Origin of the sequence: Amnibacterium sp., from assembly GCF_051956055.1 — a bacterium.
GTDB lineage: Bacteria > Actinomycetota > Actinomycetes > Actinomycetales > Microbacteriaceae > Amnibacterium.
The window spans coordinates 1-48,376 of the sequence record NZ_JBQCGC010000068.1 but is presented as its reverse complement, the minus strand read 5'-3'; the positions used below and the strand labels follow the sequence as shown (position 1 = coordinate 48,376).

The 48,376-nt window shown below is 72.3% G+C and carries 51 protein-coding genes, 1 tRNA gene and 1 pseudogene; 21 read left to right on the top strand and 32 right to left on the bottom strand.

All coding sequences use genetic code 11. From position 1 onward, the window contains the following. The 19 genes and pseudogenes from ACTHLI_RS09660 to argS all read right to left on the bottom strand — a co-directional run. Window positions 1-893 (bottom strand): annotated as a pseudogene (locus ACTHLI_RS09660) (F0F1 ATP synthase subunit beta); the annotation flags it as partial. Window positions 894-910: 17 nt separating this feature from the next. Next, on the bottom strand, window positions 911-1,807 hold the full coding sequence (locus ACTHLI_RS09655; RefSeq protein ID WP_440183118.1) for a F0F1 ATP synthase subunit gamma: 897 nt from the start codon (window positions 1,805-1,807) through the stop codon (window positions 911-913). A gap of 4 nt (window positions 1,808-1,811) precedes the next feature. Further along, on the bottom strand, window positions 1,812-3,449 hold the full coding sequence (gene atpA / locus ACTHLI_RS09650; RefSeq protein WP_440183116.1) for a F0F1 ATP synthase subunit alpha: 1,638 nt from the start codon (window positions 3,447-3,449) through the stop codon (window positions 1,812-1,814). Window positions 3,450-3,492: 43 nt separating this feature from the next. Beyond that, on the bottom strand, window positions 3,493-4,278 hold the full coding sequence (locus ACTHLI_RS09645; protein ID WP_440183114.1) for a F0F1 ATP synthase subunit delta: 786 nt from the start codon (window positions 4,276-4,278) through the stop codon (window positions 3,493-3,495). 25 nt (window positions 4,279-4,303) lie between these two features. Further along, a complete protein-coding gene (locus tag ACTHLI_RS09640) occupies window positions 4,304-4,855 on the bottom strand; it encodes a F0F1 ATP synthase subunit B (RefSeq protein ID WP_440183112.1) in 552 nt (183 codons plus the stop codon). 35 nt (window positions 4,856-4,890) lie between these two features. Next, the gene (atpE, locus tag ACTHLI_RS09635; RefSeq protein WP_297345383.1) at window positions 4,891-5,112 is read right to left on the bottom strand and encodes a F0F1 ATP synthase subunit C; all 222 of its coding nucleotides are present in this window, start codon (window positions 5,110-5,112) and stop codon (window positions 4,891-4,893) included. Between the two features lie 50 nt (window positions 5,113-5,162). Beyond that, window positions 5,163-5,951, bottom strand: coding sequence for a F0F1 ATP synthase subunit A (gene atpB, locus ACTHLI_RS09630; RefSeq protein ID WP_440183110.1), 789 nt, complete (start codon window positions 5,949-5,951; stop codon window positions 5,163-5,165). A gap of 144 nt (window positions 5,952-6,095) precedes the next feature. After that, window positions 6,096-6,512 (bottom strand): hypothetical protein, encoded by a 417-nt coding sequence (locus ACTHLI_RS09625; protein ID WP_440183107.1) that lies wholly within the window; start codon window positions 6,510-6,512, stop codon window positions 6,096-6,098. Beyond that, window positions 6,512-7,738 carry an MraY family glycosyltransferase gene (locus ACTHLI_RS09620; protein WP_440183104.1) on the bottom strand — a complete coding sequence of 409 codons (1,227 nt, stop codon included), beginning with the start codon at window positions 7,736-7,738 and terminating at the stop codon, window positions 6,512-6,514. The genes ACTHLI_RS09625 and ACTHLI_RS09620 overlap by 1 nt, the downstream gene beginning before the upstream one ends. Continuing rightward, window positions 7,735-8,466, bottom strand: a complete 732-nt coding sequence (locus ACTHLI_RS09615) for an L-threonylcarbamoyladenylate synthase (protein ID WP_440183102.1) — start codon at window positions 8,464-8,466, stop codon at window positions 7,735-7,737. The genes ACTHLI_RS09620 and ACTHLI_RS09615 overlap by 4 nt, the downstream gene beginning before the upstream one ends. A 49-nt stretch (window positions 8,467-8,515) precedes the next feature. Then, on the bottom strand, window positions 8,516-9,382 hold the full coding sequence (gene prmC / locus ACTHLI_RS09610) for a peptide chain release factor N(5)-glutamine methyltransferase (RefSeq protein WP_440183099.1): 867 nt from the start codon (window positions 9,380-9,382) through the stop codon (window positions 8,516-8,518). Beyond that, window positions 9,379-10,470 carry a peptide chain release factor 1 gene (prfA, locus tag ACTHLI_RS09605; protein WP_440183096.1) on the bottom strand — a complete coding sequence of 364 codons (1,092 nt, stop codon included), beginning with the start codon at window positions 10,468-10,470 and terminating at the stop codon, window positions 9,379-9,381. The genes prmC and prfA overlap by 4 nt, the downstream gene beginning before the upstream one ends. Further along, the gene (gene rho, locus ACTHLI_RS09600) at window positions 10,467-12,470 is read right to left on the bottom strand and encodes a transcription termination factor Rho (protein ID WP_440183126.1); all 2,004 of its coding nucleotides are present in this window, start codon (window positions 12,468-12,470) and stop codon (window positions 10,467-10,469) included. Before rho ends, prfA begins: the two co-directional genes overlap by 4 nt. Window positions 12,471-12,692: 222 nt before the next feature. After that, window positions 12,693-13,643, bottom strand: a complete 951-nt coding sequence (gene thrB, locus ACTHLI_RS09595; RefSeq protein WP_440183093.1) for a homoserine kinase — start codon at window positions 13,641-13,643, stop codon at window positions 12,693-12,695. After that, window positions 13,640-14,713 carry a threonine synthase gene (thrC, locus tag ACTHLI_RS09590; protein WP_440183124.1) on the bottom strand — a complete coding sequence of 358 codons (1,074 nt, stop codon included), beginning with the start codon at window positions 14,711-14,713 and terminating at the stop codon, window positions 13,640-13,642. The genes thrB and thrC overlap by 4 nt, the downstream gene beginning before the upstream one ends. 22 nt (window positions 14,714-14,735) lie before the next feature. Next, window positions 14,736-16,043: a homoserine dehydrogenase gene (locus tag ACTHLI_RS09585; RefSeq protein WP_440183090.1), complete on the bottom strand. Its 1,308-nt coding sequence runs from the start codon at window positions 16,041-16,043 to the stop codon at window positions 14,736-14,738. Then, the gene (gene lysA / locus ACTHLI_RS09580; protein WP_440183088.1) at window positions 16,040-17,470 is read right to left on the bottom strand and encodes a diaminopimelate decarboxylase; all 1,431 of its coding nucleotides are present in this window, start codon (window positions 17,468-17,470) and stop codon (window positions 16,040-16,042) included. Before lysA ends, ACTHLI_RS09585 begins: the two co-directional genes overlap by 4 nt. A 118-nt stretch (window positions 17,471-17,588) precedes the next feature. Next, the gene (locus ACTHLI_RS09575; RefSeq protein ID WP_440183086.1) at window positions 17,589-18,419 is read right to left on the bottom strand and encodes an LmeA family phospholipid-binding protein; all 831 of its coding nucleotides are present in this window, start codon (window positions 18,417-18,419) and stop codon (window positions 17,589-17,591) included. Continuing rightward, window positions 18,416-20,089 (bottom strand): arginine--tRNA ligase, encoded by a 1,674-nt coding sequence (argS, locus tag ACTHLI_RS09570; RefSeq protein ID WP_440183085.1) that lies wholly within the window; start codon window positions 20,087-20,089, stop codon window positions 18,416-18,418. Before argS ends, ACTHLI_RS09575 begins: the two co-directional genes overlap by 4 nt. A gap of 132 nt (window positions 20,090-20,221) precedes the next feature. Here argS and ACTHLI_RS09565 point away from each other — a divergent pair, with 132 nt between their 5' ends. Further along, complete coding sequence (locus ACTHLI_RS09565; protein ID WP_440183083.1) at window positions 20,222-20,872, top strand: hypothetical protein; 651 nt, start codon at window positions 20,222-20,224, stop codon at window positions 20,870-20,872. A gap of 121 nt (window positions 20,873-20,993) precedes the next feature. Here ACTHLI_RS09565 and ACTHLI_RS09560 read toward each other — a convergent pair whose 3' ends face one another. Next, the gene (locus tag ACTHLI_RS09560; RefSeq protein ID WP_440183082.1) at window positions 20,994-21,791 is read right to left on the bottom strand and encodes a transglutaminase-like domain-containing protein; all 798 of its coding nucleotides are present in this window, start codon (window positions 21,789-21,791) and stop codon (window positions 20,994-20,996) included. An 80-nt stretch (window positions 21,792-21,871) separates the two neighbouring features. Here ACTHLI_RS09560 and ACTHLI_RS09555 point away from each other — a divergent pair, with 80 nt between their 5' ends. From ACTHLI_RS09555 to ACTHLI_RS09545, 3 genes are all read left to right on the top strand, one after another. Beyond that, complete coding sequence (locus ACTHLI_RS09555) at window positions 21,872-22,519, top strand: NADPH-dependent F420 reductase (protein ID WP_440183123.1); 648 nt, start codon at window positions 21,872-21,874, stop codon at window positions 22,517-22,519. 58 nt (window positions 22,520-22,577) lie between these two features. After that, a tRNA-Arg gene (locus ACTHLI_RS09550) sits at window positions 22,578-22,649 on the top strand. Window positions 22,650-22,982: 333 nt separating this feature from the next. Next, window positions 22,983-23,612 (top strand): class I SAM-dependent methyltransferase, encoded by a 630-nt coding sequence (locus ACTHLI_RS09545; protein ID WP_440183080.1) that lies wholly within the window; start codon window positions 22,983-22,985, stop codon window positions 23,610-23,612. Window positions 23,613-23,663: 51 nt separating this feature from the next. Here ACTHLI_RS09545 and ACTHLI_RS09540 read toward each other — a convergent pair whose 3' ends face one another. Both ACTHLI_RS09540 and ACTHLI_RS09535 read right to left on the bottom strand, forming a co-directional pair. Further along, window positions 23,664-24,164, bottom strand: coding sequence for an HNH endonuclease (locus ACTHLI_RS09540; protein WP_440183077.1), 501 nt, complete (start codon window positions 24,162-24,164; stop codon window positions 23,664-23,666). Window positions 24,165-24,619: 455 nt separating this feature from the next. Beyond that, window positions 24,620-24,856 carry a hypothetical protein gene (locus ACTHLI_RS09535; protein WP_440183074.1) on the bottom strand — a complete coding sequence of 79 codons (237 nt, stop codon included), beginning with the start codon at window positions 24,854-24,856 and terminating at the stop codon, window positions 24,620-24,622. A 221-nt stretch (window positions 24,857-25,077) separates the two neighbouring features. On the opposite strand from ACTHLI_RS09535, the gene ACTHLI_RS09530 reads away from it, so the two are divergent. Then, window positions 25,078-25,581, top strand: coding sequence for a helix-turn-helix domain-containing protein (locus ACTHLI_RS09530; RefSeq protein WP_440183072.1), 504 nt, complete (start codon window positions 25,078-25,080; stop codon window positions 25,579-25,581). A gap of 49 nt (window positions 25,582-25,630) precedes the next feature. Here ACTHLI_RS09530 and ACTHLI_RS09525 read toward each other — a convergent pair whose 3' ends face one another. Beyond that, entirely contained in the window at window positions 25,631-26,467 is an 837-nt protein-coding gene (locus ACTHLI_RS09525) for a UbiA family prenyltransferase (RefSeq protein ID WP_440183070.1), read from the bottom strand. A 96-nt stretch (window positions 26,468-26,563) separates the two neighbouring features. Between ACTHLI_RS09525 and ACTHLI_RS09520 the strand changes: the two genes are divergently transcribed. From ACTHLI_RS09520 to ACTHLI_RS09510, 3 genes are all read left to right on the top strand, one after another. Beyond that, the gene (locus ACTHLI_RS09520) at window positions 26,564-27,583 is read left to right on the top strand and encodes an NAD(P)/FAD-dependent oxidoreductase (RefSeq protein WP_440183068.1); all 1,020 of its coding nucleotides are present in this window, start codon (window positions 26,564-26,566) and stop codon (window positions 27,581-27,583) included. An 86-nt stretch (window positions 27,584-27,669) separates the two neighbouring features. Next, complete coding sequence (locus ACTHLI_RS09515) at window positions 27,670-28,233, top strand: hypothetical protein (protein WP_440183066.1); 564 nt, start codon at window positions 27,670-27,672, stop codon at window positions 28,231-28,233. An 84-nt stretch (window positions 28,234-28,317) separates the two neighbouring features. After that, complete coding sequence (locus tag ACTHLI_RS09510) at window positions 28,318-28,758, top strand: hypothetical protein (RefSeq protein ID WP_440183065.1); 441 nt, start codon at window positions 28,318-28,320, stop codon at window positions 28,756-28,758. A gap of 111 nt (window positions 28,759-28,869) precedes the next feature. Here the strand turns inward: ACTHLI_RS09510 and ACTHLI_RS09505 are convergent, their stop codons facing one another. Next, window positions 28,870-29,373, bottom strand: a complete 504-nt coding sequence (locus ACTHLI_RS09505; protein ID WP_440183062.1) for a GNAT family N-acetyltransferase — start codon at window positions 29,371-29,373, stop codon at window positions 28,870-28,872. 65 nt (window positions 29,374-29,438) lie between these two features. On the opposite strand from ACTHLI_RS09505, the gene ACTHLI_RS09500 reads away from it, so the two are divergent. From ACTHLI_RS09500 to ACTHLI_RS09480, 5 genes are all read left to right on the top strand, one after another. Continuing rightward, window positions 29,439-29,906 carry a GNAT family N-acetyltransferase gene (locus ACTHLI_RS09500; RefSeq protein ID WP_440183059.1) on the top strand — a complete coding sequence of 156 codons (468 nt, stop codon included), beginning with the start codon at window positions 29,439-29,441 and terminating at the stop codon, window positions 29,904-29,906. Between the two features lie 133 nt (window positions 29,907-30,039). Beyond that, complete coding sequence (locus tag ACTHLI_RS09495; protein WP_440183058.1) at window positions 30,040-30,912, top strand: SAM-dependent methyltransferase; 873 nt, start codon at window positions 30,040-30,042, stop codon at window positions 30,910-30,912. Between the two features lie 110 nt (window positions 30,913-31,022). After that, entirely contained in the window at window positions 31,023-31,304 is a 282-nt protein-coding gene (locus ACTHLI_RS09490) for a YciI family protein (RefSeq protein WP_440183056.1), read from the top strand. A 47-nt stretch (window positions 31,305-31,351) separates the two neighbouring features. Further along, on the top strand, window positions 31,352-31,870 hold the full coding sequence (locus ACTHLI_RS09485) for a hypothetical protein (RefSeq protein ID WP_440183054.1): 519 nt from the start codon (window positions 31,352-31,354) through the stop codon (window positions 31,868-31,870). A gap of 66 nt (window positions 31,871-31,936) precedes the next feature. Beyond that, window positions 31,937-32,710, top strand: a complete 774-nt coding sequence (locus ACTHLI_RS09480; RefSeq protein WP_440183052.1) for an inositol monophosphatase family protein — start codon at window positions 31,937-31,939, stop codon at window positions 32,708-32,710. A 32-nt stretch (window positions 32,711-32,742) separates the two neighbouring features. Here the strand turns inward: ACTHLI_RS09480 and ACTHLI_RS09475 are convergent, their stop codons facing one another. Further along, entirely contained in the window at window positions 32,743-33,819 is a 1,077-nt protein-coding gene (locus tag ACTHLI_RS09475) for a zinc-binding dehydrogenase (RefSeq protein ID WP_440183050.1), read from the bottom strand. Window positions 33,820-33,894: 75 nt separating this feature from the next. Between ACTHLI_RS09475 and ACTHLI_RS09470 the strand changes: the two genes are divergently transcribed. The 4 genes from ACTHLI_RS09470 to ACTHLI_RS09455 all read left to right on the top strand — a co-directional run bounded on the left by ACTHLI_RS09470 (window position 33,895) and on the right by ACTHLI_RS09455 (window position 36,614). Continuing rightward, window positions 33,895-34,680, top strand: a complete 786-nt coding sequence (locus ACTHLI_RS09470) for a helix-turn-helix transcriptional regulator (RefSeq protein WP_440183046.1) — start codon at window positions 33,895-33,897, stop codon at window positions 34,678-34,680. A gap of 80 nt (window positions 34,681-34,760) precedes the next feature. Further along, window positions 34,761-35,144: a GntR family transcriptional regulator gene (locus ACTHLI_RS09465; protein ID WP_440183120.1), complete on the top strand. Its 384-nt coding sequence runs from the start codon at window positions 34,761-34,763 to the stop codon at window positions 35,142-35,144. Continuing rightward, the gene (locus ACTHLI_RS09460) at window positions 35,141-36,226 is read left to right on the top strand and encodes a DUF1648 domain-containing protein (RefSeq protein WP_440183044.1); all 1,086 of its coding nucleotides are present in this window, start codon (window positions 35,141-35,143) and stop codon (window positions 36,224-36,226) included. The genes ACTHLI_RS09465 and ACTHLI_RS09460 overlap by 4 nt, the downstream gene beginning before the upstream one ends. A gap of 49 nt (window positions 36,227-36,275) precedes the next feature. After that, window positions 36,276-36,614, top strand: coding sequence for a YciI family protein (locus ACTHLI_RS09455; RefSeq protein WP_440183041.1), 339 nt, complete (start codon window positions 36,276-36,278; stop codon window positions 36,612-36,614). Window positions 36,615-36,648: 34 nt separating this feature from the next. On the opposite strand, the gene ACTHLI_RS09450 is transcribed toward ACTHLI_RS09455, so the two are convergent. Further along, the gene (locus ACTHLI_RS09450; RefSeq protein WP_440183040.1) at window positions 36,649-37,860 is read right to left on the bottom strand and encodes a GDSL-type esterase/lipase family protein; all 1,212 of its coding nucleotides are present in this window, start codon (window positions 37,858-37,860) and stop codon (window positions 36,649-36,651) included. Window positions 37,861-37,935: 75 nt separating this feature from the next. On the opposite strand from ACTHLI_RS09450, the gene ACTHLI_RS09445 reads away from it, so the two are divergent. After that, a complete protein-coding gene (locus tag ACTHLI_RS09445; protein ID WP_440183037.1) occupies window positions 37,936-39,315 on the top strand; it encodes a hypothetical protein in 1,380 nt (459 codons plus the stop codon). 12 nt (window positions 39,316-39,327) lie between these two features. Here the strand turns inward: ACTHLI_RS09445 and ACTHLI_RS09440 are convergent, their stop codons facing one another. Further along, window positions 39,328-40,203 (bottom strand): cytochrome c oxidase assembly protein, encoded by an 876-nt coding sequence (locus tag ACTHLI_RS09440; protein WP_440183035.1) that lies wholly within the window; start codon window positions 40,201-40,203, stop codon window positions 39,328-39,330. A gap of 155 nt (window positions 40,204-40,358) precedes the next feature. Between ACTHLI_RS09440 and ACTHLI_RS09435 the strand changes: the two genes are divergently transcribed. Next, a complete protein-coding gene (locus ACTHLI_RS09435; protein ID WP_440183033.1) occupies window positions 40,359-40,808 on the top strand; it encodes a hypothetical protein in 450 nt (149 codons plus the stop codon). On the opposite strand, the gene ACTHLI_RS09430 is transcribed toward ACTHLI_RS09435, so the two are convergent. Next, window positions 40,790-42,001, bottom strand: a complete 1,212-nt coding sequence (locus tag ACTHLI_RS09430; RefSeq protein ID WP_440183031.1) for a hypothetical protein — start codon at window positions 41,999-42,001, stop codon at window positions 40,790-40,792. The genes ACTHLI_RS09435 and ACTHLI_RS09430 overlap by 19 nt on opposite strands. A 238-nt stretch (window positions 42,002-42,239) precedes the next feature. On the opposite strand from ACTHLI_RS09430, the gene ACTHLI_RS09425 reads away from it, so the two are divergent. Further along, window positions 42,240-43,445, top strand: coding sequence for an LCP family protein (locus tag ACTHLI_RS09425; RefSeq protein WP_440183029.1), 1,206 nt, complete (start codon window positions 42,240-42,242; stop codon window positions 43,443-43,445). A 7-nt stretch (window positions 43,446-43,452) separates the two neighbouring features. Here the strand turns inward: ACTHLI_RS09425 and ACTHLI_RS09420 are convergent, their stop codons facing one another. Continuing rightward, window positions 43,453-43,764, bottom strand: a complete 312-nt coding sequence (locus ACTHLI_RS09420) for a hypothetical protein (protein ID WP_440183026.1) — start codon at window positions 43,762-43,764, stop codon at window positions 43,453-43,455. A 69-nt stretch (window positions 43,765-43,833) separates the two neighbouring features. Here ACTHLI_RS09420 and ACTHLI_RS09415 point away from each other — a divergent pair, with 69 nt between their 5' ends. Next, window positions 43,834-44,385, top strand: a complete 552-nt coding sequence (locus tag ACTHLI_RS09415) for a Chromate resistance protein ChrB (protein WP_440183024.1) — start codon at window positions 43,834-43,836, stop codon at window positions 44,383-44,385. 1 nt (window position 44,386) lies between these two features. Here ACTHLI_RS09415 and ACTHLI_RS09410 read toward each other — a convergent pair whose 3' ends face one another. Genes ACTHLI_RS09410 through ACTHLI_RS09400 form a run of 3 tightly spaced genes read right to left on the bottom strand, consistent with a single transcriptional unit; the run spans window position 44,387 to window position 48,249 of the window. Beyond that, the gene (locus ACTHLI_RS09410; RefSeq protein ID WP_440183023.1) at window positions 44,387-45,430 is read right to left on the bottom strand and encodes a COG4280 domain-containing protein; all 1,044 of its coding nucleotides are present in this window, start codon (window positions 45,428-45,430) and stop codon (window positions 44,387-44,389) included. 42 nt (window positions 45,431-45,472) lie between these two features. After that, window positions 45,473-46,558, bottom strand: coding sequence for an ABC transporter ATP-binding protein (locus tag ACTHLI_RS09405; RefSeq protein WP_440183022.1), 1,086 nt, complete (start codon window positions 46,556-46,558; stop codon window positions 45,473-45,475). Beyond that, on the bottom strand, window positions 46,555-48,249 hold the full coding sequence (locus tag ACTHLI_RS09400; protein ID WP_440183020.1) for an ABC transporter permease: 1,695 nt from the start codon (window positions 48,247-48,249) through the stop codon (window positions 46,555-46,557). Before ACTHLI_RS09400 ends, ACTHLI_RS09405 begins: the two co-directional genes overlap by 4 nt. Between the last annotated feature and the right edge of the window lie 127 nt (window positions 48,250-48,376).

Below are 48,376 nucleotides of genomic sequence, written 5' to 3'. Positions count from 1 at the left end.
ACGCCCATCTCGTCGGCGAGGTTCGGCTGGTAGCCCACCGCGGACGGCATGCGGCCGAGCAGCGTCGACACCTCGGAGCCGGCCTGCGTGAACCGGAAGATGTTGTCGATGAAGAGCAGCACGTCCTGGTTCTGGACGTCGCGGAAGTACTCCGCCATCGTCAGCGCCGAGAGCGCGACGCGCAGACGCGTCCCGGGCGGCTCGTCCATCTGGCCGAAGACGAGGGCCGTCTTGTCGAAGACGCCCGCCTCCTCCATCTCGCCGATGAGGTCGTTGCCCTCGCGGGTGCGCTCGCCGACGCCCGCGAACACCGACACACCGCCGTGGTTGGCCGCGACGCGGTAGATCATCTCCTGGATGAGGACGGTCTTGCCGACACCGGCACCGCCGAACAGGCCGATCTTGCCGCCCTGCACGTAGGGCGTCAGCAGGTCGATGACCTTGATGCCCGTCTCGAACAGCTGCGTCTTCGACTCGAGCTGGTCGAAGTTCGGCGCCTTGCGGTGGATGGGCCAGCGCTCGGTGATCTCGAGCTGCTCGCCCGGCTCCAGGTTCAGCACCTCGCCGATGACGTTGAAGACGTGACCCTTGGTGACATCACCGACCGGGACCGAGATCGCGGCGCCGGTGTCCCTGACCTCCTGGCCGCGGACCATGCCGTCGGTCGGCTTCAGCGCGATCGCGCGCACCAGGTCGTCGCCGAGGTGCTGGGCGACCTCGAGGGTGATCTCGGTGGCCTCGTCGCCGATCGTGATGGTGGTCTTGAGGGCGTTGTAGACCTCGGGGATCGAGTCGTGCGGGAACTCGATGTCGACGACGGGACCGGTGACGCGGGCGACGCGGCCCACGCCGGGCTCCGTCGTCTTCTCGGCCTCTGGGGCGGTGAGCGTCATGACGTGTGGGTCCTTCCTCAGCTGTGCGACAGCGCGTCCGCGCCGCCGACGATCTCGGAGATCTGCTGCGTGATCTCCTGCTGCCTCGCGTTGTTCGCGAGTCTGGTGTATTCGCGGATCAGGCCGTCCGCGTTGTCGCTCGCGGCCTTCATCGCGCGCTGCGTGGCCGCGTGCTTGCTCGCGGCGCTCTCGAGCATCGCGGAGTAGATCCGCGACTCGATGTAGACGGGCAGGAGCGCGTCGAGCACCTCGGCGGAGTCGGGCTCGAACTCGTACAGGGGCAGGTTCTGCCGGTTCTCCGGCTCCTCCACGCCCTCGACGACCTCGAGCGGAAGCAGGCGCAGCATCTCCGGCGTCTGCGTGAGCATCGAGACGAAGCGGTTGTAGACGATGTGGATCTCGTCGACCCCACCCGCGTCCGTGTCGGTCGTGAACGCGTCGACGACCGCCTCGGCGATCTCGTGCGCGGTCTCGGCGTCGGGGCTGTCCGTGCCGCCGACCCACTCCTTGACGTACTCGCGGCGGCGGAACCGGTAGTACCCGACCGCCTTGCGCCCGACGAGGTAGGAGACGACCTCCTTGCCCTCGCTGCGCAGGAGCTCGGCGAGCTCCTCGCTCTTGCGGAGGACGTTGGAGTTGAAGGCGCCGGCGAGCCCGCGGTCGGACGTGAAGACGACGATCGCGGCGCGCTTGGGGTTCTCCGCCTCGGTGGTGAGCACGTGCTCGACGTTCGAGTACGTCGCCACGGCCGACACCGCACGGGTCACCGCGCGCGCGTACGGCAGGCTCGCCGCGACGCGCTGCTGCGCCTTCGCGATCCGCGAGGCGGAGATGAGCTCCATCGCCCGCGTGATCTTCTTCGTCGTCTGCGCGCTCCGGATGCGGGCGCGGTAGGCGCGGACCTTGGCCGGCATGCGCCTACCTCTTGTTCCGGGTGATCTTCGCCTGCTCGACGTCCTCGCGATCCGCGGCCTCGAACGACTCCTTGCCGACCGACGCGAGCGGCTTGCCCTCGCCCGTCGTGAACTGCTTCTTGAAGGCGTCGACCGACTCGTCGAGCGCGGCGACGGTGTCGTCGTCGAGCACGTTCGTCTCGCGGAGGGTGTCGAGGATGGAGGTGTTGTGCTTCAGGTAGTCGAGCAGCTCGCTCTCGAACCGGAGCACGTCCTCCACGGCGACCTCGTCGAACTTGCCGTTCGTGCCGGCCCAGATCGACACGACCTGGTTCTCGACCGGGTACGGGTCGTACTGCGGCTGCCGGAGGAGCTCGGTCAGCCGGGCGCCGCGCGCCAGCTGCCTGCGGCTCGCGGCGTCGAGGTCGGAGGCGAACATCGCGAACGCCTCGAGCGAGCGGTACTGCGCGAGCTCGAGCTTCAGCGTGCCGGACACCTTCTTGATGCTCTTCACCTGCGCGTCACCGCCCACGCGGGACACCGAGATGCCCACGTCGACCGCGGGACGCTGGTTGGCGTTGAACAGGTCCGACTGCAGGAAGATCTGGCCGTCGGTGATCGAGATCACGTTGGTCGGGATGTAGGCCGACACGTCGTTCGCCTGCGTCTCGATGATCGGGAGGCCCGTCATCGAACCCGCGCCGAGCTCGTCGGACAGCTTCGCGCAGCGCTCCAGCAGGCGGGAGTGCAGGTAGAACACGTCGCCCGGGTAGGCCTCGCGCCCCGGCGGACGGCGCAGGAGGAGCGACACCGCGCGGTACGCGGCCGCCTGCTTCGACAGGTCGTCGAAGATGATCAGGACGTGCTTGCCGTCGTACATCCAGTGCTGGCCGATGGCCGAGCCGGTGTACGGCGCCAGGTACTTGAAGCCGGCGGGGTCGGAGGCGGGAGCCGCGACGATCGTCGTGTACTCCATCGCTCCGGCGTCCTCGAGGGCGCCGCGCACGGAGGCGATCGTGGAGCCCTTCTGCCCGATCGCGACGTAGATGCAGCGCACCTGCTTGGTCGGGTCGCCGGACTCCCAGTTGGCCCGCTGGTTGATGATCGTGTCGATCGCGATGGCGGTCTTGCCGGTCTGGCGGTCGCCGATGATCAGCTGGCGCTGGCCGCGACCGATCGGGATCATCGCGTCGATCGCCTTGATGCCGGTCTGCATCGGCTCGTGCACGCTCTTGCGCTGCATCACGCCGGGGGCCTGGAGCTCGAGCGCGCGGCGCTCCGTGGTCTCGATCGGGCCGCGGCCGTCGATCGGCTCGCCCAGCGGGTCGACGACGCGGCCGAGGAAGCCGTCACCGACGGGGACGGAGAGCACCTCGCCGGTGCGGCGGACCTCCTGGCCCTCCTCGATCCCGGTGAACTCGCCGAGCACGATCACGCCGATGTCGTCCTCGTCGAGGTTCAGCGCGAGGCCCTTGGTCCCGTCGCCGAACTCCACGAGCTCGTTGGCCATGACGTTCGGCAGGCCCTCGACGTGCGCGATGCCGTCTGCGGCGTCGATGACGGTGCCGACCTCCGTGGCGGAGGCCTTGCCGGGGTCGTACGCGGCCGCGAAGTCCGCGAGCGCGGCGCGGATCGCGTCTGGGCTGATGGAGAGGTCGGTCATCGTCGATGTCCTTGGTGTCGAGAGGGAGGAAGAGAGGGGGTCGTCAGCCCGCGAGCCGCAGGCGGAGGTCGTCGAGGCGGGCGCGCACCGTTCCGTCGATCACGTCGTCGCCGATCGTGATCCGGACCCCGCCGAGCAGGCCGGGGTCGATCACCTGGTTGACGGAGATTTTACGCCCGTAGCCCGACTCGAGCCTGGCGGCCAGCGCGGCCGCCTGCGCTGCGCTGAGCGGCGAAGCGACCTGCACGACCGCGACCAGGCTGTCCCTGGCGGCGGCCACGACCGACTGCGCGTGCTGCAGCGCCTCGACCGGCTTGCGCCCGCGGGGCAGCTGCACCACGTGCCGCACCACCTCGCGGGTGGCCGGCTTCGCGTCCACGAGCAGGGTGTCGACCAGTGCGATCCGCGCCGCGAGCGGCGCGGAGCTCGCCCCGAGCGCGAGCTCGAGCCGCCCGTCCGACTGGATGGTGCGGACCACCGAGAACAGCTCGGACTCGAGCCCGTCCGCGGACGCCGGAGCGGCGATCGCCCGGAGGCCGACCTCCTCGACGGCGCCGACCAGGTCCTGCTGCCTCGACCAGCGACCGCCGGCGAGCACCCCGAGGATGCTGCGCGCCTGCGCGCCGAGCGACGCGAACGCCTTGTCGGCGACCCCGGCACGCTGCGCGGCAGGGATGCCGGGGTCCGCGAGGACCCCGACCAGCTGGTGCGACGAACCCAGCGCGCGCGCTGCGGAGAGCAGCTGCGCACCGAGGTCGGCCTGCGGTCGCTGCACCGCGGCGAGTGCGTCGAGACCGGCCTTCGTCGAGGCCCGGGTCGCGGCGCCCATCAGCGGCCGCCCATGCGGAAGGCGCTCACTTGGCGGTGCCGTCGGACGCGTGCTCGAGCTCGAGGTCGGCGAGGAAGCGGTCGACGAACGCGGTCGCGTTCGCGTCGGTCGCGAGGTGCTGGGTCACGACCGCCGACGCCAGGTCGAGCGCGAGCGACCCGACCTCGGCACGCAGCGACTGGACCGCGTTGTCGCGCTCCGCCTCGATCTGGGTGCGGGCCTGTGCGACGATCCGCGCCGCCTCACCCTGCGCCTGCTCGACGAGCTCCGCGCGGATGCGCTTCGCATCCTCCCTGGCCTGCTCCCGGATGCGACCGGCCTCGGCGCGCGCCTCGGCCAGCTGCTGCTGGTACTGCTCGAGCAGGCGTTCGGCCTCCTCGCGAGCGTGCTTCGCCTCGTCGATCCGACCTTCGATGGCCTTGCTGCGCGCGTCCAGCAGCGCGTTCAGCCGCGGCAGCGCCACGAAGATGAAGACCAGCAGGACGACGATGAAGCCGACGGTGCCCCAGAACAGATCCGGGAGCTCCGGCACCAGCAGGCTGTGCCCCGATGCCGCTTCGACGACTGTGGTGTGCATAGTTCAGGCTCCTTCGGCCTCGATCGCCGGATGCCTTACGGGGACGGGAACGGGATGAAGCCGATCGCGATCGCGATGAAGCAGAGGGCCTCGGTCAGTGCGATGCCGAGGAACATCAGCGAGGTGAGGCGGCCCTGCAGCTCGGGCTGACGGGCGACCGACTCGATCGTCTTGCCGACGATGATGCCGACGCCGATACCGGAGCCGATCGCGGCGATGCCGAAGCCGAGCGCGGCGAGATAGCCGACGATGTGCATTCAGGGTTTCCTTTCGTGGGGATGTGATGCCCGCGGAGCGGGGCGGGCGGTCAGTGCTCTTCCGCGGTCGCGAGCTGGATGTAGATCGCGGTGAGGAAGGCGAAGACGTAGGCCTGCAGCGCGGCGACGAAGATCTCGAACGCCAGGTAGACCAGGCCGAACGCGACGGTGCCGACGCCGATCAGGCCGAGGAAGTTGCCTTGCGGCAGCAGGGTGAAGAGGAAGAACGAGGAGGCCGCGTACACGAGCGCGAGCAGCAGGTGGCCCGAGACCATGTTCATCAGGAGCCGGAGGGTCAGCGTGACCGGCCGGACGATGAACGTGGAGAGGATCTCGAGCGGCGTCAGGAGGATGTACAGCGGCCACGGGACGCCGGGCAGGAACAGGGCGTTCTTCCAGTACTTCCACCCGAGCTTCCGGAAGCCGGCGTAGATGAACAGCACCCAGGCGAGGATCGACAGCACCAGCGGGAGGCCGATGAGCGACGTCCCCTGGATGAGCATCGGCGGGATCGCGCCCGTGATGTTCGTCGCGAAGACGAGGAAGAACATCGTCATGATGACCGGCAGGAAGCGCTTGCCGTCCTTCTCGCCGAGCGTCTCGATCGCGATGTTGTTGCGGACGAAGCCGAGCAGCGCCTCGACCGAGACCTGGAAGCGGCCGGGGACGACCTTCATCCTCCTGGTGCCCAGCCAGAGCCAGAGCACGAGGACGAGGACGGCGAGCATCCGCGCGATCATGATCCGGTTCATCGCGAACGGGGTGCCCGCGAAGAGCACGGCGTCAGGGAAGAACTGATCGATCGTGGGCGCGACGAAGCCGCTGCCGTCGGCTGACATAGGCAACGTGGTGAAGATGTGCTGGAACAGCGCTCTCTCCGTACATCTGCGCGCATGGCGCACGCGGTGAACTGGCGGGCGTTCGACCACCCTATCAACAGGTCGGGGCAGCCGGAGAACCCGCGATCGGCGCCCCGGCGCGGATCAGACCCGGTCGCTCACCGGGATCCTCGCCCGCCCGACGACGACCGCGTCGATCACGAGCGACGCGATCACGGTGCCGACGATGCTGACGAGCAGCACGCCGGGGACGACCCACGGCTGGGTGCGGAGGACGAGCATCACGATCACGAACAGCACCAGCTTGGCGAACCACGCGAGCATGAGCACGGCGTAGGCGGCGGTGCCGCCCCGCCGGGTCACCCGGCCGGACACGAGCAGCCCGAGCGCCGTGACGCCGAGGAACAGGATCGTGAGGACGGCGCCCACGAGCCCCGACGCGAGGCCGGGCCAGCCGGCGATGACGAGACCGACGAGGCCGGTGACGAGCCCGACGGCGAAGCCGATGGTCGCACCGAGCACGAGGGCCCTGCGCATGACGGTGGCGAGCGTGTCGAACATCAGGCGGAGCGTTCCTTGGGGTTCGTGGCGGCGCGGTCGAGCGGGTCGAGCACCGCGATCTCCCTGGTCGTGGTCGCGAGCGGCTTCGCCTGCACCTCGTACTCGCGCCGCTTCCGGTGCGACAGGGGCGCGAGGGTCGCGATGGCGCAGACGAGCAGCCCGCCCCCGATGAAGCTCCACGCGACGATCTGGTCGGCCACGAAGAACAGGAGCGAGCCGACCGAGATCACGGCCGTCCACGCGTAGAAGATCAGCGTCGCGTGCAGCCGGCTGTGCCCCATGTCGAGCAGGCGGTGGTGGAGGTGCTTGCGGTCGGCGCTGAACGGGCTCTTGCCCGCCGCGATACGCCGTACGACCGCGAGGCCGAAGTCGAGGACCGGCACGATCATGATCGCCACGGGGAGCAGCAGCGGCAGGAACGCGGTCGCGAACTGGGCGCGCTGGAACTGCACCCCGTTGCCGAACACGGTCGTCGGGTCGACGGAGGAGACGATGCTGATCGAAGCGACCGCGAACATGAGCCCCACGAGGAGGCTGCCGGCGTCGCCCATGAACATCCGCGCCGGATGCCAGTTGAGGGGCAGGAAGCCGGCGCAGACGCCGACCATCGTCGCCGAGACGAGGGTCGCGAGGCTGAAGTAGCTGGACGGGCTCGACAGCTGCAGCACCATGTAGCTGTAGAGGAAGAACGCGCCGTTCGCGATGATGGCGACCCCGGCGACGAGCCCGTCGAGCCCGTCGATGAAGTTCATCATGTTCATCACGACGACCACGCCGACGAGGGTGAGCGCGAGCGCGGACCAGGTCGAGGTGATCGTGACGCCGCCGATCGGCAGCTGCGTGATCTGCAGGCCGCCGAGCCAGGCGAGCAGCCCCGCGGCGATGACCTGACCGATCAGCTTCGTCGTCCAGTCGAGGTCGAAGAAGTCGTCGAGCACGCCCATCACGACGATCAGGGTCGCCGCGATCAGGATCGCGATGATCTGCCGCTGGTTGCCCTCGTAGAACACCACCCGGAAGTACGGGATCTGGGACGCGATGAGCAGCGCCGTGAGCAGCCCCGTGTACATCGCGATGCCGCCGAGCCGCGGGGTCGGGCGGGTGTGCACGTCGCGGTCGCGGATCTCCGGGTACAGCCGGTACCGGATGCCGACCCGCCACATCACGATCGACATCAGGAAGCTCACCACGGCGCCGGACAGGGCGACGAGCAGCGTGACGATCACTCGCTCGGCTCCGGCTCCGCCGCGTCCTCCGGCTCCTCCTGCTCGGGCTCCTGCTCCTGCTCGCGCTCCGGCACGGCGAACGCCTCGGGCACGACGGCCTCGAGCGCTTCCCGCAGGATCACGCCCTCCCGGAGCACCCGGAGCGGACCGGAGGCGTCGACGAGCGCGGTCGCGTCGACGATCGTCGACGGCAGCGGTCCGACCGTCGCGCCCGCGTCGAGGTACACCTCGATCGACTCGCCGAGCTGCTCGAGCGCCTCCTGCGCCGTCTGCGCTGCCGGCTGCCCCGTGCGGTTCGCGGAGCTCACCGCGAGCGGCCCGGTCTCGGCCAGGAGCTCGAGCGCGATGCGGTCGTCCGGCATCCGGAGCGCGACGGTGCCGCCCGTGTCGCCGAGGTCCCAGGAGAGCGTCGTCCTCGCCGGCAGCACGATGGTCAGGCCACCGGGCCAGAACGCGTCGGCGAGCTTCGCGACGGCTTCGGGCACCGACTCGGCCAGCGCGTCGAGCGTGGACCGGTTCGGCACGAGCACGGGCGGTGGTGCGCTCCTCCCCCGGCCCTTCGCGTCGAGCAGCGCCTGCACCGCAGCCGGCTGGAACGCGTCGGCCGCGATGCCGTACACCGTGTCGGTGGGCATGACGACGAGATCGCCGCGAGCGATCGCGGCGCGGGCTTCGCGCATCCCCGGCAGCAGGCTGACCGGATCGGCGCAATCGACGACCGTCGCCATGCCTCCGATGGTAGCCGCGCGCTCGGGGGGATCCCGCACCCACGCGGGATCAGCGCAGACGGGCCGTCGTGACGCGGTCGCGGCCGGTGAGATCCGGGTGGGTCGTCGCGTCGCGCCAGACGTCGCCGAGGAGGGCGCGCACCGGCTCGCCCTGGAGCTCGCCGTGCTCGACGGCGAGCAGCCCGCCGGGTTTCAGGAGGTGCGCCGCGGTGCGGGCGAGCGCGCGCATCGGGTCGAGGCCGTCGACGCCGCCGTAGAGGGCCGCGGGCGGATCGAAGCGCTCGACCTCCGGGTCCCGCGGGATCATGCCGTCCGGGACGTACGGCGGGTTCGAGACGACCACGTCGACGCTCCCCTCCCACTCGGGCGCCGCGTCCGCGAGGTCGCCGAGCTCGATCCGCGCGTTCCCGGCGTCGAGGTGCTCCCGGTTCCGCTCCGCCCAGGCGAACGCCTCAGGGCTCCGTTCGACGCCGAGCACCTGCGCGTCGGGGCGCTCGAGGGCGATCGAGAGCGCGATCGCGCCGCTGCCCGTGCCGAGGTCGACGACCCGGCCGCCCTCCGGCAGGCCGAGGAGGGCGTGCTCGACGAGCACCTCCGTCTCCGGCCGCGGCACGAACACGCCGGGGCCGACGAGCAGCTCGGTGCGCCGGAATGGCGCGACCCCGGTGAGGTGCTGCAGGGGCTCCCTCGTTCCGCGCCGGAGGACCAGGGCCCGGTAGCGCTCGGCGAGGGCCTGCGGCAGCGTCGACCCCATCAGCGCGAGCGCCTGCGCCCGCCCGCGGCCCACGCCGAGCACGTGCGCGAGCAGCAGCTCCGCGTCGACGCGCGGGTCCGGCACCCCGGCGAGCGCGAGGTGCCCGACCGCGGCCCGCAGCGCCTCGTCGGCCCGCCGCGGCGCTCCCGGCTCGGTGGTCACTCGGCGAGGGCCTGCAGCCGCGCCGCCTCGTCCGCCTCCGTGAGCGAGCGGATCACCGGCTCGAGCGCGCCGTCGAGCACCTGGTCGAGGTTGTACGCCTTGTACCCGGTGCGGTGGTCGCTGATCCGGTTCTCCGGGTAGTTGTAGGTGCGGATGCGCTCGGAGCGGTCAACGGTGCGCACCTGGCTCCGTCGCGCGGCGGACGCCTCCGCCTCCGCCGCCTCCTGCTGCGCGGCCAGCAGGCGCGCACGCAGCACCCGCAGCCCCGCCTCGCGGTTCTGCAGCTGGCTCTTCTCGTTCTGCATCGAGACGACGATCCCGGTCGGGAGGTGCGTGATGCGCACCGCCGAGTCGGTCGTGTTCACGCTCTGGCCCCCTGGCCCGGAGGAGCGGAACACGTCGATCTTCAGGTCGTTCGGGTCGATCACGACCTCCTCGGGCTCGTCCACCTCCGGGAAGACGAGCACGCCGACCGCGGAGGTGTGGATGCGCCCCTGCGCCTCCGTCTTCGGCACCCGCTGCACGCGGTGCACGCCGCCCTCGTACTTGAGGTGCGCCCACACGCCCTCCGCGGGGTCGTTCGAGGAGCCCTTCACCGCGACCTGGACGTCCTTGTAGCCGCCGAGGTCGCTCTCCGTCCGCTCGAGGAGCTCGGTGCGCCAGCCCTTCGACTCCGCGTAGTGCAGGTACATGCGCAGCAGGTCGGCGGCGAAGAGCGCCGACTCCTCGCCGCCCTCCCCCGCCTTGATCTCGAGGATCGCGTCGCGCCCGTCGTCCGGGTCGCGCGGGATCAGGAGGCTCCGCAGCCGCTCGGACGCCGCCTGCTCGGCCAGCTCGAGGTCCGGGATCTCCGCGGCGAACGCGGGGTCCTCGGCCGCGAGCTCCCGCGCGGCCGCGAGGTCGTCCCGGTACTGCCGGTAGGTGTCCCAGGCGCCGACGATCTGCCCGAGCTCCGCGTACCGGCGCCCCACCCGGCGCGCGCGGCCCGCGTCGGCGTGCAGCTCGGGGTCGGCGAGCTGAGCCTCGAGGTCCGCGTGCTCCGCGACGAGCGGGGCGACCGACGCGAACTCGTCGGTCTCCGCGCTCACTTCGCGCTCGGGAGCGACTTCTGCATCTGGACGAGGAACTCGACGTTCGTCTGCGTCTCGCGCAGCTTGCTCGTGACGACGTCCAGCGCCTCCTGCGGCGTGTGGTTCGCGATCGCGCGCCGCAGCTGCCAGGTGACCTTGACCTCGTCCGGACCCATCAGCATCTCCTCGCGCCGGGTGCCGGAGCGGGTGATGTCGATCGCCGGGAAGATGCGCTTGTCGGCGAGCGCGCCGGACAGCACGATCTCCGCGTTCGCCGCGCCGACGAACTCGGCGAGGATCGCCTCGTCGACCGGGGAGCCGGTCTCGACGTGCGCCGCGGCGAGGATCGTCAGCGAGCCGCCGTTCTCGATGTTGCGCGCCGCGCCGAAGAACTGCTTCGCGGGCAGCAGCGCCGCCGCGTCGAGGCCGCCGGCGAGCTGGCGCCCGGACTGGTGGCCGGTCTGGTGGTGGGCGCGCCCGAGTCGCGTGATCGAGTCGAGGAGGATCACGACGTCGTAGCCGAGCTCGACGAGGCGCTTCGCGCGCTCGACGGCCAGGTCGGCGACCGTGGTCTGGTCCTCGGCGGGGCGGTCGAAGGTCGACGCGATGACCTCGCCCTTGACCGTGCGCTGCATCTCCGTGACGTCCTCGGGACGCTCGTCGACGAGCACCACCATCAGGTGCACCTCGGGGTTGTTCTTCGTGATCGCGTTCGCGACGGCCTGCAGCAGCAGGGTCGTCCCGGACCGCGGCGGCGCGATGACGAGGCCGCGCTGGCCCTTGCCGATCGGGGCGACGAGGTCGATCACCCTCGCGGTGAGCTTGTTCGGCTCGGTCTCGAGCCGGAGGCGCTCGGCTGGGTACAGCGGCGTGAGCTTCTCGAACTCGACGCGGCCCTCGGCCTCCGCGACCGGCAGGCCGTTGATCGAGTCGACCTTGACGAGCGCGTTGTACTTCTGGCGGCTCGGCTGCTCGTTCTCGGGGATCTGGCGGATCGCACCGACGACCGCGTCGCCGCGGCGCAGGTGGTACTTCTTCACCTGGCCGAGGGAGACGTAGACGTCGTTCGCACCCGACAGGTAACCGGAGGTGCGGACGAAGGCGTAGTTGTCGAGCACGTCGAGGATGCCCGCGATGGGGATGAGGACGTCGTCGTCCCGGATCTCCGGCTCGTCCCAGTCGTTGCCCTGGCCGCGGCGCTTGCGGTCGCGGTACCGGCCGCGCCGGCCCTCGCCGTCCTGCTGCTGGCCGTTCTGCTGACCGTTCTGCTGGTTCTGGGTGCCCTGCGACTGGTCCTGCTCCGGCGTGGCCGGCGCCTCGACCTTCGCCTGCTCCTCGCCCTGGCTCTGCTCGGCGGCGGCCTTCTGACCCTGCTCGCCGTTCTGCTGGGCGTTCTGGTTCTGACCGCCGCGACCGCGACCGCGGCCACGACCGCGACGCCCACCGGTGCGCTCGCCCTCGGCGGGCTGCTCGGCGGCGCCGTTCTCGGGCTGCTCGCCGCGCTGGAGCGCCTGCAGGTCCTCGGCGATGCCGGTGAGGCCCGCGTTGACGTGGGTCGCGGCCGACTTGGGCTCCGCCGTCCCGCTCTGCTCGGCCCGCTCGTCGCTGATCTCGGCGCCGCCCTCGGCCTCGTCGACGCGCACGGCGGAGGCCGGCTGCTCGGCGGGCTGCTCGGCCTCGGCCTGCGCGGGCTGCTCCGTCTGCGGCTCGACCGGCTCGACCTGCGTGACGCCCGATTCGGGCTCGGAGGGCTGCTCGGCCTCAGCGGCCGGCTCATCGGCGGCGGGCTCGGCGGCGCCGCCTTCCGCCTCGTCGACCTCGGCCTCCGAGGCCGTCACGGCCTCGGGCTGCTGCGGCTCCTGCGCGGCGTCCGCCGCGGGCGCCTGCGTGTCGGTGTCGGTGTCGGTGGGGTTGTCGTACTGCTCTTCGATGGCGTCCACGAGAATGCCCTTTCGCATGGTGGAGGTGTTCCCGACCCCGAGGGAGACGGCCAGCCGCCGCAGCTCGTCGACGCGCATGGCGGTGAGACGGGTGCGGGGAAGGCGCGGCACCTGGGTGCCGGCAGCGCGGGATCGCGATTCGAGGTCGGTCACGGTGATGTGGAGGGGTCCTCGGGCCCCGGGTGGGACGGACGGGTCTCTCCCGCGCCCCTCAGGTCTTCACCGGGTGCGGTGGAGTCGCACTCCGGGTGAGGCTCGCTCCGGCCTCAGATTCGGCCGGGAGACGATCCGCGCGAGCCGTCAGGAATGGGCGCGCACGGATGCCTGCTGAGTCTCGAGCGTAGCACCTTTGATATCCACGGCCGGGAGGAGGGCGGTCCATCGCTGCTCCGCGTGCGCCATCACCAGGTCGGCCGCGGCGAGCCGCTGGGAGGGGTCGCTCGCGAGCACCAGGATCGACGGGCCGGCCCCGGAGACGACCGCGGCGTGGCCCGCGGCGCGCAGCAGGGTGATCATGCGGTCCGTCTCCGGCATCGCGCTCGCCCGGTACGACTGGTGCAGGCGATCCTCCGTCGCCGTGCTCAGCAGCTCGGGCGACTGGATGAGCGCCGCGATGAGCAGCGTCGACCTGGACACGTTGAAGATCGCGTCCGCGTGCGGGACGCTCGTCGGCTGGAGGCTGCGGGCCAGCGCCGTCGACATGGTCTGCTCCGGGACGAGCAGCAGCGGCGACACGCTCCTGTGCGGCAGCAGCCGCTTGTGCTGCGGGCCGTCCTCGCCGGTCCAGGCGATCGTGAGGCCGCCGAACAGCGCGGGCGCCACGTTGTCGGGGTGGCCCTCCATCGCCGTCGCGATCGCGAGCAGGCGATCGCCGTCGAGCTCGACGATGCCGTCGAGGAGCCCCTTCGCCGCGACGATGCCGGACACCACCGCGGCGCCCGAGGAGCCGAGACCGCGGCCGTGCGGGATGGTGTTGCGCGCGACCAGGTCGAGGCCGGGCGGCTCCTCCCCCACCTCGGCGAACACGAGCAGGATCGCCCGCGCGACGAGGTTCGTCTCGTCGGTCGGCACCTCGCCCGCGCCGACGCCGTGCACCTCGACCCGAACGCCGGGCACGTCCGATGCGGTGACCGTCAGCCGGTCGTAGACGCTCAGCGCGAGCCCGAGGGTGTCGAAGCCGGGACCGAGGTTCGCCGTGGTGGCCGGGACCTCGACGACGACGCTGCGCCCGGCGGGGACGCGGGAGGTCACCCTCCGAGACCCAGGGTCTGCGCGACCGCCGCCGCGTCGACCGGCACGCTCACCGGCTTCGCCTCCTCGCCGCCCGGGCCCTTGAGCGCCCACTGCGGGTCCTTCAGGCCGTGTCCGGTGACGGTCAGCACACAGGTCGCGCCCGCGGGGATGACGCCCGCGTCGGCGCGCTCGAGCAGCCCGGCGACGCTGATCGCGCTCGCCGGCTCGACGAAGATGCCGACCTCGGCGGAGAGGATGCGGTGCGCGGCGAGGATCGCCTCGTCGCTGATCGCGCCGAACCACCCGTCGCTGTCCTCGCGCGCCGCGATCGCGAGCTGCCAGGAGGCCGGGTTGCCGATCCGGATCGCGGAGGCGATCGTCTCCGGGTCCTTCACGACGTGCCCCACCACGATGGGTGCGGATCCTGCGGCCTGGAAGCCGAACATCCGCGGCAGCTTCGTCGTCGCGCCGCGCTCGAGGTCCTCGCGGTAGCCGCGGTGGTACGCGGTGTAGTTGCCGGCGTTGCCGACCGGGATGAAGTGGAAGTCCGGAGCGTCCCCGAGCACCTCGGCCACCTCGAAGGCGGCCGTCTTCTGCCCCTCGATCCGGTCGTTGTTGACGGAGTTGACGAGGTGCACCGGGTACTGCGCCGCGAGCTCGCGGGCGAGCTCGAGGCAGTCGTCGAAGTTGCCCTGCACCTGGAGCAGCTGGGCGTCGTGCGCGATGGCCTGCGACAGCTTGCCCATCGCGATCTTCCCCTCGGGCACCAGCACCGCCGCGGTGATGCCGGCGTGGGTCGCGTAGGCGGCCGCGGAGGCGGAGGTGTTGCCGGTGGAGGCGCAGATGACGGCCTTCGCGCCGTGCTCGACGGCCTTCGAGATCGCCATGGTCATGCCGCGGTCCTTGAAGGAGCCCGTCGGGTTCATGCCCTCGAACTTGACGTACACCTTCGCGCCCGTGCGCGCGGACAGCGCGGGCGCCTCGATGAGCGGCGTGCCGCCCTCGCCGAGCGTCACGACGGGCGTCGCGTCGGACACGTCGAGGCGATCCGCGTACTCGCGGATCACGCCTCGCCACTGATGGGACACGCGTGCACTCACCGTCATCACTTCACTCGCCTTCGATGCGCAGCACGCCCGCGACGGCCTCGACCTCGGGCGCGCGACCCAGGGCCGTCACGACGGCCGACAGCGCCGACTCCGGTGCCCGGTGCGTGCCGATCACCAGGGTAGCGGTGCCGCCGGCCGCGGCTCTCGTCTGCTGGGCCGTCTCGATCGAGACGGCGTGCTCCGCCACGATGGTCGCGAGATGGGCGAGCACGCCCGGTTCGTCGCGGACGGTCAGGCTGATCTGGAACCGGCTGGTGACGACGCCCGGGTCGAGCACCGGCAGGCCGGAGGAGGGCGGGGCGGCGAGGCCCGGACCGCCCAGCACGTGCCGGCGCGCGGCCGAGACGAGGTCGCCGAGCACCGCGGAGGCCGTCTCCGGGCCACCGGCGCCCGCCCCGTAGAACATGAGGTCGCCGGCGGACTCCGCCTCGACGAAGACCGCGTTGTTGGCGCCGCGGACCGCGGCGAGGGGGTGGCGGCGCGGCAGGAGTGCCGGGTGCACGCGCGCGCTCACGCCCTCCGCCCCGTCCGGGCCGGTCAGCCGCTCGCAGATCGCGAGGAGCTTCACGACGTGGCCCGTCTCCCTGGCGGCGCGGATCTGGTCGATCGTGACCGCCTCGATGCCCTCCACCGGCACGGCGCTGAGCGGGACGCGGGTGTGGAACGCGAGGCCGGCCAGGATCGCGGCCTTCTGCGCCGCGTCCGCGCCGCTGACGTCCCCGGAGGGGTCCGCCTCCGCGTACCCGCGCCTGGTCGCCTCCGCGAGCGCCTCCGCGAACGTGTCGTCGTGCTCGTCCATCCGGTCGAGCACGAAGTTCGTGGTGCCGTTGACGATGCCGAGGATCCGGCGCACGTCGTCGCCGGCGAGGCTGTCGCGCAGCGGGCGGATGATCGGGATCGCCCCGCCGACCGCCGCCTCGTAGTTCAGCTGGGCGCCGACCCGCTCGGCCGCGGTGAAGAGCTCGGTGCCGTGGGTCGCGAGGAGCGCCTTGTTGCCGGTGACGACATCGGCCCCGCTCTCGAGGGCGAGCAGCACGAGGTCGCGGGCGCGCTCGGTGCCGCCGATCAGCTCCACGACGATGTGCGCACCGAGCACGAGGCTCTCCGCATCCGTCGTCAGCAGGTCCTTCGGCAGGCTCGGATGGCGCACCGCGGTGAGGTCGCGCACGGCGACGCCCGCGAGCACGAGCGGCGCGCCGACCCGGGACTCGAGCTCGGCGGAGCGCGTCAGCAGCTGGTGGGCCACCTCCGCTCCGACCGTGCCGGCGCCGAGCACCGCGACGCGGATGGGCTGCACCCCGGGGGTCATTCCGCCTCCTGAGCGGCCGAGACGGCCGGCATGGGTTCCGTGAGTCCCGCGTCGCGGGCGAAGAGGTCGGCCAGCGTCTCGCGGGTGATGAGCACCCGCTCAGCCCCGTCCGCGACCGCGACCACGGGCGGCCGGGTGACGAGGTTGTAGTTGCTGGCGAGGCTGTGGTGGTACGCACCCGTCGCAGGCACCGCGAGCAGGTCGCCGCGGCCGGCGTCGGCCGGCAGCAGGTCGGCCTGCACGACGACGTCGCCCGATTCGCAGTGCCTACCGACGACCCGCACGAGCACCGGGTCCGCCTCCGAGATCCGGTCCGCGAGGCGCACCTGGTACTCGGCGCCGTAGAGGGCGGTGCGGGCGTTGTCGCTCATGCCGCCGTCGACCGAGACGTAGCGCCGCGTCGCCGGGCCGTCCGGCGTCTGGAGCTCGACGTCCTTCACCGTGCCGGCGGTGTACAGCGTGACGCCGGCGGGCCCTACGATCCACCTGCCCGGCTCGACCGCGAGATCGGGCACGGCGATGCCGAGCTCGGCGCAGGTCGCGGCGACGGTGCCCACGATCCCGATGGCGAGCTGCTCGATCGGCACGGCCTCCTGGTCCTCGGTGTACGCGATGCCGAATCCGCCGCCGAGGTTCAGCTCGGGCACCTCCCCGCTCCGGAGGAGGTCCCGGTGCACGACGAGGAGCCGGCGCGCGGCCTCGGCGAAGCCGCCGACGCCGAGGATCTGCGACCCGATGTGGCTGTGCAGACCGAGGAACCGCAGCTCGGGCCGGGCCCGGATCGCCGCGACGATCGCGGGCACCTGGGTCAGCGCGACCCCGAACTTCTGGTCCTCGCGCGCGGTCGCGAGGTACTCGTGCGTGGAGGCGTGGACGCCGCTGTTCACCCGGAGGCGCACCGCCTGGACGACGGCCGCACGGCGGGCGGCGTCGGCGACGCGGTCCACCTCCTCCGCCGAGTCGAGCACGATCGAGCCGACGCCGGCCTCGACCGCGGTCGCGAGCTCGTCGTCGGACTTGTCGTTGCCGTGCAGCCCGATCCGCGCCGCGGGCACGCCGGCGGCGAGCGCGGGGGCGAGCTCGCCGCCGGTCGCCACGTCGATGCGGAGCCCCGCGTCGCGCATCCAGCGCGCGACGTCGGCGGAGAGGAAGGCCTTGCCTGCGTAGTAGACGTGCGCCCGGGCGCCGAGCGGCTCGGCCGCCCCCCGGAACGCGGCGACCGCCCTGGCCGCCCTGCCCTTCGCCTCGCCCTCGTCGAGCACGTACAGCGGGGTGCCGTGGCGATCTGCGAGGTCGGCGAGCAGCACCCCGGCGATCTCGATGGCACCGGTCCCGTTCCGGCGCGCGCTCGCGGGCCAGACGTGGCCGGGCAGCGCCTGCGGGTCGCCCGCGCCGAGCAGCCGGGCGGGCACGAGGGGGTTGGTCACGGGCAGCCTTGATGGGTCGTGCGATCCAGGTCAGGCGAGCGGACCCGGCGTGGCCCCTGAAGCCGCCCAGGATCCTACCGGGAGCGCGGGCCCGCCTCCGAAGCCGTGCGGCAGGACGTCAGCCGCAGCTGCCGGTCGCACCGGTGCCGAGGCTGTTCAGATCGATGTCCGTCGCCGACAGCCCGACCACCGCCTCGCCCGGGCGCAGCTGGACGCTCGTGACCTCGACGCCCCGCGGGAGGTAGCTCGCGGCGCAGACGGAGACCCCGTTCGGCAGCAGCTGCTGCACGATCGCGGTCGCGGGGATCGAGGCGGGACCGGCGGTGATGGTCGCCGAGGACGGCTCCAGGTGCACGGTCTGCCCGGTCAGCGACGGCTTCATCACCACCGCCACCTTGAGGGCGATCCCGAGGAAGGTGCGGGAGAGCGTGGTCGACACCGTGCCCGCCCCGAACTTCGGCGCGGAGGCGCCGACGTTCCGCAGCTGGGGCACCTTGTCGAACGCCGCCTGATCCACCGCGAGCCTCGCCGTCGCCCGGTCGACCTTCCCCCCGTTCACCGGCAGCCCGCGCAGGTGCAGGGTGGCGCTCGCGGGAGCGCCCGCCACCTCGAGGTGCTGCGAGGTCAGCGTCACGTGGTCGAAGGAGCCGCGGAGGTACTGGATCAGCGCCGGACCGCCGCCGATCGTCGCCCGCACCTGCCCGGTGACGCCGGACGGCAGGCTCTGGGACACGCTCCGCTCGATCTGGGACTCCGCGTTCGCCCGGAAGACGCCGTCGCCCACCGTGAACGCGATCGCGCCCAGCACGACGAGGACCACGAGGGCGATCAGCGCGCCGACCAGCCCGCGCCGGGGTCGACGGCGCCGCCCTGGGACCGTCGCGACCGGGATCGGCAGCGTCGGCGGGTCCGGCGAGTCGCCCTCCACCGGTCGTGGGCCTTCGGTCACATGCGCTCCGGGGCGGTCACGCCCAGCAGCGCCAGGCCGTTCCGCAGCACCTGGGCGACCGCGTCGTTCAGGACGAGCCGCGTGCGGTGCACGTCCTCGACGGGCTCCCCGGCGAGCGGGATCACGCGGCAGTTGTCGTACCAGCGGTGGTAGGCGCCCGCGAGCTGCTCGAGGTATCTGGCGACCCGGTGCGGTTCCCGGAGGGTCGCCGCGCGCTCGACGGTGCGCGGGAACTGCTCGAGCTCGCCGAGCAGCTCCGACTCGGAGGGGTGCGCGAGCAGGGCGGGGTCGAACGCGTCCGCGCCGCCGGACTCGCGGGTCACGTCCGCCGCCTCCGCCTTCCGCGCCACCGAGCGGGTGCGGGCGTGCGCGTACTGCACGTAGTAGACGGGGTTGTCGTTCGTGCGGCGCGAGATCAGGTCGAGGTCGACGTCGAGCTGCGTGTCCACGGAGCTCCGGACCAGCGTGTACCTGGCGGCGTCCACGCCGACCGCCTCGACCAGGTCCTCGAGGGTCACGACCGTGCCCGCGCGCTTCGACATCCGGACCGGCTGCCCGGCCCGCACGAGGTTGACGAGCTGGCCGATGAGCACCTGCAGGGTCACGTGGGGGGTGTCGCCGAACGCCGCGACCATCGCCATCAGGCGACCGATGTAGCCGTGGTGGTCGGCGCCCAGCAGCATCAGGCACTGCTCGAACCCGCGGTCGCGCTTGTTCAGGTAGTACGCCAGGTCGCCGGCGATGTAGGCGGGCTCCCCGTTCGAGCGGATCACGACGCGGTCCCGGTCGTCCCCGAAGTCGGTGGTCCGGAGCCAGGTTGCGCCCTCCGACTCGTAGATGTGCCCGAGCTCCCGCAGGCGCGCCACCGCCTTCTCGACCGCGCCGGTCTCGTAGAGGTCGTTCTCGTGGAAGTACACGTCGAAGTGGACGCGGAAGTCGACGAGCGTCCGCTTCACCTCGTCGAACATGAGGTCGACGCCGATCGCCCGGAACACCTCCTGCACCTGCTCGTCCGGCAGCGCCGCGAGGCCATCCGGTGCGCGCTCGACGACCCGCGCGGCGATCTCGGCGATGTAGTCGCCGCCGTACCCGTCCTCCGGGGTCGGCTGCCCACGGAAGGACGCGAGGAGGCTCTTCGCGAACCGGTCGATCTGCGTGCCGTGGTCGTTGAAGTAGTACTCGCGGGTGACGAGCGCACCCTGCGCCTCGAGGGTGCGGGCGAGGCTGTCGCCGACGGCCGCCCACCGACCGCCGCCGAGGTGCACGGGCCCGGTCGGGTTCGCGGAGACGAACTCGAGATTGGTCTTCACGCCCGCGAAGGCGGTGCCGCGCCCGTACGCCTCCCCTTCGGCGACGATGCGCGCGGCGAGCGCGCCCGCGCTCGCGGCCTCGAGCGTGATGTTGATGAAGCCGGGTCCGGCGACGGCCACGGCTGCGACGCCGGGCAGCGCGCCCAGGTCGACAGCGAGCTCCTGCGCGAGGTCCCTGGGGGCCATCCCGATCCGCTTGGCCACCCGCATCGCGACGGTGCTCGCCCAGTCGCCGTGCTCGCGGGAGCGGGGCCGCTCCAGCACGATCTCCCCGTCCGACAGGGCCAGTTCGGCGCCGCGGCGCGCGGCGGCCGACCGCACGAGATCCCCTACAGCGACTTGCAGTTCGGCCGGAGTCATGGTCGTCGAGCCTACCGGCGGTCGACACGCCGCTCCCGCCGCGCCGGAGGTGCGCACGGGCCGCGCCCGGCCCCGTTGCTACGGTACGGCTGCCCCCCGGGCGGGGGTCATGGAGCGACGGGAGGGATCCCCATGACGACGAGCCGCCGCGCGGTTCCGATCGCCGCCGCGCTGATCGCGCTGGCCGCCGTCACCGGATGCACCTCCAATCCGGTGGCCGACCGGGCCACGGCCGCGACGTCGCACGCCGCGACCGCCACCCCGGCCCCGACGCCGACGACGCCGCCCCCGACCCAGGTCGCCGCGGACGCGACACCGGTGTCGATCCCGTGCGCGAAGCTCGTGCCCGCGACCGTCGCGAGCGGGCTCGACCCCTCGTTCGCGCCGGTCGAGCCCTGGACACCGCCCACCGGCAGCCCCTCCGCTCGGCTGGCCGCACTGAACGGCACGACCTGCGACTGGATGACGCCGGCAGGCGATCTGCTGGAGGTGTCGGTCGCGAAGCCCTCGCAGAAGGACGCGACGGCGCTCAAGGACGACCTGGTGCTGCGCAGCCAGTCGGTGCCGACCTACGGCGGCGAGGCGTACTTCCAGGTCGTGAACCACGTGGGCCAGGCGGACGTCTTCCGCGGCCGCACCTGGCTGTTCGTGCGGTCCAACAAGTTCTTCGAGCCGGGCGACGCCGCGACGATCGTCGCGGCCGCGCTCGACGCGCTCGGCTACGGCCCGAAGCCCACCGCGACGCCCACGGGCACCCCCACCTCCTCCCCCACCCCGAGCTGATCCCCGCGGGCCCCGGCCTCCCCGCCTCCCCGAGCACTTCGGCAGGCTGCATCCGCTTCAGCAGGCCACGGCGCCCGTGTTCAGCCTGCCGAAGCGCGTCCAGCCTGCCGACGTGCTCGGTTCACCCCAGCCGCACGAGGCGCGTCACGTCGTCGGACGGCAGCGCGTCGACCGTGGCCGTGACGGACAGCGACGTCAGGCCGACGGAGCCGCCGATCGTGGTGAGGAACGCGGTGTCCGCGGCGTCCCGCCCGGTCGCGATGCGCAGGAGCGACCCGCGCGGGGCCAGGGCGGTCGCGTCGACCACGTGCCAGGCGTCCTCCACGTACGCCTCCGCGACGGCGTGGAAGTCCATCGGGTCGAGCCCCGGCGCGTAGACGGCGACGAGCCGCGCGGGCACGTCGAGCGCCCGGAGGAGCGCGACGACCAGATGCGCGTAGTCCCGGCACACGCCCTGCCGTGCGAGCAGGGTCTCGGTCGCGCCGTCGGTCGGCTTGCTCGAGCCGGGGAGGTAGCTGAGCTGCGCGCCGACCCAGGAGGACACGGCGTCGAGGAGCGGCTTGCCCTCGAGCCCGGTGAACTCGGCCTGCGCGGTGGGCAGCAGCTGGTCCGACTCGCAGTAGCGGCTCGGGCGCCGGTAGGCGATGAGGTCGAGGGCCTCGACGCCGGCCGGCTCCGCCTTCCCCTCCACCTGTGCGTCGTACCGGATCGTGACCGCGCCCGGCTCGGCGTGGAGGAGCTGCAGGCGGGTGCCGGTCGTCTCCGTGAGCTCCTGCATCGGCAGAGGCCGGCCGTCGAGCTCGACGGTGAGGGTCTCGTCGATCGCGAGTCCCGGCAGCGGCGCGATCGCGACGGCGAGCACGAGATCGGAGGCGGCGGAGACCTCGAGGTCCATGGCGGCGGAGACGATGCGTCGCATGCACGAACCCTGACACGTCGCCGAGGGCGGGCATAGCGAGGGGCTCCGCCGGCTTGTCGCCTCACATGACAGTGCAAGGCATCTCCACCATCGGCTTCATCGGCGCAGGACACATCGGGTCGCATCTCGCGGAGCTCGCGCTCCGGCACGGCTACCGGGTGGTGCTGAGCAACTCGCGGGGGCCGGAGACGCTGTCCGACCTGATCGAGCGGCTCGGCGACGGCGCGTCCGCCGCCACGGCCGAGGAGGCGGCGACCGCCGGCGACGTCGTGGTGGTGACGATCCCGCTGAAGAACATCGACCAGGTCCCGGTGGCGCCGCTCGAGGGCAAGCTCGTCATCGACACGAACAACTACTACCCGCAGCGCGACGGCCGGATCGCGAGCCTCGACGCCGCGGAGAGCACCACCGCCGGTCTCCTCCAGGACCGGCTCCCGGGCTCGAAGGTCGTGAAGGCGTTCAACCACATCCTGTTCTCCGACCTGACGACGGTGGGTGCGCCCGCCGGTACGCCGGGTCGCCGCGCCCTCGCCGTGTACGGCGACGACGCGGACGCCCGCGCGACCGTGGAGGCGATGATCGACGAGTTCGGCTTCGACACCGTCGACGGCGGTCCGCTCTCCGAGAGCTGGCGGATCGAGCGCGACCAGCCGGGCTACGTGCAGCCGGACGACCAGGCCGGCCTCACCGAGCACCTGACGAAGGCGAAGCGCGACATCAACGGCTGAGCCGAGCGCTCCACCGCGCTTCGTGGGCGCCCGGGCTGCTAGCCTTGGGCGTCCACTGGCCCCCATAGCTCAGGGGATAGAGCACTGCCCTCCGGAGGCAGGGGCGCAAGTTCGAATCTTGCTGGGGGCGCACGAGGAAAGCGGCTCGCGATCAGGGAAGACCTGATGCGGGCGGCTTTTTCATTTCGCGGCTCCCGCCCATAGACGCAATGGGAAGCGGCCGCTCGGTCCAGTGCAGCGCGGAACGACTCCGCGCGCACCGAACTGCTCCGCGCACTCGTCGAGCCCAGTGCGGCCGACGCGTGCGCCAGCATCCGCAACTCCGCAGTCACCGTCGCGACCCGGCGTCGACATCGTCGCGCGGCCACACCGCGCACCGCGCGACTGAGGCCGTTCTCGATGGCGCCTCAAGTCCCCGCTCGCGAGGTACGCGCTGTCGGCGCCTCCTGGTCCACTGGCGCTCATGAGCGCAGGTGGGGCGAACACGGCCGATCTCATGACCGTTCGGAGCGCTTACGCATCCTGGGCCCCGGACTACATCGACCTCTTCGGCTCAGCCGACAAAGCCTCCGAGGGGGACCGTGCCGTCATCGCGCACTGGTCCACCACGCTGAGCGGCCCCGTGCTCGATATGGGGTGCGGGCCCGGGCACTGGTCCGCCTTCCTGCACGCGCGCGGCCTCGAGGTCGAGGGGCTCGATGCCACACCAGCATTCATCGAGCACGCCAAGCAGTCCTACCCAGCAATCCCCTTCCGCCTCGGCGATCTTCGCGACATCGATCTCGAACCTGAATCGCTCGGCGGAGTACTTGCCTGGTTCTCGCTCATCCACCTCGAACCGAACGAGGTCCCCGATGTCGTCCAGCGCATCTCGGCCGCGCTGCGACCAGGCGGCACAGTCCTCATCGGGTTCTTCAGCGGGGCTGAACTGCACCCCTTCGACCACCGCGTCGTCACCGCGTGGGCATGGCCACTCGCCCGCATGAGGAGCACCCTGGAGAACGCAGGCCTGGCGGTCACGAGCCAGAACGAACATCCACAGCCGAGCGGCCGCATCTTCGCCGAGATCGCAGCCAGGCGGCCCGGCCGATGAACGTCCGAGTCGCCTGCTCGCGATGCGCCCTACGCCCCACCTGGGGAGCGGTCATCGCCTTGGGCGCGCCTTTGATCGCGCAGCGGTGCCCGTTCGCGCGGCTCGTTCCTCCTCGGTCACGACCGCGAAGACACGCACGTCAACGCCGTGCGGGAAGTACGTGCGTCGACGCCGCTCGAGGCTGAGCACGTACCACCACGGGGGCGTCATCGCTCCCTTCGAGCGGTTGTGCCCCGCACACAGCGCCTGGCCGTTCGACACCACTGTCGGGCCACCTCGCGACCACGGGAAGACGTGATCGACCTGCACCGCCGGAGAGGCGCATCGCCCCCATGCGATGAACGCCGCGCCCTCGCAGCGCCCGCCGGCCCGCGACAAGACCGCCTCCCGAGGCGCGTACTTGAACCCGCGCCACACATCACGAGCACTCGAGTTCGGACCACGCCGCGGCATCGGGAACACGATCACGGCGAGCGCCGCCGCACCCGGAACAAGCCACCACAGATTCGGACCGAGAGCCGCAGTCACCCCCGCCAGAATCGCCGCGATCACCGGCAGACCAATGGTACGAGGAGCATTCGCCGAACGTACGGCGGGAGGGCGTCGGCCGCGACGCCCTCATTGAGGGACGCAACCCCTGCCTTCTCCCCCGCCTTCAGCACCCGTCTCGCTCGCCGGCTCGCGAGACGTCGGCCAACGGGGGCGTCGAGTTCCGAATGCTAGACGACGGCTAGCATTTCGAGGTGACGAGCCCTGCGGCGTCTGCCAAGAGCGGCTGGCACTCTGGGGCCCCGACGTCGAAGTAGGCGTCGCAAATCACGCCGTCCAGTCGGGGTGGTCGAGCCGACGCCTCGCCGAACTGATGCCCTACTACTGGGCCAGCGCGTTCTCCGAAGAGGACGCGTGGCCCACGAAAGCAGAGCACGCGGAGTAGACACCCCGACACCTCGCCGCCGAGTCTCAGAAGTCTGCGCGCGAACCGGCTCGCAGCCTGCTTCTGACTGCGCCTATGAGTGGAACCGATTGATCCAAGAGCTACCGGTCGAACCTTTGGTCGTCCCCAGCCGGAATCGAGAGGTTCCGAAGCCCGACTCATCGAGAAGGCCGAGGACGTTCCGCAGCACGGCCTGGTCGAGCTCTGCCTGGGCCGCCTCGTCGTCGCCGTCGAACACGGCCTGTTCGTCCGGCGTTGTGTCGTAACGCAGTTCAAGCGTCAGCGTGATGAGCCGTGGAGCGTCTGGCATGCGGCAACTCTCCCAGCCGCCGGGATCGCACCCCGATAGGGCCCCCGTTCCACAGTCGCATTCCCCTGCTCGCATGACGCCTCGCGCCCGCGCCGTTTATGACTCGTGGCGCAGGCGAATCGCGGATGACGGGTCACTGACGCCTCCGTGACGGCCGAACGCCCTGCACTGGCGGGCCCGTGACGTAGTGCATCCGGGGCGGAGTGAGCAACATCAGAGGCATGAACGGCACTCGGATCGCTTCCCTTCGGCAGCAACTCGGCTGGACGCAGGAGCGACTTGCGGGCGAGAGCGGCGTCGGCATCCGCACGATCCAACGAGTGGAAGCCGGGCACGAGGCAAGCCTCGAGACCCTGTCACGAGTTTCGAGCGCGTTGCAGGTGCCGGTGCGGGAACTGTTCGTCGTCATCGATGGAGAGGACTTCAGCGACCGAGTCGAAGCCATGCGACTGCGTTCGCACCTGCAACAGCGCGCCCGCGATCAGATCACGAACAGCTGGCTCTGGTGCTACCTGGCCATAGGACTCCTTGCTGCGTTCCTGGACCTGACAATCCCGTACTGGGGCGGCCTCGTGATCGCCGCCTACGCGGCCGGCGGATACTTCTTCCTCTCCCCGCTTCGCAACCGCGTGCTCGAGCCCCGGCTCGACAGCGCGTACCCGCTGTCGCACCGCACGAAGTTGACCAAACCGATGCACTTACCGGACGGAACGCAGCAGAGCTAGCCGTCCTCCGCACCCCCGTCTCCCACGGCGGGCCACCGCACCGCGGCGCTCACGCGGCGAGCGCACCGCCCAGCACGATCATCGCGACGCAGAGCGCTGCGGCGAGCATCGTCGCGACGAACGCCAGCCGGAGGCGCCGGCCGGATCGGACGACGAGCACGATGCCCGCCCCGAGCGCGACGACCAGCACCCCGCACACGACGGAGAGGGCGGAGGGCTTGCCATCGAACGCGAGCAGCAGAGCGGCCGCGGCCACGACCGTTCCCGCCGCGACGAGGCCCGAGGCCGTGCGACCCGCTCGCTGCGGGGCGCCGCGCACCCCCGCGCGACGGTCGTCGTCGATGTCCGGCAGCACGTTGCCGAAGTGAGCGCCGATGCCGACCAGCACCGCGGCCGCCGTCACCCACCAGGGCGGCAGGACCGCGACGGAGCGCGCCAAGGTCGCGACGGCGGGCAGCGCCCCGAAGGCGATCGCATAGGTGACCGGCGAGAGCACCGTCGCCTTGAGCCCCAGGTTGTACGCCCAGCCCAGAGCCACTCCCACGAGATGCGCCGCGCCCGCGCGCCAGCCGAGCGCGAGCGACAGCGGCACGACGGCCACGGTCGCGATCACGAGCGGGGGCACCAGCGCGCGCCGGCCGATGGTGCCAGCAGCGACCGGCTTGCCCGAACGGCCCGCGACCCGGTCGCGTGCAGCGTCGATCAGATCGTTGGACCACCCGATCGACAGCTGGCCGGCCAGCACCGCCGCAAGCAGCAGCACGACCACCGTGGCCCGGTCTCCCGCCGCCACCGCGAGCACCGTCGCCATCGCCGTCACGGCGACCGTCGGCACGGGATGGCTGGAGAGCGCGAGCGCGATCAGCGAGGACCGGATCGCGCGCACGCTCAACCGTAGGTGCGCTCGCCGCGAAGTCGCCCTGCCCCACCTCCGCGGGACGTACGGTCGCCCCATGACTCCCGAGCATCCGGCGCGCTCGTCATGATCGACGTGCTCGTCGTGGGGGGCGGCCCGGTCGGGCTCGTGACGGCGCTGCACGCGGATGCGGCCGGACTGCACGTCGAGGTGCTGGATCCTCGGCGGACGCCGATCGACAAGGCCTGCGGGGAGGGCCTCATGCCCGCGGCGGTCGCGGCGCTCAGCCGCCTGGGCGTCCACCCGGACGGGATGCCGCTGTACGGCATCCGCTACGTGAGCGGATCCCGGCGAGCCGAAGCGGCCTTCCCGGGTGCTCCCGGCCTCGGCGTCCGAAGGCTCGAGCTGCAGCAGAGCCTCAGCACGGCCGTCGCGGAGCGCGGCATCCCGGTGCGGCAGCAGCGGGCGCAGCGGATCGCCGAGCACGAGGACCACATCGCCGTGGACGGGACAGCGGCCCGGTTCCTCGTCGGCGCCGACGGCCTGCATTCCTCCGTCCGGCGGTCGACCGGGCTCGATCGGCCGACGCACGCCTCCGCCCGCTACGGCCAACGACGGCACTACCGGCGTGCACCGTGGACGGACCTGATCGAGGTGCACTGGAACCCGGTGGCCGAGGCGTACATCACCCCGGTGGGACCGGAGGAGATCGTGGTCGCCGTGCTCACTTCAGGGCGAGGGACCTGGGCCGACCAGCTCGCCGGGTTCCCCGCGGTGCGGGAGCTGATCGGCGACGCGGAGCCGACGTCGACGGTGCGTGGCGCAGGACCCTTCCGTCAACGCGCGAGGACGGTCGCGCGGGGCCGCATCGCGCTCGTCGGCGATGCGGCCGGATACATCGACGCGCTCACCGGCGAAGGGCTCTCCGCCGGTTTCGCCGCCGCAGACGCACTGGTGGAATGCCTGCGCGCTGATCGTCTCGGCGACTACCCGGCGGCGCACCGCAGGGCGACCTGGCAGTCGCAGGCCCTGACCCACGGCGTCCTCGCCATGTCCAAGGTGCCGGTGCTGCGCCGGAGCATCGTCCCGCTCGCGTGCGCGATCCCGCCCCTGTACCGAGGAGCCGTGGGCCTCCTCGGTGGTTGATGATCGGTGCCCCGCTCGGGGATTGGCGGCCCCGCCGTCGGCGATGCGATGCGAGACGGGTCGCCCGCGCGAGGACACTCAGGTGTGTGACCATCAGGGGCCTCAGGGCGCTCGGCGGCCGGACGTCCCACCGGGCACTCCTCGCCGCAGTCGGAGTCGCGGCACTCCTGGTCTCGTTGGCCGCCTGCTCTGCGACGTCGTCGCCGACCGCTGCTCGTCCGATCCCGACCGCGTCTCCGACATCAGCGGCCGGCGCCGCCGCGCTCGCGCAGGCCATGCTCGCCGGCATCGTGCTCCCAGGGGCTGCCCGCTTCCGGTCCACGTCGCCCGCGCCTGCGCTCGACCACCCGTCGACGACGGTGAACTGCCCGCACGTCGCCACCGCGCACGCGTTCTGGACGGTGTCCGGCTACTCGACCGCCTCGATGCAGCGGTTCTTGGAACACCACGTTCCGCACCGCCTCCAGGTCTCCGGGACGGGCAACGGCTCTGGCCCAGGAGGATCCGGCTTCGTCGAGGTGACGTTCGCGGTGCCTGCGAGCACGCAGTTCGCGACGCTCGACGTCACAGCCGTGCCACAGTCCAACGGAGTCGCCATCCGCGCCGATGCGGAAGCGATCCTCGGCGAGTGGGAGTGCTCTCACGCCTGACGGCTCGCCGGCCCCTCGACAGCAACGGAAGCGCACGATGCCGAATCCCACTCCCCTGCTCGTGCGACCCGGACCCCGGTGCTGATGACGGGTGCGCTCGACCGCCTGCGGGCGACCCTTCGGGTCGTGCTGGTGATCCTCGTGCTCGGGCTCGCCGTGGCGATCGCCGGTGGCATCGTCCTGGAACCTCATGCGCCGGTCGGCTTCGCGGCTGTACGGGGTCACCCCCTGCTCCATCGAGCCGGGACGGGCCCCTCCGCCTCCGCGAGCGATCTCGTGCACTTCCGGCAGCATGCGCTCGGCATCGGAGTCCGCTGCGACGGACGAGGACGCATCCGGGTCGTGCTGCATCCGTTCGGCGCCGTGGAGAGCAACTGCCAGCCGAATGACCCCGCAGACGGCGGCTTCGTGCTGTCCGACGTCGCGACCGACACGGTCACGTGGGAGGTGCAGACTCCCGCTCAGAACCGGTGGAGCCTCGTCCTCACCCAGCCGGCAGTCGACGGTGTCGCTCTGGAGCCGTGAGACGACGCCGACCTGCGCCAGGAGAGAGCCCTGTGCCGTCGTTCGCAGCAGAGCGCCACCCACGACGTCCCGCGCGGAACGCCTCATCCGCCCCGTACCGACACGCCAGACCTAGCCAGGCCCCGCAGTCAGATCTCTGCGGTACCAGCTGCCCGTCTTCCCGCCGAGGTCGGACGGAGCAGCCGGCCCGACCTCGACGAACCCGTTCTGCGCGAGTACGCGTCGGGAAGCGATGTTCGCGTCCGAGACAGCGGCCAGGAGCGAAGTCAGCCCGAAGTCGCTGACGGCGATCTCGAGCATCGTCCGTACTGCCGCAGTGGCGACACCTCTGCCGCTGACTCGCTCGGCGACGCGGTATCCGAGGTGAGCCGAGCCTCCGCCGATCTCGAAGAGATTGAACCTTCCGATCACGCTGCCGTCGTGATCGATGAGGACGTGGAACGAACTCGTGCCGGCCGCCCGTGCCGCGATGGCGTCGTCGATGTGCGTGGCGAAGCGTTCGAAGAACTCATCTCCGCGGTCCGAGATCGAGGCAGCGAAATAGCGCCGGTTCTCCTGTTCGAACGCCAGAACCGCCGCGGCGTGCTCGGCGCGGAGAGCCTGGAGCGCCTGCACGCTGCGACCGTATCTCGATCACGCCAGAGAGCCCGTTCTCGACGGGACCGCGGCAGACTCGGCCCGTGGGCCTCGATGTGCGCGCGGGCTCGCACCGTGACGTCGATCGGTGCGTGGACCTGTGGACCCGGATCATCGCCGCTCGCGACGGCGCCTCGGTCGCGCCGGCGGCCCGGCGCAGCATTGAGGTCGCCTTCACACGGCCGGTCGTCCGTTTCGCTGTGGTCGGCGGCCACGAGCCCCGCGCGTTCGCGCTCACACTCGTCAAGGACGGGCGAATCGCCCTGCTCTCGCGGCTGTGCGTCGACCCGACAGCGGCTTCCCGAGGCATCGGCACCGCGCTCGTCACCGACGCCGTGGATCATGCGCGGGCTGCAGGCTTCTCACGGATCGACCTCGACGTTCGAGAGACCAACGCCCGAGCGATCGCGCTCTACGGACGCGCCGGCTTCGTCGCGGTCTCGGAACCGTGGACCTATGACCGCGGCGACCTCATGGTGACCCTGTCGCTCGGCCTGGCAGGAGAGGACTGAGCCCGCGGTCAGGACGAGCGCCGAGCGCAGCCGGCGAGCAGACGTCCTCCGGCTCGATGCGAGCATGACCTCGAGCTCGTCGCTCCTGCGACGTCGGGTTCGGCGATGATTCGTCGCCTGGGAGGCTCGAGCGGTGTCGGAGGATGTTGCAGCCAGCGGTACCGCGGCTTGGATCGCGGCTGCGCGGGCGCGGGAGTCGGCGCGGGCCGATCGCTTGTTCGACGATCCATGGGCGGCCGATCTCGCCGGTGATGCGGGCCGTTCCCGGCTGACGGCGAGTGAGCGGACCAGCGGCCGGGAGAACGCGTTCCTGCCGGTTCGGACGCGTTACTTCGACGACGTGCTGCTGGACGCGACGCGGTGGGCTCGGCAGGTCGTGCTCCTCGGCGCCGGTTTCGACACCCGCGCCTACCGACTCCAGCTCCCACCGGGGACCTGTCTGTTCGAACTCGACCAGCCCGGCCAACTCGCCAGGAAGGAGGCCGTCCTCGCTGCCGCCGGAGCCCGACCCGCGTGCACGCGCATCACGGTGGCCGCGGATCTGCGCGGCGACTGGTCGACACCGCTGCGCACCTTGGGGTTCGACCCGAACATGCCGACGGCGTGGCTGGCGGAGGGAGTGCTGTTCTACCTCGACGTCGCGGCCGTGCACGAACTGCTGGCGACCGCAGCTGCCCTGTCAGCGTCTCGGGCGGTCTTCGCGGCCGACCTCTCCGGCACCGGGCTGCTTCGAACCCCGGGAGTGGCGCAGTGGATCGAGCACCGGCAGCGAAGCGGCCTCGCCCCACCGTTCTGCACCGACGATCCCTCGGCACTGTTCCACCGGCACGGCTGGCCGACCTGCAGGACCGAGCAACCAGGGCAGGCCCCCGCGAACTTCGGCCGCCTCCCACCACTGCCGGAGGGCTGGCCCGGCGGCGCAGACCCGACGATGCGGACCTACCTCGTCACCGCCGAGCGCCATCCGGAGCCGCGTCGTGACGATCCCGCTGGGGTCGTGCACTGATCGCTCGCACGCCGCATCGCGCCCGTCCTGGTGCTCCGATACCTCGCCCCGCGGTGCTTCGAGCACATCGGGCACTGCGACCGACGCCCGGCGGTCGTACGCTCGCCCGCATGTACGCGGTCGCCTTCTACGACATGGCCGAGGGTGCCATGTCGCGCATCCCGGACATCTACCCACGTCACCGCGCCTTCCTCGACGAGTTCGCGAAATCCGGCGAGATCCTGCTCATCGGACCCTTCCTCGACCCGGTCAACGACGGCGCCATGACCGTGTTCAGAACGCGGGAAGCCGCAGAACGGTTCCGCGACGGCGACCCGTTCATTCATGAAGGTCTCGTCGCCCGGGCCCGCATCCTCGACTGGGACCCACTCGACTTCACCGGCACCCAATAGGGCATCCTCATCCCGGCCCGACTCCGTCGAGCTCGTACGGTGTCGTCATGGCCGCGGCTGACGTCGAGCTCCTGCCGCGCCTGCCGGCGTCGTTCGGCCCGGAGCGGCTCATCCGGTTCTTCCCCGACTACGCCGCGGCACACCCGCTCTGGTTCGCCGTCGGCCACCCGCCGCTCGCCGACCTGCGGCTGCCCGACGGCCTCGCCGCCCGGCTCCGCCGGTGGTCCGACTATTGGGTCGACACATTCGGCTGGGACACCGGATGGCCGGACGGAGCGCCCGCGCAGTGGTGGTCGGCGGAGGAGGACCGCCTCCCCCGCGACGTGTCCCTCGCGTTCGGACGCGAATTCGTCGTCGAAGCCGGCGACCGGTACCTGCACAGCACCACCGGGGCGACGTCCCCCTCCTCCGCGGAAGCGCTGGGCGCGCTCCTCCGAGCCGATGCTGAGGAACGCGCCCGGGTGAGCGCGGACCTCGAGAGCGGCGCTCGGTACGACGTCGACGCGGCCGGCCTCGGCTATCGGCAGTGGCTCGCCGAACGAGGGCGCCACGAATCCGGCGGGTAGGCCCATCCGGTTCCGGCTCGGCCTTGCGCCGGTCGGCCCGTCGGTCCCCGCACCTACGGTGCCGACGTGGATGTCGACGCGATGCTGCACCTGGCGACCCGACTCGCTCGCAAGGCCGGCGATCTGGCGGTCGAGCGGATCTCGACGGCGACCGCGTTCTCCAAGGGCGACGCGGGCGATCTGGTGACCGAGGCGGATCACGAGAGCGAGGCACTCATCGTCCAAGGGATCCGTGATCGCTTCCCCGACCACGCCGTCCTCGGCGAGGAGACCGGCCTGCACGGCGCGACGGGGGCCGAGGTGCGGTGGCTCGTCGATCCGCTCGACGGCACCAACAACTTCGTGATGGGCGTGCCCTACTTCGGCGTCTGCATCACCGCCTGCGTCGGGGAGGAGCCGATCGTCGCCGTCGCGCACAACTCCCCCGCCCGGAGGACCTTCGCCGCCGTGCGGGGCTCCGGATGCACCGTCGACGGCGTCCCGACTCGCATGCCCGCCCCGTCGCCGTTGCGGCAGGCCACGGTCGCCTGGACGCAGGGCTACGGCGTCGACATCGACGACCCGGAGCGCAACCGCGCGTTCGCACGACTCGAGCGCGCCACGAAGCGGGTGACGCGCAGCTGGGCCCCCTCGATCGACTGGGGCCTCCTGGCCCAGGGTCATCTGACCGGGCTCGTCGCGTACCGCAACGAGCGCTGGGACCTGGTCGGCGGCGCGCTCATCGCGGAGGAAGCCGGAGCGGTCGTCGCGCGAGACGCGACGGGCAGCTGGGTGACGGTCGCCCACCCCGACGCCCTCGCGCACATCCTCGACGCGATCGAACTCGTCCCTGCGCAGTAGTGCGACGAGCGGCCGGCGGCGGCGGCTGGCGCTCAGGGCGTGAGCGCCACGAAGGCGAGGCCGTTCGTCGCTTCGGCCCGCGCCAGCACCGACTCGGGGTCGTCCAGGCCGGCCGTGGTGACGTCGAGGGCGGAGAGGTCGAGCACGCCGGCTTCGACCTGCCTCCAGACCGAGTAGGCGGTGCGGTCGGAGGCCATCCACGAGCCTCGCAGGGTGATGCGGCGATGCATCAGCTCGTCGTACGGCACCGGGAGCGTCTCGCGGACGCCGCCGACGAGCACCATCGTGCCGTCGGACCGGAGCACGTCGAAGCCGACCATCGTGAGGTCGGCGCTCGACACCGGGCCGAGCGCGTCGATCGCCACGTCGGCCTCCGCGCCGAGCGCGTCGAGCACCGCGGCGCCGTCGGCGGTCCGATCCCCTCCGGTCCGGACGGGATGCACCCGCGGGTCGACCTCCCCCAGCCGAGCCAGACTCGCGGCGTTCCTGCCGACCGCGGCGACCGCTCCTGCTCCGCGCGCCAGGGCGAGCAGCACGGCCGCTCCCCCGAGCTGCCCGGTCGCACCCGTCACGACGACGCGGTCCCCCGGGGCGAGGCCGCTCCGTTCGACGGCCGCGGCGGCCACGGAGAGCCACGGGAGGAACGCCAGCCGAGCGAGGTCCGGATAGCGCTCGGCACCCGGCAACGCGACCAGCGTCGAGGCCGGCATCACCGTCTGCTCCGCGAACGTGCCGGTGCGCCACACCCGGCGCATCGCCTCCGTCGTCGCGGTCCGCACACCGCGGCCGCCGATGCCGGTCCAGCCGAGCAGGACCTCCTCCGGCTCGGCGAGCCTGCCCGAACGCAGGAAGCCGGTGCTCATGACGATGTCGCCGGGACGGACGGAGAACACGTCACGGGCGACGTCCACGACCCGGCCGATGCCGCCGATGCCGAGCACGGTCGGCGTCGCGACCCCTCCCCTGCGTCCCGCCGTCAGCACCCGCGTGTACGCCGGCACCTGCACGGCGAGCATCCGCACCAGCGCTCCGCCGTCCCGCGGCGCTGGAACGGGCACCTCCTGCAGCCGCAGCGGCGCATCGGTCGAATCCAGGATCCATGCCTTCACCGCTCCAGCGTCGACGTACGCCAAGCTGGTATCCAGAGCCGGTTCATCGTGGTATCGGCGGTACCAGGAGGCGGCGTGACGACGACGGATCCGCGGCTCGAGCGACGACGCGAGCTCGGTGCGTTCCTGCGCGCCCGGCGCGAGCACACGACCCCGAGGGACGTGGGTCTGCCCGGCTCGGCCCGGAGGCGCACACCCGGCCTCCGCCGGGAGGAGCTCGCCGCGCTCGCGGGGATCAGCACCACCTGGTACACGTTCCTCGAGCAGGGCCGAGACGTCCGCCCGTCCCATCAGGTGCTGAGCGCGATCGCCGACGCACTGCGGCTCGCGCGCCCGGAGCGCGCGCACCTGCGGGCCCTCGCCGCCGAGGACGACGCCCCGCTCGAGCGGCACGAGTTCCTCGCACCCGAGGTCGCGGACGTGCCGGCCCTGCTCGATCCGAGCCCCGCGTACGTGACCGGCAGCAGCTACGACCTGCTGGCCTGGAACGCGGCCGCCGCCGAGCTCCTCCGCGGGGCGACGGACACGACCGGCCCCAACCTGGCCAGGTGGGTGTTCCTGCATCCGCTCGCGCGGGACGTGCTCCCCGACTGGGCGCTCGTCGCGCAGGGGGTCCTCGCGCGCCTCCGGACGAACGCCGGCAAGCATCCCGGGTCGGCGAGATTCCTGCGCCTGGAGCACGAGCTCCGTGCTGCCAGCCCGGAAGCGGACGCCTGGTGGGCCAGGTACGACATCGCGACCGACCGATCCGGCATCAAGCGCGTGCGCACCGCCGCAGGCGAGGAGCGGACGCTGCGCTTCGCCTCGTTCCGCGTCGCCGACCAGCCCGAGCAGGTCCTCACCGTCTACCGCCCGGACTGAACGAAGGACGCCGCTCCCCTGGCGGAGCGAGTTGCTTTGCTCTATAACTCGTAGAGCAAAGGAGGCGGCGCGTGATCCTCATGGTCGACCTGAGCAGCGACGTGCCGATCTACCTGCAGCTGCGGGACCGCGTCGTCGAGGCGATCGCGGCGGGCGAGCTGCGCGAGGGGAGCTCGCTGCCGTCGACGCGCGCCCTGGCGTCGGACGCGGGCATCAACTTCCACACCGCCAACAAGGCGTACGAGCTGCTCCGTCAGGAGGGGCTCATCCGCCTGAACCGCAAGACCGGCGCCGTGGTCACGACGGCGACCGCCGATGCCGCCGTGCGTGCGGCGTGGACGGCGCGCCTCCGCACCCTCCTCGCGGAGGCCGTCGCCAAGGGGCTCACGGACGACGAGATCGATTCGGCCTGCCGCTCCGTGCTCGCGTCCTTCCAGACCACTCCGGAGAGGGGTGCCTCATGACACTCGCGATCGTCATCAGCGCCGTCCTGCTCGCCCTCGTGCTGGCCCTGGGTGTCGCGCTCCCGTCGATCGCGGACCCGACCGTCCCGTTCGGCGTCCGCATCCCCGCGCAGCACCTCGGCGATCCCGCGGTGGCGCGGCAGACGCGCCTCTACCGCTGGCGGGTGCTCGGGAGCGGTGTGGTCGCAGGGGCGCTCGGTGTCGCGGTGTTCGCCGTCACCGGTGCGCCGCTGATGCTGCCGCTGTCGGTGCTGCTGCTCGTCGGGGCGTGGTACGCGTGCTTCCTCCTCGCCAATCACGCGCTCCGGGCGGCGAAGGCGGCCGGCGGCTGGTACGCGGGCACGCGCCAGGGCATCGCGGTGGACACCGAGCTGCGGACCCGTCCGCCGCGGTTCCCCTGGCGGTGGCTCGCGCCTGCGGCCCTGATCGTCGTCGTCAGCGCCGTCGTCGGCACCGCGCTCTACCCGTCGATGCCGGCGACGCTCGCCGTCCACTTCGGCGCAGGAGGGGCACCGGACCGGCTGGCTGCCAAGACGGTCGGGACGGCGTTCGCGCTCGTGTTCCTGCAGCTCGGGGTGACCGGGCTGCTCGCAGGGATCGCCGCGGCCATCTTCCACAGCAGGGCGGACATCGATCCCGCCCGACCGGCGGGCTCCGCGCGGTGGTTCCGCGAGTACCTGGTGCTCAGCGCCAAGGCGGTGCTCGCCCTGGCCGCCGCGATCGATGTCGGACTCCTCGGCGCCTCGCTCCTGATGTGGACCGGGACCGTCGTCCGATGGGCGCCCCTCGTCGTCGTGGTGCCCGTCCTGGCGGGCGTCCTCGCGACGGTCGTCGTGCTCGCGCGCCACAACCGCGGCCCGGACCCGCAGCCCGACGGCGACACCGGGCTCGTGCACCGGGACGACGACCGGCTGTGGCACGGCGGTCTCGTCTACGCCAACCGGCAGGACCACGCACTCTTCGTCCCGCGGCGCTTCGGCATCGGCTGGACGATCAACGTCGGGAACCCCCGCGCCGGGATCCTCCTCGCCGGGATCGCGGGCCTCATCGCGCTCGTCGTCGTCCTCCGGTTCGGCGGCTGACGGCACTGCGCACCTAGGCGGGGAGCCGGGCGGCGGGCATCATCGACCGATGACGAAATACCTCATCTCGTTCCCGAGCGAAGCCATGGTGGTCGACGACGACGAGCTGCCCGCGGTCGCGGACGCCTCGCACGCCGTGATCGCGGAGGCGAAGGCGGCCGGTGTGTACGTCTTCGCCGGCGGCATCGCCGAGGAGGTCCCGACCGTGCAGGTCGCCGCGGACGGCTCGACCGCGGACGCTCCTTCCCGAGGCTCCGAGCTCACGGGCGGCTTCACCGTGCTCGAGCTCCCCAGCCGCGACGACGCGATCGGCTGGGCGCGGAGGATGGCCGCCGCCTGCCGCTGCCCGCAGGAGCTGCGGGAGTTCATGTTCGACCCCGCGAGCTAGCGACCCGGACGCGCTCCGCGGGAGGGGCGGCTGCTCAGCCCGCGGCCTCCTGCTCGAGCCGCCGGAACTCCCGCTCGGCGGACAGGGCGTAGCTCCGGAGCACGTCGAGGCGCACCGCGTCCACCGGTCGGGGCTCCGCGGACAGGGCGCAGAACGTGCCGATCATCCGCCCGCTCAGATCGTGGATCGGATGCCCGATGTAGAACGGCAGGTTGGACTGGGTGATGAACGGGTTGTCGCGGAACCGCCCGTCCCTCCCCGCGTCAGGGACGACGAGCGGCCCGTCGGCCGGCACGTGCAGGTCGTAGGACAGCGACAGTGGGATCGCGACCGGGGTGTCCGCCGACGCCGCGGCGAACCACATGCGGTCGCCCTCCAGCAGGGTCGCGACCGCGAGGGACACCCCCAGCTCGATCTTCGCGGCGTTGACGAGGCGGCGCAGCTCCGGGGTGCCCCGCTCGGCGGCGGCGTCCAGGAGCGCGGGCGCGGCGGCCCACCGCCAGCGCTGGACCGGCACCTTCGCCCGTCGCCGCTCCGCACCGTGCGAGCGGCGCAAGTCGAGCAGCGGGCCGGCGACCGCGGTCAGCTCATCCGCCCACGCCCGGTACGTGGCGACCGACCCGTACGGGCGACCGGGCTCGAGCTCAGGGTCGCCCAGCGCCGCGAACGCGGTCCCGACCGTGTCGCCGACGATGCGCCGGGTCGTCCGATTCAGCTCGTCGGCCCGCCGCTGGCCGCTCTCCGCGAACCGGCCCGTGTACGGCAGGACCGTGCCGACCGGTTGGATCCCGGCCACGACGATCGGGGCGTCGTGCTTCAGGTGCGCCCGGAGGTGCGCGAGCAGCCCGCGCACGCTGCGGTCCCACGACTCGACCGGGGTGAGCCGCACCGCGTCGTTCATGCCGAGGACCGTCACGACCGCGTCGTAGCCGGAGAGATCCCGGTCCCCGAGCCATGCGAGCGCCGACTCGGCGCTCATCAGCTCCGCTCCGACGAAGTCCACCTCCACCGCGCCGTCCGTGTGCGCGGCGAGCGACGTCGCGAGCTGGCCGCACAGCGCCATGCGGTGGGATGAGACGCCCCAGCCGTGCGCAGCGCCGTTCCCGAGCAGCAGCACCCGCTGCGCCGGCCCTTCGCCGACGAGCACGCTCGGCTCGTCCCGCGCGTACGGGATGCCCCCGCCGTCGGCGAGCTTCTTCGCGTACCAGAGTCGGGCCGCACCGCGGCTGATTCCGGACAGGACCATCCGCAGCACCTCCTCGAAGATCGAGCGATCGAACCCTAGGTGCCTCCGGGCCGCGACGCCGCCGCCCGCCAGCGCGTGTCGCTCGCGGCGCAACGCGACCCCTCGCATTCTAAGGAAATTCCAAGATTTTGCAGTAGCATGCCCGCGCCGGAATCGGCGGACGATGAGGGAAATCACGGATCACGCCGATCTGGATGCGCTCCCTCGCGAGACCGAGAGGAAGCGACCATGCGATTGCGCGATGAGAACGCGAGCGCGTATTCCTCGATCTTCATCCTGCGGGAGCTGGCACCCGAGGTGCTTGCGCGGGTGCCGGACGCCCTGCACCGCATCGTCACGTCACGGGACGCGAAGGTACTGCGTCGGCGGTGGCACGAGTCCCCTGGGCGCCGCTCGCATCTCTCGATCCGGGAGGCCGGGGCTGTCGCGCGAGCCCACGTCCTCACCGCCTGCCCCTCGATGTCGGACTCGGAGCTGTTCGGCCTGCACCACAGACTGGGGTTCGATCGACTGCCGGTCAGCTTGGTCATCGCCGGCGATCGTCTCTCGATCAAGAGCTGGCATCTTGAACTCGACGGGGAGGCGAATCTCGCATTCATGCACCGGCTCGTCGACCTCGCATGCGGTCTGCCCGACACCCCGTTTCCCCGCGCGGTACGCCTGCCGGTGCTCCGCGGTGCCGTCAGGGCTTCGGCACCGCTCGCAGTCAAGGAGGCGCTCGCCTATCGGCGTGACCATGTCACGCCCATGCAGTCCGCGCCCGAGCCGACCGACGCGCAGCGGCTCCGAGAGGCCGTGCACCTCGACTCCGCCGAGCTGGACGAGCGGGTCATCGCCGCTGTTCGGCGCGCCACCGACGAACGCACGACGGTCAACAGCGCGCTCATCGCTGCGGTGGCGGAGACCGCCGCCGAGATCCACCGAGGACAGGGGGATCCCGTCGTCTCGGTCCCCGTCCACCTGGGGAAGTGGGCCGGGGGGCCGGTCGTCGGGAACTTCATCCTCAACCATCGCCTCGGCGGCCTCCGGTCGACGCGATGGCACCCCTGCGGCGTCCGAGACTTGCTCGCGGAGGCGCAGACGAGGGCGGGCTTCGGCGGCTTCCTCTGGGACCTGCAATGGCCGCTGAAGGCCCGTATCCGCCGCCGGTCTGCGGTGGCCGCTGCGCAGCCGGAGCTCACCGTTCAGATCTCCGCGATCCGCTCGCCGCGCCCGTTCCCGACGCAGGCGTGGGTTTCAGGGCGCCCGAACGTGGTCTTCGGATCGATCGGCCCCTATCCCGCCTTCTTCACGTTGCTGTGGCGCGTCGGTGACGCGGTCGTGGTCGCGGTCGAGGACGAGACGCATGCGTTCGACAGCAGCCAGTACATGTCGGTGCTCTCGCGGAAACTCGGCGACCTGATCGGGGTGCGGGCGGAGCCGTCGCCCAGCAGGGCACTGCCGGTCGGAGCCTGAGCTCGATCGCCGCTACCCGCCCCGGAGGTGCTGGGCGCTGAGCGCCTCGTACTCCTCGTCGGAGAGCTCGTCGAAGTGCTGCGCCTCCCGGCGGTCGGAGCGCAGCCACCGCACGAAGAGCAGGACGACCGCGGGCACGTCGACGCCCTCCGCGATGCACCAGAGCAGGTCGCCCGCGAGCTGCTGATCGCGGAGCGGGTGCGGCGCCCAGTGCGGAGCGTTGATCGCCACGTGCGTCATGCCGTCGATCACCGTCGTGGACAGCCGCATGAGGATGGCCGGGATCGCGTCGGCCACGAGCTCCGCGAAGGAGATCATGAACTCCGCGACGATCGCGAGACCCGAGGACGGGACGAGCGGCTCCGCGAGCGGGATCGCGACGACGAGACCGGCGGCGGGTGCCACCGTGTCGACGAGCGCCTCGCCCAGCGGGCTGACCCGCAGCCAGCCCGAGATCGGGGTGAGCAGCAGGACGAAGACGGCGAGCGGGACGAGCGGTGCGACGACGAGGTTGCCGAGCGTCCGGGCGAGGCGCGAACCGATCAGGCGATCGACCCGAGCCGTCCCGACCGGACCGGTCGCGGCCCGCGCCAGCGCCACCGGCCTGCCGAGGACCACGAGCGCGGGCACGAGCGCGACGAGCACCACCAGCCGCGTCACGAAGGCGTACCGCAGCACCGAGCTGTAGGCGCCGGGGAACCCCTGGGTGATCACGACGTAGACGCCGGCGCCGAAGAGGAGGAACAGCAGCGTCCGCATCGGCGGCCACGACCGCCCGAGGGCTCGCGCGCGGGCGACACCCGCCAGATAGAGGCCGACGGCCAGCACCACGGCGACGAGCGCGACGGGATCGAGCCGGACGGTGAACAGCGCGCCGAAGGGCGGCATCAGGTCTCCCCGTCGACAGGCACGCTTGGAACGGTAGGTCGCGCACCGGCCGAGGCCTAGGCGGGACCTGACCGGAGCATGACCGCCTGCCGCGCGGTGGCGCCGGCACTGCGGTTCCGCACCCCGCGGTGATCGCGCCTCGGTACGGTCCCGTCGTGCGCAGATCGTTCACGATCCTCACCCCGATCGCCGCAGGCGCCGTCGTGTTCGCGCTGGCCGCCGCCTACCCGGCCTCGTCCGTGCACGGATCGTCCGCCACCGGCCCGAAGGTGCCCTCGTCGTTCGCGCACCGCGCGCTCGGCTCCGATTTCCGCGCGCACTGGGGCGACCACGACCGCGAGGTGGTCCTCGAGGTCCGTGACGGCGACGCCTGCCCGCCCGTGCTCGAACGCCAGGCCTCGACCGGCCCGGCCCGGATCGAGGCCACGGTCGATCGCCCCTCGGGGCCCGCCTGCACCGCGCACCGGCGCTGGTGGCCGCTCCCCCTCGCTGCACCGCCGATCCGGGCGAAGGGGCAGGCCGTCGGCCTCGTCGTCGACGGGCGCTGGAAGGTGCTGCTGCCACCCGCCTCCGACCGGAATCGGGGTCAGGGCACCGTCCAGTAGTGGGTCCAGTAGCCGTAGACGATGAAGGCCCAGACGGCCTGCAGCGCGACGCACACGAGCACGAGCACGGCCAGCTTCCGGATCGACCAGCGCGCGAAGACGGCACCGATCGGGGCGAGCGGCATCAGCAGCCGGAAGGTGCTCGACTGCGGGAAGAACACCGCGAGCAGGTAGACGGTCCAGGCGACCGACCAGGTGCGCACGGTCCGGCCGGCGCGGCGGGCGGGCGCGGTGAGCAGCATCGCGGTCCACCCGAGCGCCGCGAGCCCGAGCACGATCGGGCCGAACGTCGAGCCGAACCAGAAGTCCCCCGCATAGAACCAGGAGGCGACCGGCACGAACTGCGCGGTCCCCGTCCACGAGGCGCGCCAGACCACCTCGGTGTCGACGTAGGCGTTCGGCACCCCGGTCACGACGCCCGCGATCCACGGCCAGAGGAAGCCGGCGGCGAGCGCGACGGCGGCGAGCACCCCGGCCCGGACGGACTCGGCGATCGGGTAGGCGAGGCCCGCCCGGTGGGAGCGCAGCAGCCGGATGGCCTGGTTGAGCAGCACGACGAGCGCGACCGCCTGCAGGCCCGGCCGTGTGAACGCGAGCAGGAGGACGAGCGGGAGCGCGCTGAGGTACCGCCGCCGGTCCACGAGGATCAGCACCCCGAAGAGCAGGGCGAGGCCCAACGCCTCCGCGTAGGCCACCTCGAACAGGAACGCCATCGGCGAGAACACGAACACCACCGCGGTGACGACGGCGCCCCGATCGCCGACGTGGGGGCGGACCAGCATCGCCAGCAGCACCGCGGCGACGGCACCCGAGACGACCGAGATCCCGACCGCCGCCACGGGCCAGAGCGCAGCCTGACCGAACGACAGCACCCGCGCGAGCCACGGGTACAGGGGCAGGAACGCCCAGGCGTTCTCGAGCACCCCGCCGTGGGCGGTCGGCAGCGTCGTCGGGTAGCCGCGCACGCCGACCAGCCAGTACCACTGCCCGTCCCACGCCGTCGCGAGGTCGAGGAACGTGCTGTGCGCCCCGACCCGTGATCCCGAGCGCGCGAGGAGCAGCACCAGCAGCAGGATGGCCGTCGTCACCCCCCGGGAGAGCAGGTAGAACCCGAGCACGCGGCGGACGACCCCGCCGTGCGCACTGCGCTCGACGGGCTCGATCGCGGGAGCGGCCTGCACCGACGCGCTCATCCGTCCTCCGATCGCGCTCCGACACGCGAACGTTCGCACGTCGGCGCCCCGGTCGGGGCCGTGTCGGCCGGTCGCCCGCTCACGGGGTCAGGTCCGGATCAGGTCCGCCGATGGTCCTCTGAGCGCTACCTGAACGCCTGCAGCGTCGCAGCGCGGTGCCGCCCGACGGGCGTGCGACAGTCGCACGGGTGCGCGCGAACCATGCTGCGCGCGGCGTCGACGCGAAGGGAGGGCTGGGATGACCCGCGACCAGGTGGTCCGCCATGCCCGTCGTTCCGGCAGAGGCTCCGGAGCGCTCCGCTCCGCGCTGCGCCTGGCCGGGATCGCGCTCGTCGTGGTGGCCGTCAGCGCGGCGAGCCTCACGGCGATCTTCGTCCACACGCTCAGCTCGACCGTCGCCTCGCACTCGGTCGTGCTCCACGGCACCCACCCGGAGCCGCCCCAGCCGCTGAGCGGCGCCTTCAACGTGCTCGTGGTCGGCGCGGACAACGCGCCCGGCCAGCACGGCTTCGGGGCGGCCCGGCAGTCGACCCAGAACGACGTCGACATCCTCGTGCACGTCGCCGCCGACCACCGCAGCGCGGTGGTGCTCAGCATGCCGCGCGACCTCATCGTCGACCACCCGGCCTGCGTCTCGTCGAACGGCACCCCGGTGCCCGCCGACGGCGAGCAGCCGCTGAACGTCGACCTGAACCGCGGAGGACTCGGCTGCGTGGTCACGACGGTCGAGCACCTGACCGGCCTGTCGATCCCGTACGCGGCGCAGTTCAGCTTCGCGGGCACGATCGCGATGGCGGACGCCGTCGGCGGAGTGCCGGTCTGCACGACCCGGGCGATCGACGACCCGAAATCCGGGCTCCGCCTGCCCGCCGGACGATCGGTCATCTCGGGTCGCACCGCCCTTGCGTACCTGCGGGACCGCCACGGGGTCGGCGACGGGAGCGACCTCGCGCGGATCTCCTCGCAGCAGGCCTACATGTCCTCGCTGCTCCGCCGCGCGGTGAGCTCGGACACCCTCACGAATCCGGCGCACCTCATCGCCCTGGCGACGGCGACCGCGAGGAACGTGGACCTCTCCACGTCCATGTCGAGCCCGGACGTGCTGATGGGCATGATGGTGGCGCTCCTGCAGGTGCCGTTGCACGACATCGCGCTGGTGCAGCTGCCGACGGCCCCGTACCCGGCGAACTTGAACAAGGTCATCCCGGCCCCGGGGCTCGCCCCCGTCCTCCTGCAGCGCCTGCGGGACGACACCCCGGTCGTGCTGGCGAAGGGCACCCACGGCTACGCGACCTCCACGAAGAGCAGCACGTCGGCCACCAGGTCCTCCGCGCACTCCTCCCCCACGCCGAGCCCCAGCCGGTCGAGCTCGGGCACCGCCCCGATCAGCGGGCTCAGCGGCCAGAACGCCGACCAGACCAGCTGCTCGGTGGCGGCGGGCTGAGACCGGGTCAGGTCCGCTCGCAGAGCCGGGCGCCGGCCTGCTCGAGCGCGGCGCCGGCCCAGCAGCAGTGGTCGCTCGCGCGGCGGAGGGCGTCGCGCACGTCCGCGGCGCCCGGATGCTCCCGGTCGGCCCGCTCGACGACGAGGACGAGCTGGTCGAGTGCCGCGGGCAGCTCGACGCCGATGCGGCGCAGCAGGTCGACGGTCGCCCAGACCTCCGGCAGCGCGATCGCGGGCGCCGCGGCGGCCGAGCGCAGCCGCCGGGCGGCGTCGACGAGCTGCCGCGCCGCGAGGTCGAGCGCCGGGCCGTCCGCATCCACGCGACGATCGTCACGCCCGCGGGCGAACAACCGGTGAACCCCGGCGCACCGCTCTCCTAGGATTCGTCGGTGACCGACGACGCCGCGCAGCAGCCGACCTGGCTGGTCCTCATCTACCGGATCCCGTCGGAGCCGACCCGGCTCCGATCCACCGCGTGGCGGCGGCTCAAGGCGCTCGGCGCCGTCTACCTGCAGAACTCGGTGGGAGCGCTGCCGAAGTCCGCGGCGGCCGAGCGGGCGCTGCGCAAGCTGCGCCACGACATCCTCCAGATGGGCGGCTCCGCGGTGCTGCTCGACGGCGCCGCGATCGCCGGGGACGACATCGTGCTGGCCACGTTCCAGCGGGCGCGAGCGGAGGAGTACGCGGAGATCGTCGACCGGTGCGAGGGCTTCCTCGCCGAGGTGCACAAGGAGTACGAGAAGTCGCACTTCACGTACGCCGAGCTCGAGGAGAACGAGGTCGACCACAAGAAGCTGGTCGACTGGTTCGCCCGCATCGTCGAGCGCGACCGGTTCGGCGCCGACGGCCGCAGCGAGGCCGAGGCCGCGCTCGCGAAGTGCGAGGAGGCCCTCGAGCAGTACGCGGCGCGCGTGTACCAGGAGGAGCCCGAGGGCCACTGACTCAGCGCAGCGCGCGCACCGCGCTGTACGGCAGCGTGCCGAGCACCACGAGCACGAGCACCGCCCAGGCCACTGCCGGCGCGGCGACCGCGACGAGCGCCGTGACGGCGATGCCGGCTGCGACGACGGCGGCGACCTGCCAGTCGTCGCCGATCAGGAAGTCGACCCAGAAGTCGACGAAGCCGCGGGCGCGGCGGACCAGCGGGTTGGTGCGGACGGGCCGCACCGGCGCCGCGACAGCCACCCCGGTGCCGGAGGAACCCGCCGGCGCGACCGGTGCGTCGGGTGCCGCGGGCGCGACCTCCGCCTCCTCCGCCGTGGCGGCGCGAGGCCGGAACGCGAGCACGAGCACGAGCGCGTAGATGAGGACCGCGGGCACGAGGACGAGCAGCGCGGCGTCCGATCCCGGCCAGAGCGCGCCCGCGCCTTCGGCGCCCCAGAACAGACCGAACGAGGTCAGCATCACGCCGACCACGAACTTCAGCGTGTTCTCGGGCACGCGCGACAGCGGCCCGCGGACCACCACGCCCAGCACGACGACCACGATCACCGCCACCAGCGCCGCTCCCGCGGCGACGGGGATGCTGCGCGCGTTCGAGCCGAACGTCAGCACGATGAACACGACCTCGAGCCCCTCGAGCAGCACGCCCTTGAACGCGAGGGTGAACCCGTACCAGTCCTCCACGATCCCGCGCCGCTCGCCGCCGCGGTCCGCCGCCGCCGCGACCGCACGGCGGTAGATCGCGTCCTCGTCGTGCAGCGGCTTCCGCCCGCTGGCCCGCAGCACCGCCTTGCGCACCCACTGGAGGCCGAAGACGAGCAGCAGGCCGCCGACGGCGATCCGGAGGACGTCGATCGGCAGCAGGAGGATCGCGGGCCCGGCGAGCGCGACGCCGGCCGCGAGCACGATCAGCGCGGTGAGCACCCCCTGCATCGCCGAGCGCCACCCCCTGGTGGTCCCGGAGGCGAGCACGATCGTGGTCGCCTCGACGGCCTCCACGAGGCAGGCGAGGAAGGTGGCGATGGCGAGTGCAGCGAGGTTCATGGTCTCCGACCGTACTGAAAACGAACGACTGTTAGATCTAGATTACAACGGGAATGCGAAGCAGCCATCGGGCGACACGGTCACCGCGCAGCGCTCTCCGCGGGCGATGGGCCGTTCGCGACGCACGGAGCTGAAGCGTCCGGACGCGGTGTCGACGACGTGGTCGTAGCCGTCGCCCCGGTAGGCGACGTCCATCACGACGCCCGGGATCGCGCCCGGCTCCTCCTCCGACGCGAGACGGACCGCCGACGGCCGCACGAGGACCTCGACGTCGTCGCGCACCCGGGGCTCGCCGCCGAGCGTCACGCGGAGCGCCGCACGCTGCACGTCGACGACGGCACGGGAGCCGTCGACCTGCGTCACCCGCCCGCGCAGCGTCGCCGCCAGGCCGGTGAACCGCGCGACGAAGGCGGATGCGGGACGCCGGTAGATCTCCTCCGGCGTCCCGCGCTGCACGATGGAGCCGGCGTCGAGCACCACGATCTCGTCCGCGAGGGCGAACGCCTCCGCCTGGTCGTGGGTGATGTACAGCGCGGTCGCTCCGCTCGCCCGCGTCAGCGTGGCGATCTCGATCCGCATCCGCTCCCGGAGGTGCGCGTCGAGGTTCGAGAGGGGCTCGTCGAACAGGACCAGGGCCGGGTCGCCCGCGAGCGCCCTGGCGAGCGCCACCCGCTGCTGCTGGCCGCCCGACAGCTCGTCCGGGTAGGCGTCGCCGCGGTCCCCGAGCCCCACGCGCTCGAGCGTGCGGGCGATCTGCGTGCGCGCCGGCTGCGACCGCCCGGACCGGAGGCTGAACCCGACGTTCTGCGCGACCGTCATGTGCGGCCAGAGGGCGTAGTCCTGGAAGACCATCGCGAGGCCGCGCCGCTCCGGGGGCAGATGCGTGCGGCCCCCGCTCACCCCGCGGCCGTCGATCTCGATCACGCCGGCGCCGACGCGGTCGAGGCCGGCGACCGCCCGCATCAGGGTCGACTTGCCCGAGCCCGACGGGCCGAGCAGCACGAGGAACCGGCCCCCGTCGAGGTCCAGGTCGACCCCGTCGAGCACGACCGCGTCGCCGTACTTCCGCCGCACGCCGCGCACGCGGACCGCGGCCCCCGTGCGCGCGGGCGCCTCCAGCGCGCTCATCGCGCGGCTCCGAGCCGTCGCCAGCCGCGCGGCGCGAGCAGCCTGAGCGCGCCGTACGCGACGCCGACGACCGCCAGCGCGCTCAGGATCGCGAGCACCTCCATCGCCGTCCCTCCTCCGAAGTCGTACTTGCCGAGCGCCACCGTGATGCCCACGGAGATCGGTTCGCTGCCCGCGGGCGCGAGCAGCTGCGAGACGGGCAGCTCGAGCAGCGTCGCCGCGTACGCGAGCAGCCACGCGGTGAGCAGCGGCCGGATGAGGATCGGCCCGGTGACGGCGAGCCAGGTCTTCACGGGGCCGCCGCCGTGCACGCGGGACGCCGCGGCGAGCGACTCCTGCAGCTGCCCGACCGAGCCGACCAGGAGCCGGGTCGTCGACGGCAGCGCGGTCGCCAGGTAGGCGAGCCCGAGCAGGGTGTTCGTGCCGTAGAGCGCGATGCCGGCTCCGGTCAGCGCCGGCAGGTTGTAGGTGAAGATGTAGCCCGCCGCGAAGACGATGCCGGGGAGCGCGACGGCGCCGATCAGCAGCGCGTCGAGCAGCTTCGCGGCACGGGACCCTGCCCTCGCGGTCAGGATGCGCGCGCAGGCCGCGCCGAGGACCACGGCAGCGGTCGCCGTGATGGCGGCCATGACGGCGGAGTAGAGCAGCGGGGCGCCGAGGTCGGGACTCCCGAGCACTCTGGCGTAGTTCGCCAGGTCCCACCGGTGCGTGCCCGCGAGGGACCCGAGCCCGTCGATCAAGGAGGCGGAGACCGCTCCGAACGCCGGGATCCCGAGCGCGATCGTCGTGAGCAGCAGCAGCGCCGCGAGCCAGACCACCTGCCCGACCGGTCCGAGCACGGTCCGTCGGGGCGCTCGACCGCGGCCGCTCAGCACGCGGAAGCGTCGGCCGCCGAGGACGCGGTTCTGCAGGGCGAGCGCGATCACGACGAGGATCAGCAGCAGCCAGCTGACGGCGGAGGCGAGCGGGAAGTCGACGGGGAAGGCCTGCACGGCCGTGTAGAGCGTGTAGGTCGCGACCGGGAAATGCGCGGCCGAGGCGAGGGTGTCCGCCACACCGAAGTCGGAGACGGACTCCGCGAACACGATCGCGAGCGACGACCACACCGCGGGGGCGAGCAGCTGCACGACGACGCGCGCGGTGCGACCGAACCCGGCGCCGTGCACCCGCGCGGCATCCTCGAACTCGCGCCCGAGCCCCCGGACCGCGTTCGTGATCGCGAGGAACGCGAACGGCATGCCCTTGACCGTGAGCACGCAGACGACGCCGACCGGCCCGTAGAAGACGGACCGGAACGCGGAGGGGTCCAGGCCGAGCACCTCCAGCACGCCGTTCGGCTCGAGCAGCCGCTGCCAGCCGAGGGCGATCAGGTACGACGGGGTGAGGAACAGCGCGAACACGAGCCCGGTGGACACCTGCCGCACGAGCGCGTCGGTGCGCATCGTCACCCAGGCGAGGCCGCCGCCGACGGCGGTCGCGAGCACGGCCGTCGTGAGGCCCACGACGGTGGAGTCGGCGAGCCCGGTGAGCGTCCGCCCCTGCAGCGCCCGGCCGAACGCCGCCAGCGTGAACCAGTCGGGCCCCTGCTCGAACAGCGCCGGCGTGACGGCCACGAGCAGGAAGAGCGCGATCGGCAGGACCAGGATCGCGATGACGACGACCCACAGCAGGGCTGCGGGCTTCAGCAGCACCCTGGCCGCAGCCGCCGATCGCCGCGCGGCGGCGGCCCCCCGCGGGGGGGCGCCGGGCCCCCCGCCGCCCCCCCCCCCCCCCAGCGACCGGCCGACCCCGGGGCGCGGGGGTATTTGGGGCGCCCCC

Excerpts from the sequence above, each read along its gene's own strand:
- atpE (WP_297345383.1), bottom strand. The coding sequence starts at position 5,112 with ATGCACATCGTCGGCTATCTCGCCGCGCTCGGCTTCGGCATCGCCGCG.
- atpA (WP_440183116.1), bottom strand. The coding sequence starts at position 3,449 with ATGACCGACCTCTCCATCAGCCCAGACGCGATCCGCGCCGCGCTCGCG.
- ACTHLI_RS09425 (WP_440183029.1), top strand. The coding sequence starts at position 42,240 with ATGACCCGCGACCAGGTGGTCCGCCATGCCCGTCGTTCCGGCAGAGGC.
- ACTHLI_RS09485 (WP_440183054.1), top strand. The coding sequence starts at position 31,352 with ATGGCCGCGGCTGACGTCGAGCTCCTGCCGCGCCTGCCGGCGTCGTTC.
- ACTHLI_RS09640 (WP_440183112.1), bottom strand. The coding sequence starts at position 4,855 with ATGCACACCACAGTCGTCGAAGCGGCATCGGGGCACAGCCTGCTGGTG.
- ACTHLI_RS09535 (WP_440183074.1), bottom strand. The coding sequence starts at position 24,856 with ATGCCAGACGCTCCACGGCTCATCACGCTGACGCTTGAACTGCGTTAC.
- ACTHLI_RS09585 (WP_440183090.1), bottom strand. The coding sequence starts at position 16,043 with ATGACCCCCGGGGTGCAGCCCATCCGCGTCGCGGTGCTCGGCGCCGGC.
- atpB (WP_440183110.1), bottom strand. The coding sequence starts at position 5,951 with ATGTCAGCCGACGGCAGCGGCTTCGTCGCGCCCACGATCGATCAGTTC.
- ACTHLI_RS09565 (WP_440183083.1), top strand. The coding sequence starts at position 20,222 with ATGACGACGAGCCGCCGCGCGGTTCCGATCGCCGCCGCGCTGATCGCG.
- ACTHLI_RS09520 (WP_440183068.1), top strand. The coding sequence starts at position 26,564 with ATGATCGACGTGCTCGTCGTGGGGGGCGGCCCGGTCGGGCTCGTGACG.
- ACTHLI_RS09530 (WP_440183072.1), top strand. The coding sequence starts at position 25,078 with ATGAACGGCACTCGGATCGCTTCCCTTCGGCAGCAACTCGGCTGGACG.
- ACTHLI_RS09490 (WP_440183056.1), top strand. The coding sequence starts at position 31,023 with ATGTACGCGGTCGCCTTCTACGACATGGCCGAGGGTGCCATGTCGCGC.
- ACTHLI_RS09615 (WP_440183102.1), bottom strand. The coding sequence starts at position 8,466 with ATGGCGACGGTCGTCGATTGCGCCGATCCGGTCAGCCTGCTGCCGGGG.
- ACTHLI_RS09645 (WP_440183114.1), bottom strand. The coding sequence starts at position 4,278 with ATGGGCGCCGCGACCCGGGCCTCGACGAAGGCCGGTCTCGACGCACTC.
- rho (WP_440183126.1), bottom strand. The coding sequence starts at position 12,470 with ATGCGCGTCGACGAGCTGCGGCGGCTGGCCGTCTCCCTCGGGGTCGGG.
- ACTHLI_RS09455 (WP_440183041.1), top strand. The coding sequence starts at position 36,276 with ATGACGAAATACCTCATCTCGTTCCCGAGCGAAGCCATGGTGGTCGAC.
- ACTHLI_RS09625 (WP_440183107.1), bottom strand. The coding sequence starts at position 6,512 with ATGTTCGACACGCTCGCCACCGTCATGCGCAGGGCCCTCGTGCTCGGT.
- ACTHLI_RS09545 (WP_440183080.1), top strand. The coding sequence starts at position 22,983 with ATGAGCGCAGGTGGGGCGAACACGGCCGATCTCATGACCGTTCGGAGC.
- ACTHLI_RS09405 (WP_440183022.1), bottom strand. The coding sequence starts at position 46,558 with ATGAGCGCGCTGGAGGCGCCCGCGCGCACGGGGGCCGCGGTCCGCGTG.
- ACTHLI_RS09460 (WP_440183044.1), top strand. The coding sequence starts at position 35,141 with ATGACACTCGCGATCGTCATCAGCGCCGTCCTGCTCGCCCTCGTGCTG.
- ACTHLI_RS09560 (WP_440183082.1), bottom strand. The coding sequence starts at position 21,791 with ATGCGACGCATCGTCTCCGCCGCCATGGACCTCGAGGTCTCCGCCGCC.
- ACTHLI_RS09450 (WP_440183040.1), bottom strand. The coding sequence starts at position 37,860 with ATGGTCCTGTCCGGAATCAGCCGCGGTGCGGCCCGACTCTGGTACGCG.
- ACTHLI_RS09510 (WP_440183065.1), top strand. The coding sequence starts at position 28,318 with ATGACGGGTGCGCTCGACCGCCTGCGGGCGACCCTTCGGGTCGTGCTG.
- ACTHLI_RS09655 (WP_440183118.1), bottom strand. The coding sequence starts at position 1,807 with ATGCCGGCCAAGGTCCGCGCCTACCGCGCCCGCATCCGGAGCGCGCAG.
- ACTHLI_RS09465 (WP_440183120.1), top strand. The coding sequence starts at position 34,761 with ATGGTCGACCTGAGCAGCGACGTGCCGATCTACCTGCAGCTGCGGGAC.
- ACTHLI_RS09410 (WP_440183023.1), bottom strand. The coding sequence starts at position 45,430 with ATGAACCTCGCTGCACTCGCCATCGCCACCTTCCTCGCCTGCCTCGTG.
- argS (WP_440183085.1), bottom strand. The coding sequence starts at position 20,089 with ATGACTCCGGCCGAACTGCAAGTCGCTGTAGGGGATCTCGTGCGGTCG.
- ACTHLI_RS09430 (WP_440183031.1), bottom strand. The coding sequence starts at position 42,001 with ATGAGCGCGTCGGTGCAGGCCGCTCCCGCGATCGAGCCCGTCGAGCGC.
- ACTHLI_RS09440 (WP_440183035.1), bottom strand. The coding sequence starts at position 40,203 with ATGCCGCCCTTCGGCGCGCTGTTCACCGTCCGGCTCGATCCCGTCGCG.